General features: G+C 65.5%; 54 protein-coding genes (2 of these 54 running past the window's edge). 39 read left to right on the forward strand and 15 right to left on the reverse strand.

Annotated features, from left to right (window positions below):
- On the reverse strand, positions 1-886 hold the start of the coding sequence (locus tag NJG22_RS16635; protein WP_253096026.1) for a Tex family protein. The gene continues 1439 nt to the left of window position 1, outside the view; only the first 886 of its 2325 coding nucleotides appear in the window; it begins with the start codon at positions 884-886; the stop codon falls past the left edge of the window.
- A gap of 229 nt (positions 887-1115) precedes the next feature.
- Between NJG22_RS16635 and ompR the strand changes: the two genes are divergently transcribed.
- Both ompR and NJG22_RS16645 read left to right on the forward strand, forming a co-directional pair.
- Entirely contained in the window at positions 1116-1856 is a 741-nt protein-coding gene (gene ompR / locus NJG22_RS16640) for a two-component system response regulator OmpR (protein ID WP_217851894.1), read from the forward strand.
- 93 nt (positions 1857-1949) lie between these two features.
- Entirely contained in the window at positions 1950-3263 is a 1314-nt protein-coding gene (locus NJG22_RS16645; protein ID WP_253096027.1) for an ATP-binding protein, read from the forward strand.
- A 135-nt stretch (positions 3264-3398) separates the two neighbouring features.
- Here the strand turns inward: NJG22_RS16645 and rimK are convergent, their stop codons facing one another.
- Entirely contained in the window at positions 3399-4304 is a 906-nt protein-coding gene (gene rimK / locus NJG22_RS16650) for a 30S ribosomal protein S6--L-glutamate ligase (RefSeq protein WP_011531656.1), read from the reverse strand.
- Positions 4301-4783 carry an ATP-dependent zinc protease gene (locus tag NJG22_RS16655; RefSeq protein WP_134692903.1) on the reverse strand — a complete coding sequence of 161 codons (483 nt, stop codon included), beginning with the start codon at positions 4781-4783 and terminating at the stop codon, positions 4301-4303. The genes rimK and NJG22_RS16655 overlap by 4 nt, the downstream gene beginning before the upstream one ends.
- A 109-nt stretch (positions 4784-4892) precedes the next feature.
- On the opposite strand from NJG22_RS16655, the gene NJG22_RS16660 reads away from it, so the two are divergent.
- Positions 4893-5294, forward strand: a complete 402-nt coding sequence (locus NJG22_RS16660; RefSeq protein ID WP_253096028.1) for a S4 domain-containing protein — start codon at positions 4893-4895, stop codon at positions 5292-5294.
- Between the two features lie 64 nt (positions 5295-5358).
- Here the strand turns inward: NJG22_RS16660 and NJG22_RS16665 are convergent, their stop codons facing one another.
- Positions 5359-6159 (reverse strand): phosphatase PAP2 family protein, encoded by an 801-nt coding sequence (locus tag NJG22_RS16665; protein ID WP_253096029.1) that lies wholly within the window; start codon positions 6157-6159, stop codon positions 5359-5361.
- A gap of 109 nt (positions 6160-6268) precedes the next feature.
- Between NJG22_RS16665 and hslO the strand changes: the two genes are divergently transcribed.
- The 12 genes from hslO (at position 6269) to NJG22_RS16725 (ending at position 17403) form a co-directional block, all read left to right on the forward strand.
- Positions 6269-7171 (forward strand): Hsp33 family molecular chaperone HslO, encoded by a 903-nt coding sequence (gene hslO, locus NJG22_RS16670; protein WP_253096030.1) that lies wholly within the window; start codon positions 6269-6271, stop codon positions 7169-7171.
- A 179-nt stretch (positions 7172-7350) separates the two neighbouring features.
- Positions 7351-8892, forward strand: coding sequence for a phosphoenolpyruvate carboxykinase (locus NJG22_RS16675; protein WP_253096031.1), 1542 nt, complete (start codon positions 7351-7353; stop codon positions 8890-8892).
- A 268-nt stretch (positions 8893-9160) separates the two neighbouring features.
- Positions 9161-9943 carry an energy transducer TonB gene (locus NJG22_RS16680; RefSeq protein ID WP_253096032.1) on the forward strand — a complete coding sequence of 261 codons (783 nt, stop codon included), beginning with the start codon at positions 9161-9163 and terminating at the stop codon, positions 9941-9943.
- Between the two features lie 30 nt (positions 9944-9973).
- Positions 9974-10696: a MotA/TolQ/ExbB proton channel family protein gene (locus NJG22_RS16685; protein WP_253096033.1), complete on the forward strand. Its 723-nt coding sequence runs from the start codon at positions 9974-9976 to the stop codon at positions 10694-10696.
- A 1-nt stretch (position 10697) separates the two neighbouring features.
- On the forward strand, positions 10698-11099 hold the full coding sequence (locus tag NJG22_RS16690; protein ID WP_028688526.1) for a biopolymer transporter ExbD: 402 nt from the start codon (positions 10698-10700) through the stop codon (positions 11097-11099).
- A gap of 347 nt (positions 11100-11446) precedes the next feature.
- Positions 11447-12028, forward strand: a complete 582-nt coding sequence (locus NJG22_RS16695; protein ID WP_253096034.1) for an alpha/beta hydrolase — start codon at positions 11447-11449, stop codon at positions 12026-12028.
- A gap of 64 nt (positions 12029-12092) precedes the next feature.
- On the forward strand, positions 12093-13040 hold the full coding sequence (locus tag NJG22_RS16700; protein ID WP_253096035.1) for a sigma 54-interacting transcriptional regulator: 948 nt from the start codon (positions 12093-12095) through the stop codon (positions 13038-13040).
- Positions 13041-13221: 181 nt separating this feature from the next.
- Positions 13222-14007 carry a MetQ/NlpA family ABC transporter substrate-binding protein gene (locus tag NJG22_RS16705; RefSeq protein ID WP_253096037.1) on the forward strand — a complete coding sequence of 262 codons (786 nt, stop codon included), beginning with the start codon at positions 13222-13224 and terminating at the stop codon, positions 14005-14007.
- 451 nt (positions 14008-14458) lie between these two features.
- The gene (locus NJG22_RS16710; protein WP_253096040.1) at positions 14459-15124 is read left to right on the forward strand and encodes an amino acid ABC transporter permease; all 666 of its coding nucleotides are present in this window, start codon (positions 14459-14461) and stop codon (positions 15122-15124) included.
- Positions 15105-15764, forward strand: a complete 660-nt coding sequence (locus NJG22_RS16715; protein WP_217851917.1) for an amino acid ABC transporter permease — start codon at positions 15105-15107, stop codon at positions 15762-15764. Before NJG22_RS16710 ends, NJG22_RS16715 begins: the two co-directional genes overlap by 20 nt.
- Positions 15761-16534: an amino acid ABC transporter ATP-binding protein gene (locus NJG22_RS16720; protein WP_253096042.1), complete on the forward strand. Its 774-nt coding sequence runs from the start codon at positions 15761-15763 to the stop codon at positions 16532-16534. Before NJG22_RS16715 ends, NJG22_RS16720 begins: the two co-directional genes overlap by 4 nt.
- Positions 16531-17403, forward strand: coding sequence for a transporter substrate-binding domain-containing protein (locus NJG22_RS16725; RefSeq protein ID WP_253096045.1), 873 nt, complete (start codon positions 16531-16533; stop codon positions 17401-17403). Before NJG22_RS16720 ends, NJG22_RS16725 begins: the two co-directional genes overlap by 4 nt.
- A 19-nt stretch (positions 17404-17422) precedes the next feature.
- On the opposite strand, the gene NJG22_RS16730 is transcribed toward NJG22_RS16725, so the two are convergent.
- The gene (locus tag NJG22_RS16730; RefSeq protein WP_253096047.1) at positions 17423-19789 is read right to left on the reverse strand and encodes a penicillin acylase family protein; all 2367 of its coding nucleotides are present in this window, start codon (positions 19787-19789) and stop codon (positions 17423-17425) included.
- Between the two features lie 87 nt (positions 19790-19876).
- On the opposite strand from NJG22_RS16730, the gene NJG22_RS16735 reads away from it, so the two are divergent.
- Positions 19877-20443: a sugar O-acetyltransferase gene (locus tag NJG22_RS16735; protein WP_253096049.1), complete on the forward strand. Its 567-nt coding sequence runs from the start codon at positions 19877-19879 to the stop codon at positions 20441-20443.
- On the opposite strand, the gene NJG22_RS16740 is transcribed toward NJG22_RS16735, so the two are convergent.
- Positions 20422-20979: a DUF6436 domain-containing protein gene (locus tag NJG22_RS16740; protein ID WP_253096052.1), complete on the reverse strand. Its 558-nt coding sequence runs from the start codon at positions 20977-20979 to the stop codon at positions 20422-20424. The two genes, NJG22_RS16735 and NJG22_RS16740, sit on opposite strands and share 22 nt — an antisense overlap.
- Positions 20980-21147: 168 nt before the next feature.
- Between NJG22_RS16740 and NJG22_RS16745 the strand changes: the two genes are divergently transcribed.
- On the forward strand, positions 21148-22074 hold the full coding sequence (locus NJG22_RS16745) for an alpha/beta hydrolase (protein WP_253096053.1): 927 nt from the start codon (positions 21148-21150) through the stop codon (positions 22072-22074).
- On the opposite strand, the gene NJG22_RS16750 is transcribed toward NJG22_RS16745, so the two are convergent.
- Positions 22075-22827, reverse strand: coding sequence for a DUF2059 domain-containing protein (locus tag NJG22_RS16750; RefSeq protein ID WP_217851931.1), 753 nt, complete (start codon positions 22825-22827; stop codon positions 22075-22077).
- A gap of 121 nt (positions 22828-22948) precedes the next feature.
- On the opposite strand from NJG22_RS16750, the gene NJG22_RS16755 reads away from it, so the two are divergent.
- Positions 22949-23572: a 2OG-Fe(II) oxygenase gene (locus NJG22_RS16755; protein ID WP_253096055.1), complete on the forward strand. Its 624-nt coding sequence runs from the start codon at positions 22949-22951 to the stop codon at positions 23570-23572.
- Entirely contained in the window at positions 23559-24062 is a 504-nt protein-coding gene (locus NJG22_RS16760) for a DUF523 domain-containing protein (RefSeq protein WP_253096057.1), read from the forward strand. Before NJG22_RS16755 ends, NJG22_RS16760 begins: the two co-directional genes overlap by 14 nt.
- Positions 24063-24147: 85 nt before the next feature.
- Here the strand turns inward: NJG22_RS16760 and NJG22_RS16765 are convergent, their stop codons facing one another.
- Entirely contained in the window at positions 24148-24609 is a 462-nt protein-coding gene (locus NJG22_RS16765) for a transporter substrate-binding domain-containing protein (protein ID WP_253096059.1), read from the reverse strand.
- A 227-nt stretch (positions 24610-24836) separates the two neighbouring features.
- Between NJG22_RS16765 and NJG22_RS16770 the strand changes: the two genes are divergently transcribed.
- A complete protein-coding gene (locus NJG22_RS16770; protein WP_253096062.1) occupies positions 24837-25313 on the forward strand; it encodes a DUF4399 domain-containing protein in 477 nt (158 codons plus the stop codon).
- A gap of 157 nt (positions 25314-25470) precedes the next feature.
- Here NJG22_RS16770 and serA read toward each other — a convergent pair whose 3' ends face one another.
- Positions 25471-26700, reverse strand: coding sequence for a phosphoglycerate dehydrogenase (gene serA, locus NJG22_RS16775; protein WP_253096064.1), 1230 nt, complete (start codon positions 26698-26700; stop codon positions 25471-25473).
- 170 nt (positions 26701-26870) lie between these two features.
- Here serA and NJG22_RS16780 point away from each other — a divergent pair, with 170 nt between their 5' ends.
- The 4 genes from NJG22_RS16780 to NJG22_RS16795 all read left to right on the forward strand — a co-directional run bounded on the left by NJG22_RS16780 (position 26871) and on the right by NJG22_RS16795 (position 31056).
- Complete coding sequence (locus NJG22_RS16780; protein ID WP_253096066.1) at positions 26871-28268, forward strand: FAD-binding oxidoreductase; 1398 nt, start codon at positions 26871-26873, stop codon at positions 28266-28268.
- 25 nt (positions 28269-28293) lie between these two features.
- Positions 28294-28959 carry a fumarylacetoacetate hydrolase family protein gene (locus NJG22_RS16785; protein WP_253096068.1) on the forward strand — a complete coding sequence of 222 codons (666 nt, stop codon included), beginning with the start codon at positions 28294-28296 and terminating at the stop codon, positions 28957-28959.
- A gap of 186 nt (positions 28960-29145) precedes the next feature.
- Positions 29146-30066 (forward strand): SdiA-regulated domain-containing protein, encoded by a 921-nt coding sequence (locus NJG22_RS16790; protein WP_253096070.1) that lies wholly within the window; start codon positions 29146-29148, stop codon positions 30064-30066.
- Positions 30067-30156: 90 nt separating this feature from the next.
- Positions 30157-31056 (forward strand): SdiA-regulated domain-containing protein, encoded by a 900-nt coding sequence (locus tag NJG22_RS16795; protein WP_253096073.1) that lies wholly within the window; start codon positions 30157-30159, stop codon positions 31054-31056.
- 60 nt (positions 31057-31116) lie between these two features.
- Here NJG22_RS16795 and rpiA read toward each other — a convergent pair whose 3' ends face one another.
- Complete coding sequence (gene rpiA / locus NJG22_RS16800; protein WP_253096075.1) at positions 31117-31791, reverse strand: ribose-5-phosphate isomerase RpiA; 675 nt, start codon at positions 31789-31791, stop codon at positions 31117-31119.
- 133 nt (positions 31792-31924) lie between these two features.
- Between rpiA and ilvA the strand changes: the two genes are divergently transcribed.
- The 4 genes from ilvA to ptsP all read left to right on the forward strand — a co-directional run bounded on the left by ilvA (position 31925) and on the right by ptsP (position 36910).
- Positions 31925-33439: a threonine ammonia-lyase, biosynthetic gene (gene ilvA, locus NJG22_RS16805; protein ID WP_253096077.1), complete on the forward strand. Its 1515-nt coding sequence runs from the start codon at positions 31925-31927 to the stop codon at positions 33437-33439.
- Between the two features lie 85 nt (positions 33440-33524).
- Complete coding sequence (locus NJG22_RS16810) at positions 33525-33950, forward strand: DUF2269 domain-containing protein (protein ID WP_253096080.1); 426 nt, start codon at positions 33525-33527, stop codon at positions 33948-33950.
- Between the two features lie 184 nt (positions 33951-34134).
- On the forward strand, positions 34135-34614 hold the full coding sequence (locus NJG22_RS16815; protein ID WP_029614755.1) for an RNA pyrophosphohydrolase: 480 nt from the start codon (positions 34135-34137) through the stop codon (positions 34612-34614).
- Positions 34615-34636: 22 nt separating this feature from the next.
- On the forward strand, positions 34637-36910 hold the full coding sequence (gene ptsP / locus NJG22_RS16820) for a phosphoenolpyruvate--protein phosphotransferase (protein WP_253096082.1): 2274 nt from the start codon (positions 34637-34639) through the stop codon (positions 36908-36910).
- A 100-nt stretch (positions 36911-37010) separates the two neighbouring features.
- Here the strand turns inward: ptsP and NJG22_RS16825 are convergent, their stop codons facing one another.
- Positions 37011-37757, reverse strand: a complete 747-nt coding sequence (locus tag NJG22_RS16825) for an NRDE family protein (protein ID WP_253096084.1) — start codon at positions 37755-37757, stop codon at positions 37011-37013.
- 131 nt (positions 37758-37888) lie between these two features.
- Here NJG22_RS16825 and NJG22_RS16830 point away from each other — a divergent pair, with 131 nt between their 5' ends.
- Genes NJG22_RS16830 through NJG22_RS16840 form a run of 3 tightly spaced genes read left to right on the forward strand, consistent with a single transcriptional unit; the run spans position 37889 to position 40517 of the window.
- A complete protein-coding gene (locus tag NJG22_RS16830) occupies positions 37889-38671 on the forward strand; it encodes a sulfite exporter TauE/SafE family protein (protein WP_253096085.1) in 783 nt (260 codons plus the stop codon).
- Between the two features lie 16 nt (positions 38672-38687).
- Positions 38688-39497: a prolipoprotein diacylglyceryl transferase gene (lgt, locus tag NJG22_RS16835; protein WP_253096087.1), complete on the forward strand. Its 810-nt coding sequence runs from the start codon at positions 38688-38690 to the stop codon at positions 39495-39497.
- A 48-nt stretch (positions 39498-39545) separates the two neighbouring features.
- The gene (locus NJG22_RS16840; RefSeq protein ID WP_253096089.1) at positions 39546-40517 is read left to right on the forward strand and encodes a thymidylate synthase; all 972 of its coding nucleotides are present in this window, start codon (positions 39546-39548) and stop codon (positions 40515-40517) included.
- A gap of 140 nt (positions 40518-40657) precedes the next feature.
- Here NJG22_RS16840 and cadR read toward each other — a convergent pair whose 3' ends face one another.
- Positions 40658-41101, reverse strand: coding sequence for a cadmium resistance transcriptional regulator CadR (cadR, locus tag NJG22_RS16845; RefSeq protein WP_253096091.1), 444 nt, complete (start codon positions 41099-41101; stop codon positions 40658-40660).
- A gap of 188 nt (positions 41102-41289) precedes the next feature.
- Between cadR and NJG22_RS16850 the strand changes: the two genes are divergently transcribed.
- From NJG22_RS16850 to NJG22_RS16875, 6 genes are all read left to right on the forward strand, one after another.
- The gene (locus tag NJG22_RS16850; protein WP_253096094.1) at positions 41290-43536 is read left to right on the forward strand and encodes a heavy metal translocating P-type ATPase; all 2247 of its coding nucleotides are present in this window, start codon (positions 41290-41292) and stop codon (positions 43534-43536) included.
- Positions 43537-43576: 40 nt separating this feature from the next.
- A complete protein-coding gene (locus tag NJG22_RS16855; protein ID WP_253096097.1) occupies positions 43577-44446 on the forward strand; it encodes a LysR family transcriptional regulator in 870 nt (289 codons plus the stop codon).
- A gap of 226 nt (positions 44447-44672) precedes the next feature.
- Entirely contained in the window at positions 44673-44957 is a 285-nt protein-coding gene (locus tag NJG22_RS24590) for a hypothetical protein (protein WP_290445133.1), read from the forward strand.
- 41 nt (positions 44958-44998) lie between these two features.
- Positions 44999-46057: a putative 2-aminoethylphosphonate ABC transporter ATP-binding protein gene (locus NJG22_RS16865; protein ID WP_253096099.1), complete on the forward strand. Its 1059-nt coding sequence runs from the start codon at positions 44999-45001 to the stop codon at positions 46055-46057.
- A gap of 1 nt (position 46058) precedes the next feature.
- Entirely contained in the window at positions 46059-47783 is a 1725-nt protein-coding gene (locus NJG22_RS16870; RefSeq protein ID WP_253096101.1) for a putative 2-aminoethylphosphonate ABC transporter permease subunit, read from the forward strand.
- Positions 47784-47813: 30 nt separating this feature from the next.
- The gene (locus NJG22_RS16875; RefSeq protein WP_217851974.1) at positions 47814-48836 is read left to right on the forward strand and encodes a putative 2-aminoethylphosphonate ABC transporter substrate-binding protein; all 1023 of its coding nucleotides are present in this window, start codon (positions 47814-47816) and stop codon (positions 48834-48836) included.
- A 167-nt stretch (positions 48837-49003) separates the two neighbouring features.
- On the opposite strand, the gene NJG22_RS16880 is transcribed toward NJG22_RS16875, so the two are convergent.
- Together NJG22_RS16880 and NJG22_RS16885 are read right to left on the reverse strand one after the other, a co-directional pair.
- Positions 49004-50368, reverse strand: coding sequence for a GTPase/DUF3482 domain-containing protein (locus tag NJG22_RS16880; RefSeq protein WP_253096103.1), 1365 nt, complete (start codon positions 50366-50368; stop codon positions 49004-49006).
- Positions 50361-51752, reverse strand: a complete 1392-nt coding sequence (locus NJG22_RS16885) for a DUF2868 domain-containing protein (RefSeq protein WP_253096105.1) — start codon at positions 51750-51752, stop codon at positions 50361-50363. The genes NJG22_RS16880 and NJG22_RS16885 overlap by 8 nt, the downstream gene beginning before the upstream one ends.
- 54 nt (positions 51753-51806) lie before the next feature.
- Between NJG22_RS16885 and NJG22_RS16890 the strand changes: the two genes are divergently transcribed.
- Complete coding sequence (locus NJG22_RS16890) at positions 51807-52322, forward strand: dihydrofolate reductase (protein ID WP_253096107.1); 516 nt, start codon at positions 51807-51809, stop codon at positions 52320-52322.
- 110 nt (positions 52323-52432) lie between these two features.
- On the opposite strand, the gene NJG22_RS16895 is transcribed toward NJG22_RS16890, so the two are convergent.
- Positions 52433-53824, reverse strand: a complete 1392-nt coding sequence (locus NJG22_RS16895) for an L-cystine transporter (RefSeq protein WP_217851982.1) — start codon at positions 53822-53824, stop codon at positions 52433-52435.
- A gap of 247 nt (positions 53825-54071) precedes the next feature.
- Here NJG22_RS16895 and NJG22_RS16900 point away from each other — a divergent pair, with 247 nt between their 5' ends.
- Positions 54072-54744, forward strand: the 5' portion of a protein-coding gene (locus NJG22_RS16900) for a haloacid dehalogenase-like hydrolase (protein ID WP_253096118.1). Its footprint extends 383 nt past the window's final position; the window shows 673 of its 1056 coding nt (coding positions 1-673); the start codon lies at positions 54072-54074; the stop codon falls past the right edge of the window.

Genomic DNA, 54744 nt, shown 5'->3' on the forward strand with positions numbered 1-54744 from the left:
GCAGCTCGCCGAACAGGTCGGTTTCCAGGTGGGTGTAGAGCTTGACCTTCCAGGTCCAGCGCACCACTTCGCCCAGCCACTTGTCGGCCGGGCGGTTGCGGTTCTCGATGCCGACATGGCTGGCGATCATCAGCTCGCATGGGTGCAGGGTGCCCGGCAGCTCCTCGCCGACCTTCAGCGAGGCGCTCAGCACCCCTTCGTTGCGGCCACGGAAGATCGCCAGGGCACGGTGCGACGGGGCGCTGCGCAGCAGCTCGTCATGGGCGAAGTAGTCGCGGAACTTGGCGCCTTCCTCTTCCTTGCCGGCGACCACGCGGGCGCTCAGCACCGCCTCGTGCTTGAGGAAGCTGCGCAGCTTGTCGAGCAGCGCGGCGTCTTCGGCGAAGCGCTCCATGAGGATGTACTTGGCGCCCTCGAGCGCGGCCTTGACGTCGGCCACGCCCTTTTCGGCGTCGACGAAGCGCGCGGCTTCGCTTTCCGGGGTCAGCTGCGGGTCGTTGAACAGGCCGTCGGCCAGCTCGCCGAGGCCGGCTTCCAGGGCGATCTGGCCCTTGGTGCGGCGCTTCTGCTTGTACGGCAGGTAGAGGTCTTCGAGACGGGTCTTGGTGTCGGCCAGCTTGATCTCGCGGGCCAGCTCCGGGGTCAGCTTGCCCTGCTCCTCGATGCTGGCCAGGATGCTGGCGCGGCGCTCGTCGAGTTCACGCAGGTAGCGCAGGCGCTCTTCCAGGTGGCGCAGTTGGGTGTCGTCCAGGCTGCCGGTCACTTCCTTGCGGTAGCGGGCGATGAAGGGCACGGTCGATCCTTCGTCCAACAGGCCCACGGCCGCTTCGACCTGCTGTGGGCGCACGCCCAGTTCCTCGGCGATACGGCTGTTGATGCTGTCCATGAAAACCACCTGACAAATAGTGAATGCAAGGCCGCAGGCGGGCGTTCGGCCCCGGCGGCGCTGGGTGAAAGCCGCGCATTATACCCATCGTGCCGGGCTTGCGGTGATGGCCTGGCGCCAGCTGTCGACAGGGCGGCAGTGGCACGCCGGGAAAAATCTGCTAACAATGCACACGGCACGCGCGGCAATGGCTACGCCATAATGCGCGGCGATATCAGAGGAGTAATTCATGACCAGCACCGCAAACGCCACCGATGGCGACAAGATTCTCATCGTCGACGACGACCCGGGCCTGAGCAGCCTGCTGGACCGTTTCTTCACCAGCAAGGGCTTCCGTGTCCGTACCGTGCCCAATGTCGAACAGATGGATCGCCTGCTGGCCCGTGAAGTGTTCAACCTGGTCGTGCTCGACCTGATGCTGCCGGGCGAGGACGGCCTGTCGGCGTGCAAGCGCCTGCGCGCCTCGAACAACCAGATCCCGATCATCATGCTCACCGCCAAGGGCGACGAGCTTAGCCGCATCAAGGGCCTGGAGCTGGGTGCCGACGACTACCTGGCCAAGCCGTTCAACCCCGACGAGCTGGTGGCCCGGGTCAAGGCCGTGCTGCGCCGCCAGGCCCCGGCCGTGCCGGGCGCGCCGGGCAGCGAGGACGAGACCGTCACCTTCGGCGACTACGAACTGTCGCTGGCCACCCGCGAACTCAAGCGCGGTAGCGAAGTGCACATGCTCACCACCGGCGAGTTCGCCGTGCTCAAGGCGCTGGTCATGCATGCCCGTGAACCGCTGACCCGCGACAAGCTGATGAACCTGGCCCGTGGCCGCGAGTGGGACGCCCTGGAGCGCTCCATCGACGTGCAGATCTCGCGCCTGCGCCGGATGATCGAGCCCGATCCGTCCAAACCCCGCTATATCCAGACCGTCTGGGGCGTGGGCTACGTCTTCGTGCCGGACGGAAACGCCGGCAAATGATTCTGTCGGTGCGTCCGGGTGCAGCAGGGCGGCTCATGCGAGTCGCCCTGTTTTCGTCTGTGGCGCCCGGCCTTTCAGCACAGTAGTTGATCGATGAAAACGCCTCTCTGGTTTCCGCAAAGCTTCTTCGCCCGCACCCTCTGGCTGGTGCTGATCGTCGTGCTGTTCTCCAAGGCACTGACGCTGGTGTACCTGCTGATGAACGAGGACGTGCTGGTCGACCGCCAGTACAGCCACGGGGTGGCCCTGACGCTGCGGGCGTACTGGGCGGCGGATGAACAAAACCGCGAGCAGATCGCCGAGGCCGCCGGGCTGATCCGGGTGACCGGGGCCGGCGTGCCCGAGGGCGAACAGCACTGGCCGTACAGCGAGATCTACCAGCGCCAGATGCAGGCCGAGCTGGGCGATGACACCGAGGTGCGGCTGCGTATCCATGCGCCGCCGGCGCTGTGGGTGAACGCGCCGAGCCTGGGCCCGGGCTGGCTCAAGGTGCCGCTGTACCCACACCCGCTGCGCGGGCAGAAAATCTGGAACGTGCTGGGCTGGTTCCTGGCCATTGGCTTGTTGTCCACCGCCTCGGCATGGATTTTCGTGCGCCAGCTCAACCAGCCGCTCAAGCGCCTGGTGTTCGCCGCCCGCCAGCTCGGCCAGGGGCGCAGCGTGCGCCTGCCGATCAGCGACACGCCCAGCGAGATGACCGAGGTGTACCGGGCATTCAACCAGATGGCCGAGGATGTCGAGCAGGCCGGGCGGGAGCGCGAGCTGATGCTGGCCGGGGTGTCCCACGACCTGCGCACACCGCTCACCCGCCTGCGCCTGTCGCTGTCGCTGATGGGCAACGACAGCGATCTCAGCGATGACATGGTGCGTGATATCGAGGACATGGACGCGATCCTCGACCAGTTCCTGGCGTTCATCCGCGATGGACGTGACGAACCGGTGGAGGAGGTCGACCTCAACGACCTGATCCACGAAGTGGTGGCGCCGTTCAACCAGCACAAGGAACAGGTGCGCCTGTGCCTGGAGCCGATCCCGCCGTTCCCGCTGCGCCGGGTGTCGCTCAAGCGCATGCTGGGCAACCTGATCGGCAACGCGTTGCATCACGCCGGCAAGGGCGTGGAGGTGGCGGCCTATGTGTCGGGTGACCAGAGCGCGCCCTACGTGGTGCTCAGCGTGCTCGACCGTGGCGCGGGCATCGACGAGTCGGAGCTGGAGACCATCTTCAACCCGTTCATCCGTGGCGACCGGGCGCGCGGCGGCAAGGGCACCGGGTTGGGGCTGGCGATCGTCAAGCGGATCGCCGCTCAGCATGGCGGCAACGTGGAGTTGCGCAACCGCTCCGGTGGCGGGATCGAGGCGCGGGTGAGATTGCCGCTGGGGCTGTTGCTGCCGCGTAACGCCGTTTAAAGACAAGCCCAGCCCTTTGTAGGAGCCAGCTTTGCTGGCGAAGAGGCCCGCACCGGCAGCATTGGACAGTTGCCTTGCGCTGCCGCTGCTGGCCCCTTCGCCGGCAAGCCGGCTCCTACAGGGTGTAGCGTATGCTTATCCTTTGCCCTTGGTCCGCGTCTGGTTCGGCCCGCTGTTCTTCTCCAGGTGCTCGATGATCATCCCGGCCACGTCCTTGCCGGTGGTGACCTCGATGCCTTCCAGCCCAGGCGATGAGTTCACCTCCATCACCAGCGGCCCGTGGTTCGAGCGCAGGATGTCCACGCCGGCCACGCTCAGGCCCATCACCTTGGCGGCGCGAATGGCGGTCATGCGCTCTTCGGGGGTGATCTTGATCAGGCTGGCCACCCCGCCCCGGTGCAGGTTGGAGCGGAACTCGCCGGGCTTGGCCTGGCGTTTCATCGAGGCGATTACCTTGTCGCCGACCACGAAGCAGCGGATATCGGCGCCGCCAGCCTCCTTGATGTACTCCTGGACCATGATGTTCTGCTTCAGGCCCATGAACGCCTCAATCACCGACTCGGCGGCCTTGGTGGTTTCGCACAGCACCACGCCGATGCCCTGGGTGCCTTCGAGCACCTTGATCACCAGCGGCGCGCCGTTGACCATCTGGATCAGGTCGGGGATGTCGTCCGGCGAGTGGGCGAAGCCGGTGATCGGCAGGCCGATGCCGCGCCGCGACAGCAGTTGCAGCGAGCGCAGCTTGTCGCGCGAGCGGGCGATGGCCACCGACTCGTTGAGCGGGTAGACGCCCATCATCTCGAACTGGCGCAGCACCGCGCAGCCATAGAAGGTGACCGATGCGCCGATGCGCGGGATCACCGCGTCGAACCCTTCCAGCGGCTTGCCGCGGTAGTGGATCTGCGGCTTGTGGCTGGCGATGTTCATGTAGGCCCGGAGCGTGTCGATCACCACCACTTCATGGCCCCGCTGGGTACCGGCCTCGACCAGGCGGCGGGTGGAATACAGACGCGGATTGCGCGAGAGCACAGCGATCTTCATGCAGCACCTGTGACAGGGGAAAGGGTGGCCGGGAAGGCCGGTTTGTCCTGAACGTACTTGAGGCCGGGGTTGACCACCAGTTGGCCGTGGATCAATGCCTTGGATCCGAGCAACAGCCGGTAGCGCATGTTCTTGCGGCAGGCCAGGGTGAACTCCACCTCCCATACCCGGTCGCCGAGCGCCAGGCTGGTGCGGATCACGTAGCGCGCCTGGGCCTGGCCGTTGGAGCTCTTGATGCGTTTCATGGTCACCAGCGGCGCCTCGCAGCGACGGTGACGCAATTGCACCACCGAGCCCAGGTGGGCGGTGAAGCGTACCCACTGCTGGCCATCGCGCTCGAACGGCTCGACGTCGGTGGCGTGCAGGCTGGAGGTGCTGGCGCCAGTGTCGATCTTGGCGCGCAGGCCGGCAACGCCGAGGTCGGGCAGGGCGACCCACTCGCGCAGGCCGATCACAGTCAGGTGGTCAAATGTCTTCACGAGGCGTGCCCTGTGGATAAGGGGATGAACTGTAATGACGGCACGGATTTTTTGCATCCGTCAGTCACGGTAGTACAGTTCCGTGAAAGACAGAATTCGAGGAAAAACCATGGCACAAAAGCCTGAAGACGAAGACAAGGTCCGCCTGGACAAATGGCTGTGGGCGGCGCGTTTCTACAAGACCCGCGCGCTGGCCAAGGCGGCCATCGAAAGCGGCAAGGTGCATTGTCGTGGCGAGCGCTGCAAGCCGGGCAAGGAACCGCGGGTGGGTGACGAGTTCGTTTTGCGCACCGGTTTTGACGAGCGCACGGTGCGGGTCAAGGCGCTGTCGCTGGTGCGTCGTGGCGCGCCGCAGGCGCAGGCGTTGTACGAGGAGACCGCCGAGAGCGTGAAGCGGCGCGAGCAGGCGGCCGAAATGCGCAAGGCAGGGGCGATGGGCGTGACCACCGATGGGCGGCCGAACAAAAAGCAGCGGCGGCAGATTCACCAGCTGCATGGCAGTTTCGAGTAATCGCCGGGCAAGCCCGCGCCCACGCAGGCACACCGTGGCGCGGGCTTGCCCGGCGATCGGTCGATCAGGCGTTGCGCATGACGCTCATGCGCCCGATCAGCGGCAACTTGCCGAACAACCGGAACAGCGGCGCCGTCCAGCGCACCAGCGCCGCACTGGCCTTGGCCGCCAGGGGAGTGTGGCAGCTCCAGCCCAATGCCAGCACCGCCATCAGCAGGCCGCCGATGTAGTCGTCCTGGCCCCAGTGGGCACCGGCCACCAGGCGCGGCAGCATGAACAGCAGGGCCAGCGCCCAGATTACCAGGTGCTGCATCAGGCGGCGGCTGAACAGGCTCATGAACAACGCCCAGATCAGCAGCACCGAGGCGTGGTCACCCGGGAAACTCTGGCTGGAGCGGTCCTTGAGTTCCCATTTCTTTTCCATGTTCGGGTAGAAGTCGCTCAGGTGCACGGCATTGTCGAACACCATCGATGGGCTATTGTGTTGCCAACCCATTGCGCTGACCCACTTGGAAAACAGCGCGCGAACCACCACTAACAGGAGCAGGGTCACCAGGAAGCCGAAAAATGCCTGGCGCACCTGCACGGCCTTGAAGACCCAATCGCCGCGAATCAGCAGCGACAGCATGATCAGCCCGACCAGGATGTCGAATGGACGCAGGCTGCCGACGGCCCAGATGGAGCGCCAGACGACATTGTCGGCCAAGGGCGCGTTGAGGCTATGGAACAGCCATTCGTCGAAAGTCAGGCACAGGATCTGGCCAACGGGCCATAACCAGAAACACAGTAGAGCGATGGGCAGCAGGGTGCAGGCTGCCAGGGGTCCCCAGGACCACCTCGCTTGGAACAGTGGTCGATTGTCCATAAGATACCTCGATCTCCTAACGTGAAATGAGCGCCTCGTGAGCGCTCTGCGACGGACTTTTTAGTCTCCGGACATTATTTTGTCATCATTTTCAGATAGCCAGACAACCATGAGCGACTTGCCAGATACCGATTTCACCCAACGTTTCATCTTCGACGAGCGCGATGTGCGCGGCGAGATGGTCGCGCTGGAACGCAGCTACGCCGAGGTGCTGGCCAAGCACGCCTATCCGCAGCCGGTCCAGCAACTGCTCGGCGAGCTGATGGCCGCCGCCGCGCTGCTGGTCGGCACCTTGAAGTTCGATGGCCTGCTGATCCTCCAGGCGCAGTCCCAGGGCCCGGTCCCGCTGCTGGCCATCGAGTACACCAGCGAGCACGACATTCGTGGCCTGGCGCGCTATGAAGCGGAGCAGATCGAGGCGCACGCCAGCCTTGCCGACCTGATGCCGGGCGGCCACCTGGTGCTGACCATCATTCCGGTCAACGGCCAACGCTACCAGGGCACTGTCGAGCTGGACGGCAAGGACCTGTCGGAGTGCTTCACCAACTACTTCGTCATGTCGCAGCAGATCAACACCTGTATTTCCCTGGCTGCCGATGGCCAGCGCGCCCGTGGCCTGCTGGTGCAGCAACTGCCGGCCGACCGCCAGAAGGACAGCGAAGAGCGCGAGGAAAGCTGGGCCCACGTGAAGGCCCTAGCCAACACCGTCAAGGCCGAGGAGCTGCTTGGCCTGGACAACGAAACCGTGCTGCACCGCCTCTACCACGAGGATGCCGTGCGCTTGTTCGACATCCAGCCGCTACGCTTCAAGTGCAGCTGCTCGCGCGAGCGTTCGGGCAACGCCCTGGTCAGCCTCGGCGAGGCCGATGCCACGGCGTTGGTGGCCGAATGTGGCGGCACTGTCGAGATCGATTGCCAGTTCTGCAACGAGCGCTATCTGTTCGATGCCACCGATGTCGCGCAATTGTTTGCCGGCGGTGGCACCGAGGCGCCCTCAGAAACTCAGCACTGAAACGGTTCACTACAGGACTATCTCCTGTCGAATTGCGCAAAAGCGCAGTTCTGACAGGAGGGGCCTACTTTTTTTGGGCTTTTCTGGCATAATCCGGCCACTTTTTTCGCTGTAGTAGTTTTTTTAAGACAACTACAAAACGTTTGGAGCACTCGGCCTCGGGCCGGATGGGGTATCTCATGACGCAAGCCAACAACACCGTGTACACCGACCTGAGCGTCGATGAGCTGGTAAAAGAAGCGCTGTCCCGCGGTGAAGGCGTGCTGGCCGATACCGGCGCGCTGGTGGTGGAAACCGGTCACCGCACCGGTCGTTCGCCGGCTGACCGTTTCATCGTCGAAGAACCTTCCACCCAGGACCAGATTGGCTGGGGCCCGATCAACCGCAAGTTCCCGGCCGACAAGTTCGATGCCCTGTGGAACCGCGTCGAGGCGTTCAACAACGCCCAGGATCACTTCGTATCCTACGTTCACGTAGGCGCTGCGGCCGAGCACTACCTGCCGGTCAAGATGACCACCCAGACTGCATGGCAGAACCTGTTCGGGCGTTGCCTGTTCATCAACCCGGTCCAGTACAACCCGGCTGGCCGCGGTGAGTGGCAGGTGCTCAATGTCGCCAACTTCGTGTGCGAGCCCGAGCGCGACGGCACCAACTCCGATGGCTGCGTGATCATCAACTTCGCCCAGAAGAAGGTGCTGATCGCCGGCATGCGTTATGCCGGTGAAATGAAGAAAGCCATGTTCTCGGTGCAGAACTTCCTGCTGCCGGCCGCCGACGTGCTGCCGATGCACTGCGCCGCCAACATTGGCGAAGCAGGCGATGTGACCCTGTTCTTCGGCCTGTCCGGCACCGGCAAGACCACCCTGTCGGCCGATGAAAGCCGTTACCTGATCGGTGACGACGAGCACGGCTGGGGCGAGGGCGTGGTCTTCAACATCGAAGGCGGTTGCTACGCCAAGTGCATCGACCTGTCCGAGAAGAACGAGCCGGTCATCTGGAAAGCCATCAAGCATGGCGCAGTGCTGGAAAACGTCGTCATCGACGATGCCAAGCACGCCGACTACGCCGATGTCAGCCTGACCCAGAACAGCCGCGCAGCCTACCCGCTGACCCACGTGGCCAAGGTCTCCGAGAAGAACCTGGGCGGCGAGCCGAACGCGGTCATCTTCCTGACCTGCGACCTGACCGGCGTGCTGCCGCCAGTGTCGATCCTGAACAACGAGCAGGCGGCCTATCACTTCCTGTCTGGCTACACCGCATTGGTCGGCTCCACCGAAATGGGTTCGGGCAGCGGCATCAAGTCGACCTTCTCCACCTGCTTCGGCGCACCGTTCTTCCCGCGCCCAGCCGGCGTTTACGCCGAGCTGCTGATCAAGCGCATCAAGGCGTTCGGCTCCAAGGTCTACCTGGTCAACACCGGCTGGACCGGCGGTGGCTACGGCGTTGGCAAGCGCTTCAGCATCCCGACCACCCGTGGCGTGATCGCGGCTATCCAGGGCGGCGCGCTGGTCGGTGCCGAGACCGAGCACCTGGACATCATCAACCTGGACGTGCCGAAGGCCGTTCCGGGCGTCGAGACCGAGCTGCTCAACCCACGCAACACCTGGGCTGACAAAGCCGCCTACGACGAAGCGGCCAAGGGCCTGGCCGGCCTGTTCATCGAGAACTTCAAGAAGTTCGACGTATCCGATGCCATCAAGGCCGCCGGTCCGCAACTGTAAGGTTGCGACACGGTTGCACGAAGAACCCGGGCCTGGTCCCGGGTTTTTTTATGCCGGGCGAATGCCTCTGGGGCATTTTTTTCATGCACTCAGGGCATGGTCGGGCCCCGATTTGGCTGCAGCCCTTGGATTGCGGGGGCTGGAACAAGCATCCAAATCAATTAGATTTAAAAGTTCTAGACTTAATATAAAAAAGTACTTAATTGCATAAGCCTCTGGCGTCGATGATTCAGCCACACACCTGAATCGAGACCCAGGAGTTTGAGCAATGGGTAATGTCCAGACGGCCGTCAGGGCCTACGACCAGCCATGGCACCCGGCAGCGGGTGACCTGGTCGAGCTCGGGCGCACGCTACGTCTGCCGCTTGGCCAGCAACGCCTGCAGCGCGCGCCGGTCAGTGGCCTGAAGCGCCGCGACCAACTGGCGCTGGGCCTGCTGGTGCTGGCGCTGCACGGCGCCGCGGCCTACTGGGTCAGCCAGGCGCCGACCCCGGCGCTGCCGATCGTGCCGCCCCAGATCCCCCCCATGACCATCGAGTTCGCCGCGCCGGCACCGCCGGTCGTTGCCCCACCGCCCCTGGCACCTGCGGTCGAGCCGCCGCCGCCACCGCCGGTGGTCGATGAACTGGCGGCCAAACCTAAGCCCAAGCCAAAACCGCTACCCAAGCCGGTGGCTAAGCCCAAGCCAGAACCCAAGCCCGAGCCAAAACCAGCCCCGGCCCCTGCTGCGCCACCTGTGGCCGCTGCGCCGCCTGCTGCGCCGGCCCCGGTGACGCCGCCGTCGGCCAATGCCGCCTACCTGAAGAACCCGGCGCCGGAGTACCCGCAGATGGCCCTGCGCCGTGGCTGGGAGGGCACCGTGCTGCTGCGCGTCGAAGTGCTGCCCAGCGGCAAGCCGGGGCAGATCCAGGTCCAGCAGAGCAGTGGTCGCCCGGCCCTGGACGAGGCCGCGCTGGCCGCGGTCAAGCGTTGGAGCTTCGTCCCGGCCAAGCAGGGCGAGGTGGCACAGGCGGGCTGGGTCAGCGTGCCCATCGATTTCAAGCTTCGTTAATTCGCGATCGCACAAAGGAAGGACTACATCATGAGCCTGTTGGCATCCCCTCTCGAGTCTGTTGAAAGCGCGGTCATCTGGCTGCTGGTGGGTTTCTCCGTCGCCACCTGGGCGCTGGCCTTGGTCAAGGTCGTGCAGTTCGTGCGCCTCAAGCGCCAGGACAAGCGCTTCCACCAGCAGTTCTGGGCCGCATCCAGCCTCGATGCGGCCGCGCAGATCAGCCAGGATCAGCCCGGGCCGGCGGCGCGGGTCGCCCAGGCCGGCTATGCCGCCATTGCCGTGGGCGAACCGGGCCAGGCCAGTGACCTGAGCCAGGCGATCAATCACCAGGACCGCCTCGAGCGTGCCCTGCGCCAACAGATCGTGCGCGAGCGGCGCTCGCTGGAAACCGGCCTGGCAGTGGTCGCCAGTATCGGCAGTACCTCGCCGTTCATCGGCCTGTTCGGCACGGTGTGGGGCATCATGGAGGCGCTCAAGGGCATCAGCGCGGCGGGCTCTGCGAGCCTGGAAACCGTGGCCGGGCCGATCGGCGCGGCGCTGGTTGCCACCGGTGTGGGGATCGCCGTCGCGGTGCCGGCGGTGCTGGTCTACAACTACTTCCTGCGCCGCCTCAAGCTGACCGCCGCCGACCTCGACGACTTCGCCCACGACTTCTATGGCCTGGCGCAGAAGAGTGCCTTCCGCGTGCTGCTGCACCCGGCGGCGCACAAGGCCCAGGCCGGTTTCACCCAGCCGGTGAAGGAGGCCTCCTGACATGGCCTTCTCGACCCAGGACAGCGACGAAGTGTTGAGTGAAATCAACGTCACGCCCTTGGTGGACGTCATGCTGGTGTTGCTGGTGGTGTTCATCGTCACCGCGCCGCTGCTGACCAACGCCATTCCCATCAACCTGCCCAAGACCGAGGCCGTGGCCCCGGTCGAGCAGAAGGATCCGTTGGTGGTGAGCATCGATGGCAGCGGCAAGCTGTTCATCAACAAGGACGAAATCCAGCCGGACCTGCTGGAGACCAATCTCAAGGCTGCCAAGGACAAGGACGCCGAACTGCGCGTGCAGTTGCAGGCCGATGATGGTGTGAACTACGGCGAGGTCGCGCGGGCGATGGCGGCCATCGAGCGGGCCGGGATCAGCAAGCTGGCGGTGATTACCGCGCGCTGACCGGCGCAACCCTCTTCAGGCAAGTGCTTAGGGGCCATTTTCCTTGGCAGGGGATGGCCCTTTTTTTTGTAGTCGGGCTGGATCCCTGTAGGAGCGGCCTTGTGTCGCGAAAGGGCTGCGAAGCGGCCCCGGCGATCTGTGCATAAACACTGAAATCCCGGGGCTGCTCCGCAGCCCTTTCGCGACACGAGGCCGCTCCTACAGGGGAGAGGCGCAGGGCTTAACACTGTGCAAGACAGTTGCTTTTAAATAATTTTGGTTATAAATAAATATCTTCTTATTCCTTTACGAATATAACCCTCTCCCTATACTTGCAGCCAAGCACGCAAACTTCCGGAGGCGTCCCCATGCGCAATGAGTCGATTCGTTACCTGATTGTGCCGGGCTGGCAAGGATCGCCAGACAACCATTGGCAGAGTCACTGGCAACGCAGCCTGCCCAACAGCGCCCGGGTCGAACAGCGCGACTGGCTCACCCCGCAGCGCGCGGACTGGGTGCAGGCGCTGGAGCAGGCCATCGACGCCGAACGCACGCCGGTGATCCTGATCGCCCACAGCCTGGGTTGCGTCACGATCGCCCACTGGGCCGCGCAGGCCAGCCCACAGCTGTTGCGGCGGGTGCGCGGAGCCTTGCTGGTGGCGCCGGCGGATGTCGAACGACCGACCTGCGCGCCGGCCTTGCGCAATTTCGCGCCGATCCCGTTGCAGGCCTTGCCGTTCCCCAGCCAGCTGGTCAGTTCCGACAACGACCCCGCGGTGAGCGTGCCGCGCGCGTTGCACCTGGCGCGGGCCTGGGGCGCCGAGGCCGGGCTGCTGGCCAATGCCGGGCATATCAACGTCAAGTCGGGCCATGAGCGTTGGGAGCAAGGCTTCGCCTACCTCTATCGCCTGCAGGCCCGTATCGACCAGCGCGCCTTGCGCCGCGCCTGAGGCGGCGGTTTTTCCTCGAACGCACTGAAGCCTCGGCACGCCATGGCCGGGGCGGGAGCATTGCATGACTTTCAACAGCCCTTTCGGCCAGCCGCTGCTGACCTTTCCGGAACAGGACAAGAGCCCGCTGAGCATCCGGGCCAAGGCCCTGGTGTTCGTCGATCCGCGCTCGCAGGCGTTGCGCCAGGCCCTCGAGCGCTTGGCGCCGCAACCGCTGCCGGTGCTGATTCGCGGTGAAACCGGCACCGGCAAGGAGCTGCTGGCGCGGCAGATCCATCGCGCCAGCGACCGCGGCGGCTTGTTCGTCTCGGTCAACTGCGCGGCGATCAGCCCAACCTATGCCGATGCCGAATTGTTCGGCTACAGCGCCGGCAGCCAGGGCGGCACCGCGAGCAGTCGGGCCGGCTGGTTCGGCTCGGCCAACGGCGGCACGCTGTACCTGGATGAAATCGCCGACCTGCCGCTGGCCATCCAGGCCAAGCTGCTGGCTGCGCTGGAGAACCGCGAGGTAACCCGGGTAGGTGCCGCGCACCCGCAGCCGGTGGACGTGCGCCTGGTGGCCGCCTCCAGCATCGACCTGGCCAGGGCGGTGCAAGCCGGGCGCTTCAACGAGCGGCTCTACCACTACCTGCACGAAGGCGAACTGGCCCTGCCGGCGTTGCGCGAACGTATCGGCGACATCCTGCCTCTGGCCGAGTACTTCGTCGGGATCTACAGCGTGCGCCTGGACCGCCCCGTGGCGCTGATCAGCGAGGCTGCCCAACAGGCGCTGGAAGCCCATGCCTGGCCGGGCAATACCCGCGAACTGGAGAACGTCATCCACTTTGCCCTGCTGGTCAGTGACGGCGAGGACATCCGCCCCGAGCACCTCGACCTGCCGAACCTCGACCCCTTGGCCAACCTGGCCCGCCAACTGGAGCAACTGGGCAGCAGCGGCGAGCCGCAGACCCTCGACACGCTGCGCCAGTTGCTCGCGCAGAACCTGGCAAGACTCGGCCAAGCCACACCCTAGAGCGCTGGGCGCGCGCTCATAAGAAAAGGCGGTGATCGCAGTTTGTTTTTGGAATAAGCAGCTAATCAAAAGATATTGTTACGGAATAAAAAATCCCGGTATCGTCGGCTGCATGTCCACCCGAACGGATGGGCACCCGACTCGCCATCTGCGATGGCCCAGCTCCAGAACAAGGATCACCATGAAAAAGACCCTGCTGACCACCGCCCTGGCCGCCGCCCTGTCGTTCACTGGCCTGGCCAACGCCGCCGAGAAACTGGTGGTCGCCGCCACGCCCGTGCCGCACGCTGAAATTCTCGAACTGATCAAGCCGACCCTGGCCAAGGAAGGCGTGGACCTGCAGATCAAGGTCTTCACCGACTATGTCCAGCCCAACGTGCAGGTCGACCAGAAGCGCCTGGACGCCAACTACTTCCAGACCCTGCCGTATCTGAAGAATTTCAACGAAGGCAAGGGCACCCACCTGGAGACCGTGATCGGCGTGCATGTCGAACCCTTCGGTGGCTACTCGAAGAAGGTCAAGAGCCTGAGCGAGCTGAAGGACGGCGCCACCGTCGCCATCCCCAACGAAGGCAGCAACAGCGGTCGCGCCTTGCTGCTGCTGCAAAAGGCTGGGCTGATCACCCTGAAGGACCCGAAGAACGCCCTGGCCACGCCCAAGGACATTGCCGAGAACCCGAAGAAGCTCAAGTTCAAGGAGCTTGAATCGGCCATGCTGCCGCGCGTGCTGGACCAGGTCGACCTGGACATGATCAACACCAACTACGCCCTGGAAGCCGGCCTGAACCCGGCCAAGGACGCCCTGGTGATCGAAGGCAGCGACTCGCCGTACGTGAACTTCCTGGTAGCCCGTCCGGACAACAAGGACAGCGCCGCCATCCAGAAGCTGGCCAAGGCCCTGACCAGCCCTGAAGTGAAGGCGTTCATCGAGAAGAAATACCAGGGCGCGGTACTGCCGGCGTTCTGATACGCGGCATCGACCAGCCCGGGCATGAAAAACGCCGACGCCATTGCGTCGGCGTTTTCGTTTGTGCCGTTGGCGCTGTTCGCTACGCGTTGGCCAGCGCCCGGCGCAGGGCCAGCAGCCATAGCAGTTGTTCGTTGGCGGTCGGCGAGCAAGGGCTGTTCATCGTTATCGTCCTTGTAGGGGTGATGGCCGTGCAAGACAGGATCTGAACCCCTTTGAGGGGCAATCTTGCTGAAAGATCCCCCCACGATGAACGATTTTTATCGTTAGCCCCGCCAGGGATATCGTTATGCAATATGGGTATTTATAAATTTCTTTTTATACCCGTAAAGTCTGTCCAACGTGCTTACCGGCACAACGCCATCTCTTATGAACGACGCCGAGCGACCCTCGTGCCGACCCTGGACGCACCCATGCCGTACCCTCTTGATCCCGTGCCGAGGCGCCAACCATGAGCTTCGACACCGCCTTCATGCTCAGCACCTTGCCGGCTTTCCTCAAGGCCGTGGGCGTGACCCTGCAGGTCGGGCTGATCGCCATCGCCACCTCGTTGCTGGTGGCGCTGGTCAACGCCACCTTGCTGGTATTGCGTACCCCGTACCTATGGCGCCTGGTCAAGGGCTACGTGGAACTGGCACGCAACACGCCGTTGCTGATCCAGTTGTTCTTCGTCTACTTCGCGCTGCCGAGCCTGGGGCTGAAAGTCTCCGGCTTCAGCGCGGCGATCATCACCATGACCTTCATGGGCGGCGCCTACCTCACCGAGGTGCTGCGCGCCGGGGTCGAGGCGGTGCCAACGGCGCAGCTGGAGTCGGGACGCGCCATCGGCCTGTCCGAAGGCCAACTGCTGCGTCATGTGATCCTGCCCCAGGCTGGCATCCTCAGCCTGCCGGCGCTGTTCGCCAACTTCGTGTTCCTGCTCAAGGAGACCACCGTGGTCTCGGCGGTGGCGGTGCCGGAGATCCTCTACACCACCAAGAACTACATCGCCCTGTACTACAAGACCTACGAGATGCTCGCCGTGCTGACCCTGTTGTGCGTGCTGATCTTCCTGCCGCTGTCGCTGCTGCTGCGCTACCTGGAACGGAGGCTGCAACATGGCCAGTTCGGGCTTTGAGCTGTTGCAGGTGTCGTTGCCGCAACTGGCGGCCGGCGCCGGGCAAACCCTGGCGATCTCGGCGCTGGGCATTGTCCTGGCGACCGTCGGCGGCGTGCTCTATGGTGTGTTGGCGAGCCTCGGCAATCGGCTGCTGAATGCCTTGCTGCAGGTGTACCTGGAGCTGTTCCGGGCGATCCCGGTGCTGGTCTGGTTGTACCTGGTGTTCTTCGGCCTGCCGATCTTCTTCGGCCTGAGCATTCCCGGTTTCTGGTGCGCGGTGCTGGTGCTGGGCCTGTGGGGCGCCAGCGAGGTCGGCGAGGTGGTGCGCGGCGCGTTGCGCTCGCTGCCCCGCGGCCAGCGCGAGGCCGGGCTGTCGATCGGCTTGTCCGGTTGGCAGCTGTACGGCTATGTGCTGCTGCCCCAGGCGCTCAAGCGCATGACCCCGCCGACCATCAACCTCTACACGCGCATCGTCAAGACCAGCTCGCTGGCGGTGCTGATCGGCGTGGTCGAGGTGATCAAGGCCGGCCAGCAGATCATCGAGCGCACCTACGAGTCGGTGCTGATCTACGGCGCGCTGTTCCTGTTCTTCTTCCTTGTCTGTTATCCGCTGTCCGCCGCCTCGCGCGTGCTCGAGCGGCGCTGGGCCCACGCATGAACCCATTGATCGAATTCCAAGGTTTCAACAAGTTCTTCGGCCAGCACCAGGTGCTCGCCGACATCGACCTGCAGGTGCACGCCGGCGAGGTGGTGGTGATCCTCGGCCCCAGCGGCTGTGGCAAGAGCACCCTGCTGCGTTGCCTCAACGGGCTGGAGACGGCCCAGGGCGGCAGCCTGCGGCTGGCCGGCGAGGAACTGCTCGGACCGGATACCGACTGGCGCCAGGTGCGCCAACGGGTCGGCATGGTGTTCCAGAGCTACCATCTGTTCGGCCACATGAGCGTGCTCGACAACCTGCTGCTCGGTCCGCTCAAGGTGCAGAAGCGCGAGCGCGCCGAAGCCCTGGCCGAGGCCGAGGCGCTGTTGGCGCGGGTGGGTTTGCTGGACAAGCGCGACGCTTTCCCGCGCCAGCTCTCCGGCGGCCAGCAGCAGCGCATCGCCATCGTCCGCGCGCTGTGCATGAACCCCCAGGTGATGCTGTTCGACGAGGTCACCGCAGCCCTCGACCCGGAGATGGTCAAGGAGGTACTGCAGGTGATCCAGGGCCTGGCCCGCGACGGCATGACCCTGCTCATCGTCACCCACGAAATGGCCTTCGCCCGCGCGGTGGCCGACCGCATCGTGTTCATGGAGGCCGGTAGGATCCTTGAACAGAGTCACCCCGAGCACTTCTTCACCCGACCGCGAACCGCACGCGCGCAGCAGTTCCTGGAGAAATTCTCGTTCGTCGAAAGCCTGCCCACGTCATCGCAAAAGGAACTGTCATGAAGACTGCCCCGTTCGCCAAACTGCTCGCGCCCTTGCTCGGCCTGGCCCTGCTGGCCGGCTGCAACCAGTCCGAGGAACCGGCCAAGCCTGCTGCCGCGTCGCCGGCCAGCAGCTACCTGGAAACCATCAAGGCCCGCGACAAGCTGATCGTCGGCGTGTTCACCGACAAGCCGCCGTTCGGCTTCGTCGATGAAAGCGGCCGCTACGTCGGTTTCGACACCGACATCGGCCGGCGTTTCGCCAAGGACCTGCTGGGCGACGAAAACAAGGTCGAGTTCGTTGCCGTCGAGCCGGCCAGCCGCATTCCGTTCCTGCAGAGCGACAAGGTCGACCTGATCCTCGCCAACATGACCGTCACCCCGGAGCGCAAGGAGGTGGTGGACTTCACCAACCCCAACCTGCGCGTGGCGGTGCAAGCCCTCGTGGCCGACGGCAGCCCGGTGCGCAAGCTCGACGAGCTGGCCGACAAGACCATCATCGTCACCACCGGCACCACTGCCGATATCTGGCTGAGCAAGACCCATCCGGAGTGGAAGCTGCTCAAGTTCGAGAAGAACACCGAGTCGCTGGCGGCCCTGGCCAACGGCCGTGGCGACGCCTACGCCCAGGACAATCTGATCCTGTTCAGCTGGGCCAAGCAGAATCCGGGCTACCGCGTGCTGCCGGACCTGCTGGGCGATGAAGCGCCGATTGCCCCGGCGGTGAAGAAGGGCAACACCGAGCTGCGTGACTGGGTGAACGCCGAGCTGGCCAAGCTGGGCGAGGAGCAGTATTTGCTCAAGCTGTACGACCAGTACGTGCGTAAAGAGCTGAGCGACGACACGAAGCCCGAGAGCGTGATCGTCGAAGGGGGCAAGTGGCAGGGGTGATTGTGCAACGCGCTGGCCATTATTTGTCCGGCACCAGGCGCAACGTGCTCTGCGCCGGGATCACCCCCATCCGCGCCTTGTGGTAGCGCCCGTCGATGTAGTCCTGCGCCTGGTCGCCATAGTGCCGGTCGAACGGCACGCCGCTCTGCCCGACCGGGTTGATGGTCAACGCCGCGCCGGCGTCGGCGAAGTCGATCAGGCGCCGGGTGGATGGTCCGTAGGTGACCGGCCAGGGCGCCGGGCCGATCTTCGCCGACAGGTTGTTCGGCACCTCGTGGCTCCCCGGCGCGGCGTAGGGGCCGACATTGAACAACAGGTTCAGCGGCTTCTTCACGCCCAGCGGATGGTTGTGGGTGAGGGTGTGGGCCTTGCCCCATTGCCAGCTGGCCGGGTCCTTGCCCAAGGTCGCGCGCAGGTGCTTGAGGCTGCGCTGCCAGGCCAGGCGCACGATGGCGTTGCGATCGGTGTGTTCGTTGCTACCGCTCAGGTTCCACCAGGGCGATTCAGGATCGGCAGCCAGGCGAGGCAAAGCAGCGTCGATGGCACGGGTACTGATAAGCACCGCGAACCAGGTATCACCGAGTTCGTCGTGCAGGGCGGCGAACGCCAGCTCGTAGAGGAACTGGTTGAACAGCGTGGCGCTGGTGGAGTCCAGCGGGTAGTCGCCGCGCCAGGCCGCCAGTTGCTCGACCAGTTCTTTCTCTTCGTCGCCCTGGGCGACGTTGCGCAAGGTGCCGAGCAGCGGTGCCAGCATACGCGGGCCATAGTCGGTGCTGGTGTCCAGCTGCAGGGCCTGGCTGTTCTGGGTGTCCCACTTGATGTCCGGGTCGTGTAACAGGCGATCGAGTTGGCGCCCCCGGTCGGCCAGGTTGTAGTAGCCGGGCACGGGCAGTGCGCCCGGTGGCTGGTAATTGGCCGAAACGATGTAGCCACTGGCCGGGTTCTCCTGCTGCGGATTGGCGCTGAACGGGTAGAAGCCCGGCTTGTCGGCCTGGCCGCTGGCGCCATCGAGAATGAACGCCGGGTTGACGCCGTCCGGGCGGATTGGCAGCCGCGCCGCCGCCCACCAGCCGATATCGCCGCGGGCATTGGCCCATACCAGGTTCAGCCCCGGTGCCTGGACCTTGGCTGCCGCCTCGCGCATCTTGGCCAGGGTGTCGGCGCGGTTGATCTGGTAGAAACCCTCGAGTATCGGGTTGTCAGTTTCCAGGAAGGCCCACCACATGGCGATGGGCGTCGGGCCAGCGGTGTCGCCGAGCACGCTGTTGACGATCGGGCCGTGGGGCGAGCGGCGCAAGGTGATGCTGGCCGGCTCCGCGTCCTTGACCGCGATTTTCTGCTCGGACTTCTCCAGTGGCTGCCATTTGCCGTCGACCATCACCTGCTCGGGGTCCTGCGGATTGGTCCGCTCCGCGATCAGGTCGACGTCGTCGTTCTGGAACATGGTCAGGCTCCAGCCGAACTCGCGGTTGTGGCCAAGCAGGGCGAACGGGTTGAGGGCCTGGAAATAGCCATACAGGCTGAAGCCTGGCGCCGACAGCTCGGCCTCGTACCACACCGCCGGCACGGCGAAGCTGATATGTGGGTCGCCGGCCAGCAACGGCCGGCCACTGTGGGTACGGCTGCCGGCCACGGCCCAGGCGTTGCTGCCCTCGAACTGCGGGATGCCGGCATCGCCCAGGGCATCCTGGCTGAGCCGCGCCAGTCGTTCCAGGCCGCGCCAGTCAGCGCCGGCCAGGGGCGAGCCCAGGGCACCGTCGGCTTGCCAGTCGAGGTCGAAGATCTTCAGGTATTCGGCGCCGAGCTGGTCGCGGATGTAGGTCAGCGCCGGCTCGGTGCGAAACGCCGCGGCAAAGCTGTAGGCCAGGTAACCGGCAATGCTCAGGGTGTCTTCGGCGTTGAAAGGCCGTGGCGCGATGCCGAGCAGGTCGAACTCCATCGGCTTAGGGTGGCTGGCCTGCCACTGGTTGATGCCATCCAGGTAGGCCTGCAGCGCCTGCCAGGCCGGCGCTTGCGGGTCTTGTCGCTGCACCATCAGCGCCGCCTGGTCGCGGATGCGCAGGCTGCGGAACAGGGTATCGGTGGCCAGCAGCTTGGCGCCCAGCACCTCGGCCAGTTCGCCGCGGGCCAGGCGGCGCATGATTTCCATCTGGAACAACCGGTCCTGGGCGTGCACGTAGCCCAGGGCGCGATAGAGGTCGGCCTGGTTCTGCGCTTGCAGGTGCGGTACGCCACGGGCGTCGTAGCGCACGCTGACCGGTGCCTGTAGCCCGGCGACGGCCACTTCGCCCTCACGTTGCGGCTGCTTGCCCTGCACGTACCAGTAACCGGTGCCGGCGGCGGCCACGGCGATCACCACCGCCAGCAGGGTCAGGCTGCGCTTCATCGAAACTCCTTGTGCATTCGAGGGTTAAATGTGGTCCGATCATCGACGCAATCGCGAACTGAGCATAGTCCCCTGACAGGAGTTTCCATGTCCCTCAGCGAAAAACAGAAGATGTTGGCCGGCCAGCTCTACCATGCCGGTTGTCCCGAACTGCAGGCCGAACAGATCGCCAACAAGCACTGGATGCACCGCTACAACAGCAGCGTCGAGTTGCTCAACGACGCGCGCCACGCCCTGCTGCTCGAGCATTTCGGCCAGGTCGGCGACGGTGCGGTGATCCGCCCGCCGTTCCATTGCGACTACGGCTACAACATCAGCATCGGCGCCAACAGTTTCATGAACTTCAACTGCGTGATCCTCGATGTGCTGCCGGTGCGCATCGGTGCCGACTGCCAGATCGGCCCGGCGGTGCAGATCTACACCGCCGACCACCCCATGGACGCGGAACTGCGCCGCAGCGGCCTGGAAAGCGGGCGGCCGGTGAGCATCGGCGACAACGTGTGGATCGGCGGCGGGGCGATCATCCTGCCCGGGGTGAGCATTGGCGATAACGCCGTGGTCGGCGCCGGCAGCGTGGTGACCCGCGATGTGCCGGCGGGGGCGGTGGTGGTGGGCAACCCGGCGCGGCAGCGTCAGCCGGCCCAGGGGCAGTAGCAGCCCAGCGCGAGGGTGTTGGAGGCCTGGACCCGGCGCCCTTGTTCCAGTGCCTTGAGGATCGGCTCGATGAAACTGTTGCTCGAGTTGCACACCGCGCCTTCGCTGTAGGGGCCGAAATAGGCGAGATTGCCTGCGTGGTCCCAGATCGCCACGGCGGGCGTGGCGGGCAGCCGTTCACTGCCGGGCAGGCTGGCCAGGGGCTTGAGGGCGGTGAGGTTGGCGGGGAGCTGGCCGTGGCTGGCGGGTTTTTGCACCACGTAAAAGCGCACGCCCCGTGGGACGAACTGCGCGACCAGCTCGCCCAGGTGCTGCTGGTTGCCGACATTGCAGGGGCAGGCCGGGTCCCAGAAATGCACCACGCGGATCGGGCCGGGGCCAGCCAGCTCGGCTGGCAGGCGCAGTTGGCTGCCATCGAAGAAGGTCGCCTGGTTGTCGAACGGGCGCAAGTAGCGGCGCTGGAAGCTGTCGTAGGCCCACCACAGGGCGGCAGCGCAGAGCAGCAGTGCAAGAAGTGTGAGCAATCGCTTGGCCATAGGTGCCTTGGCGCGCTGTGCGTGGGAGCGGGCTTGCCCCGCGATGGCCGCTGTTCAGCCATCGTCCCCAGCAGGTCGCGTGGTTCGTTGAAAAAGGCGCCAAGCTTGCCATGGCGCGGCCCAGAGCTGAATATCGCAGATCAATACTCGCTGCACTTCGGATCTACCATGCCTGCCAGTTTTCACCCCGACCTGCTGCGCACCAGCCTGTCGCCCCTCACCGCGCGCCAGCCGTTGTCCGCCCAGGGCCAGGCCTACCAGCGCTTCTACGGCCTGGACCTGCCCGTGCACAGCTGGCTGGGCGGTTTCCAGGCGGCAGGCTTCGACCTGGTCGGCCAGGCCTGGCTGCCCGAGCAGGCGCAGGCCACGCTGTTCCTGCTGCACGGCTACTACGACCACATGGGCCTGTACCGTCATGTGATCGCCTGGGCGCTGCGCCAGGGTTTTGCGGTGATCGCCTGCGACCTGCCGGGGCATGGCTTGTCCAGTGGCGAGCGGGCCAGCATCGACGACTTCGGGCGTTACCAGCAGGTGCTCGATGCCTTGTTCGAGCAGGCGCGCCAGCTCGGCCTGCCGCGGCCTTGGCACCTGTGCGGGCAGAGTACCGGTGGGGCGATCGTGGTCGATCATCTGTTGCTGCATGGCGAGCAGAGCCCGGCGGACGGCGAGGTGATCCTGCTGGCGCCGTTGGTTCGCCCGCGCGCCTGGCACTGGTCCAAGCTCAGCTATTGCCTGCTGCGTCACTTCGTCAACGGTATCGAGCGGCGCTTCAGCGAGAACACCAACGACCCGGCCTTCCTGGCGTTTCTCCAAGCCGACCCCTTGCAGCCACGGCGCCTGCCGACCGCCTGGGTCGGGGCATTGGTGCAGTGGATCCGGCGTATCGAGGCGGCGCCGCGCAGCCCGCGGCGACTGCTGATCGTCCAGGGCGAGGCGGACGGCACGGTGGACTGGCCCTACAACCTGCAGGTGCTCAAGGCCAAGTTCGCCGAGCCGCAGATCCTCATGCTGCCCGAGGCGCGGCATCACCTGGCCAATGAACTGCCCGGCATTCGCCAGCGTTACTTCGACTTCATCGGCCAGCGCCTGGGCTGATCACTTCAGCTCGGCGGCGTTCTGGCCCACCGCCAGGGCGGCGCGCACCGCGCTCACCGCGGCCTTGTAGTAGGCCTGGCCGTCGCTGGACTCGGCGAAGCTGGCGAATTGCTCGAGCTCGGCATCGGAGAGGTCGCGGTAGACATACAGCAAGGTGTTGTTCAAGTCTTCGCCCACTTGGTTCATCAGCCGTTGGCGCTGGCCGTCGAGCAGGTTCTGGGCCTGGCCGCCGCCAAACAAGCCAGGCAGCATCGAGCTGAGGCTGTCGGCGGCCACCCCGGCGATGGCCAGGCTGACTTCGGCACCGGCTTCGCGCGCGGGCAGGGCCTGGGCCAGGTGGCCGACGATCAGCAGGCGGTTGTCGCTGGCCTGGATCTTCGGCAGGCCCTTGGCGTTCTTCGCCAGCTGGTCCTTGCGCGTGGCCAGCAGCTCGGCGGCCACCACCTTGCGCCCCAACGGCGACTGGAAGAACGCCAGGGCCGGCGTCGGGTTGCCCAGGTTGGCGCGCAGTTGCGCCTGGGCGCGACGATCCATGGCCTGGGCCTGGAAGCGCTGGTTGCTGTTGTTGACCAGGGCCTGGTAGACGGCAGGCGGCAGGCTGTTGCGGTAGCGCTGCTGGGCGGCGCTCACGGCATCGTTGAAATGGGCGCGCTGGTCGGGCCAGCCGGCGGCCTTGTACAGTTGGTCGAGGCTGTCTGCCCAGACAGGCATGGTGCAGGTCAGCAGCACTAGCAGGGAAAACAAACGGCGCATTCAGGACTCCTGTCGGCAGGCGGCTATTGTCCGTGGCGTGGCGGGGCTTTGTCGAGACGCCAATGGCGGTTCCTGACCAAGTGGCGCTGTGCGAGTGACGGGCGAATGGATATGATGCGCCATGCACAATCCTTCCGAACATTCGCTGCTGTCGGCCATCGTCGACGACCTGGCCGCCCGTGGCTGGTCGCAGCAATCCCTATTCCTGCCCGCCGAGCTGTCGCGCGCGCTCGCCGCCGAGTGCCGACGCCGCTACGCCGAAGGTGAGCTCAACCCGGCCGGGGTCGGGCGCGGCGCCGCGCAGGAGATCCGCGAGGCGATTCGCGGCGACCAGATCCAGTGGATCGACCCTGGGGAATCGGACGTCTGCGACCGTTACCTGGAGAAGATGGATGGCTTGCGCCAGGCCATCAACCAGGGGTTGTTCCTGGGGTTGGAGGATTTCGAATGCCACTTTGCCTTGTACCCGCCGGGGGCGTTCTACAAACGTCACCTCGATCGCTTCCGCGACGATGACCGGCGCATGGTCTCCGCCGTGCTCTACCTCAACGAGGGCTGGCAGGCGGACGACGGTGGGCAGTTGCGCATGTTCCTGGCCGAGGGCGTCGAGCACGACGTGCAGCCGCTCGCCGGTAGCCTGGTGGTGTTCCTCTCCGGCGATGTGCCCCATGAAGTTCTGCCGGCCGGGCGCGAGCGCCTGTCGTTGACCGGCTGGTTCCGGCGCCGTGGCAATGACCCGTTCTGAGCAGCCGAAGGTGCTGGTCAGCGCCTGCCTGCTGGGCCAGCCGGTGCGCTACGACGGCCGGGCCAGTGGCCATCCCGACCTGCTGCAACGCTGGCAGGCCGAGGGCCGGGTGGTGCCGTTGTGCCCGGAGGTTGCCGGTGGCTTGTCGACGCCACGTCCGCCCGCGGAGATTGCGGGCGGGCAGGGTGGGCAGGTGCTGGACGGGCAGGCCCAGGTGCTGACCGTGACGGGCGAGGACGTCAGTGCGGCGTTCATGGCCGGGGCGCAACTGGCGCTGGCGCTGGTGCGCCGGCATGGCATCGGCGTGGCGGTGCTCAAGTCTGGCAGCCCGTCGTGCGGCAATCGGTTGACCTATGACGGCAGCTTCACGGGCATGAAGGTGACGGGGGAAGGGGTGACCACGGCGTTGCTGCGACGCGAAGGGGTGCTGGTGTTCAGCGAGTTGGAGCTGGACCAGGCCGCGCAGGCCCTGAGCCACGCCGAACTGTAGGCGCCAGCCTTGCTGGCGCACGGCTTCACAGCGTTTTCAGGGCTGTTCGCCAGCAAGGCTGGCTACGGGATCGGTGGCGTGGCGCCTACGGGAACCACTTCTGTTCCAGCTCGGCCAGGCGTCCATTGTCCTTGAGTCGCTGCAAGGCATTGTTCAGCGCGCTTTCGAACGCCGGATTGTCCTTCTGGAATGGAATCACCAGGTGCTGGTCGCCAAAGGGTTGGCTGGCGCTCAACGCGGGTGGGCGTTGGTTTTCTGTATCGGGCTTGTCGACCGTGATGTCGACCTTGCCGCTCTCCACCCCCGCCAGCGCTTGCGCAGCGGGCGTTTCGATGAACTCGGCGCGCAGGTCCAGTTCCCGGGCCAAGGCCTGGCCAAGCTCGATATCGAAGCCGGTCAGGTGTTCGTCCTGCTTGAAGGCATAGGGCGCGGCGTCGCTTTGTACCGCTATGCGCAACTCCCCCCGGTCGTTGATTTCATCGAACAGTTCGGCCTGGGCCAGTGGAGTGAACAGTGCTGCCAGCAGTACGCCAATGGTCAAACGCATGAGAGCCCCTTTGTTGTTTGGCAGGAGGGTTTCATCCGCCGGCGCTTTGTGCGTGCGCCGGTCGAACGCAGCCTATGACCTCGGCCCAAGCCTTATGTTTGCCATGGTGCGCAAATATTTGCGCGGCGATTTTTGAACCACTCCAGGTGCAGGTGGACTATGGTGAAGTACCGCTGCACTTCGTTTAAGCGATAGCGGTCAATTGAAGTGAATCACAGGAGAAGTGAATGAAAAGCCTATTTTCGCGTGCTGCCGTCGCCGGTCTGCTGATGGGGGTATCGGTGTTCGCCAGTGCCGCGGATGCCCTGAAGAGCCAGCAGCCACCGGAAGGCGCCAAGGTCTTCATCGTTTCCCCGGCCGACGGGGCCACGGTCGACAAGACCTTCACCGTCAAGTTCGGCATCGAAGGCATGGGCCTGAAGCCCGCCGGCGACCAGACCCCGCACACTGGCCACCATCACCTGCTGGTGGATGTCGACAAGGCTCCGCTGGCCGACCAGCCGCTGCCCACCAGCCTGATGCCGGAGAACAACGCCCCGCTGCCGGCCGGCCCGCAGGTGCTGCACTTCGGCAAGGCGCAGACCGAGACGACCGTTACCCTGACCCCAGGCAAGCACACCCTGCAACTGGTGCTGGGCGACATGTACCACGTGCCGTTCAAGCCAAGTGTCGAGTCGCAGAAGATCACAGTAGACGTGAAGTAAGCGTGTAGGAGCCAGCCTTGCTGGCGAACGCAAGGCGACGCCTTGCGCCTGCAACCGCCTCGCCTGTTTCGCCAGCAAGGCTGGCTCCAACAGGTGAAACCGAGGGCGCAAAAAAGGGAGGCCACCAGGGCCTCCCTTGTTCATGTCGCAGGAAAAATCAGAACAGAACGCGCGAGCGGATGGTGCCCTTCACGTGCTGCAGTTTTTCCTGGGCCAGGTCCGAGTACTCGGCGTCGACGTCGATCACCACGTAACCCACTTTCTCGTCGGTCTGCAGGAACTGACCGGAGATGTTGATGCCGTTCTCGGCGAACACCTGGTTGATCTCGCTGAGCACGCCGGGGATGTTTGCGTGGATGTGCAGCAGACGGTGCTTGCCCGGGTGCGCCGGCAGGGCCACTTCGGGGAAGTTGACCGACGAAACCGAGGTGCCGTTGTCGCTGTACTTGACCAGCTTCTCGGCCACTTCCAGGCCGATGTTGGCCTGGGCCTCGGCGGTGGAACCGCCGATGTGCGGGGTCAGGATCACATTGTCCAGGCCACGCAGCGGGCTTTCGAACTCTTCGTCGTTGGAGCGCGGCTCGACCGGGAACACGTCGATGGCGGCACCGATCAGGTGCTTGTCCTTGATCGCGGCGGCCAGGTGGTCGAGCTCGACCACGGTGCCGCGGGCGGCGTTGATCAGGATCGCGCCCTTCTTCATCGCGCGGATTTCCTTCTCGCCGATCATCCACTGGGTGGATGGCAGCTCGGGCACGTGCAGCGAGACGATGTCGGCCAGGCCCAGCAGTTCGTTCAGGCTGGGGACCTGGGTCGCGTTGCCCAGCGGCAGCTTGGTCAGCGGGTCGTAGAAGTACACCTGCATGCCCAGGCTCTCGGCCAGGACCGACAGCTGGGTGCCGATCGAGCCGTAGCCGACGATGCCCAGTTTCTTGCCACGGATCTCGAACGAGTTGGCCGCGCTCTTGATCCAGCCGCCACGGTGGCAGGAGGCGTTTTTCTCAGGGATGCCGCGCAGCAGCAGGATCGCTTCGGCCAGCACCAGCTCGGCCACCGAGCGGGTGTTGGAGTACGGCGCGTTGAACACGGCAATGCCGCGCTCGCGGGCAGCGCCCAGGTCGACCTGGTTGGTACCGATGCAGAAGCAGCCGACCGCGACCAGTTTCTTCGCACAGTCGAAGACCTCTTCGGTCAGCTGGGTGCGCGAGCGGATGCCGATGAAGTGGGCATCTGCGATCTTTTCCTTGAGTTCGGCGTCTGGCAGCGAACCGGTGAGGTACTCGATATTGGTGTACCCGGCAGCCTTCAGGGTATCCACCGCATTCTGGTGGACGCCTTCAAGAAGAAGGAACCTGATCTTGCTCTTGTCGAGAGAAGTCTTGCTCATCTGCGTAAACCTGTATCCCGGAGAAAAATGGCGAGGGGGGTGAAGCGGCGCGGCGTCGGCCTTAGCACGAACAGCGGGAGGGCTATGCTAGCATACGCGACTCAATCTGAGCTTATCCCGACAGGTGAAGCGTGCTCAGGGTGACTATGAATAAGTCGAGAGTTCCCGCGATGACCCAGTCCGTGGTAATTGATGAACTGATGACCCTGGTCGACCCTGGCAAGGTCCTCACCGACCCCGCCTCGCTCGACACCTACGGCAAGGACTGGACCAAGCACTATCCGCCCGCGCCCAGCGCCATCGTCTTCCCTAAATCCATCGAGCAGGTCCAGGCCATCGTCCATTGGGCCAACCGCCACAAGGTCGCCCTGGTGCCTTCCGGCGGGCGCACCGGGCTATCGGGCGCTGCAGTGGCCGCCCACGGCGAAGTGGTGGTGGCCTTCGACTACATGAACCAGATTCTCGCCTTCAGCCCATTCGACCGCACCGTGGTCTGCCAGCCCGGGGTGATCACTCGCCAGTTGCAGCAGTTCGCCGAGGATCAGGGGCTGTACTACCCGGTGGACTTCGCCTCCAGCGGCTCCAGCCAGGTGGGCGGCAATATCGGCACCAATGCCGGGGGGATCAAGGTGATTCGCTACGGCATGACCCGCAACTGGGTGGCCGGGCTGAAGGTGGTCACCGGCCGGGGCGAGTTGCTCGAGCTGAACAAGGATTTGATCAAGAACGCCACCGGCTACGACCTGCGCCAGCTGTTCATCGGCGCCGAGGGCACCCTGGGCTTCGTGGTCGAGGCGACCATGCGCCTGGACCGCGCGCCGCGCAACCTCACCGCCATGGTACTGGGCACGCCCGACTTCGACGCGATCATGCCGGTGTTGCATGCCTTCCAGGGCAAGCTCGACCTGACTGCCTTCGAGTTCTTCTCCGACAAGGGCCTGGCCAAGATCATGGCCCGCGGCGACGTGCCGGCGCCGTTCGCCACCCAATGCCCGTTCTATGCCCTGCTGGAGTTCGAGGCCAGCACCGAGGAGGTGGCCAACGAGGCGCTGGCCACCTTCGAGCACTGCGTCGAGCAAGGCTGGGTGCTGGACGGGGTGATGAGCCAGAGCGAGACGCAACTGAAGAACTTGTGGAAGCTGCGCGAATACCTGTCCGAGACCATCTCCCACTGGACCCCGTACAAGAACGACATCTCCGTCACCGTGTCCAAGGTGCCGGCGTTCCTGCGCGAGATCGATGCCATCGTCGGCGAGCACTACCCCTACTACGAAGTGGTCTGGTACGGCCATATCGGCGACGGCAACCTGCATTTGAACATCCTCAAGCCCGACGCCATGAGCAAGGATGACTTTTTCGCCTCGTGCGCCAAGGTCAACAAATGGGTGTTCGAGATCGTCGAGCGCTACAACGGCTCGATCTCCGCCGAACATGGGGTGGGCATGACCAAGCGTGACTACCTGGGCTACAGCCGCTCGCCGGAGGAAATCGCCTGCATGAAGGCGATCAAGGCAGTGTTCGACCCGAACGGCATCATGAATCCGGGTAAGATCTTCGCTCCCGAATAAAAAGCAGTGTTCACAGGAGTCGGCCATGAGTTACCAGCACCAGTACGTAGACGGCACGCGCATTCACTTCCCGCTGGGCAAGGTGGTGTGCATCGGCCGCAACTACGCCGAGCATGCCAAGGAACTGGACAACCCTATCCCCAGCGAACCGCTGCTGTTCATCAAGCCGGGCAGTTGCGTGGTGCCCCTGGAAGGCGGCTTCAAGATCCCCGCCGAGCGCGGTGCGGTGCACTACGAAGCGGAGATCGCCGTGCTGCTGGGCAAGCCGCTTTCCACTCATCCTTCCGAGGAAGAGGTGCTCGACGCCATCTCCGGTTTTGCCCCGGCGCTCGACCTGACCCTGCGCGACGTGCAGGCGAAGCTGAAGGAAAAGGGCCTGCCGTGGGAGCTGGCCAAGTGTTTCGACGGCGCCTGCGTGCTGCCGCCTTTTGTTTCGGCGGGTAGCTTCGAGGACCTGGCCGACATCGGCATTCGCCTGACCATCAATGGTCAGGTGCGCCAGGACGGCAACAGCGCGCTGATGCTCAACCCCATCGTGCCGATGATCCAGTACATGGCGGCGCAGTTCTCGCTGCAGGCCGGCGATGTGATCCTCACCGGCACTCCGGCGGGTGTGGGGCCGTTCACTGTGGGGGATGAGCTGGTGCTGGAGCTTCCCGGCGCCAGCCGCTTCGAAGGCCGGGTGCTCTGACCCGGCCTCGCCCAGGCCCTGGCAGGAGCCGGCTTGCCGGCGAACACCGGCATAGCCGGTGCCATCCTCCGTGTCGCCTGGTTCGCCAGCAACGCTGGCCTACAGGCTTTGCCTGTGCTTTTACCGTTTTTTCACACCTGATCCGGATAATGCGCGAAACTTCGCCCATTTCCCCAGGACCCTTGCATGCCGTCACCCACCAGCACTCCCGCATCCTCCAAGCGTCGCTTCTACCTGCGCTGGCCCTTCGGTCTGGCCGTGGCGGCGCTGATCGGCTACGGGGTGGTGATGGCCATGCACTGGGACGACCGTGGCCTGCTGTGGATAAAAGAAGGCTTCGAGAGCCAGGCCGAGCGCCAGGAAAGCATCTGGTTGCCAGACTATGTGGCAGACATCGATGCCAAGCCATTACCTGGCATGGAGCGTGACGAGGCGTCCGATCTGGCCTACAGCCCGCGAACCCGCACACTGTTCTCGGTAATGGGCAAGCATCCGTTCCTCGTCGAGCTGACCCTCGAAGGCGATGTCCTGCGCAAGATCCCCCTGGTCGGCTGGGCCAACCCTGAAGGCGTGGCGGTGCTCGAGGATGGCCAGATCGCGATCGTCGATGAGCGCCATCATGACCTGACGGTGGTCAAGGTGGATGCCAGCACTACCTCGCTCGACCGCGGCGACTACCCGAGCCATGACCTGGGTGATGCCGACAAGGGTAACAAGGGCTACGAGGCCATTGCCTGGGACGCGCCGCGTCAACGCCTGATCATTGGCGAGGAGCGTCCGCCGAAGCTGTACACCTGGAGCACCGATGGCCGCAGCCCCTTGCGGGGTGACAAGCAACCACTGCCCAACGACGAGCTGGACCTGCGCAACCTGTCGGCCCTGGGTGTCGACCCGCGCACCGGCCACTTGCTGGTGCTTTCGGCCGATTCCAACATGCTGCTGGAGCTGGACGAGAAGGGCGAGCAGGTCAGCTTCATGACCTTGCTGGGCGGCTTCAACGGCCTGAAGGACACCATCCCGCGGGCCGAGGGCGTGGCCATGGACGAGCAGGGCACGCTGTATATCGTCAGTGAACCGAACCTGTTCTATCGCTTCAGAAAACCCTGACAGCACCCTCAGCCATTGTCGGTGATGGCATTAAGCTTTGATTCAGTTGCGGGTGGTTAGATACGTGCTCTTCAAGCCGAGTCTGCCACCATGCGCCGTCCTTTTCGCCTGTTGCTTGCCTTCATCCTGTTCGTCCCCCTGCTGGTGCTGGGCGTGGCCGGCCACGAGTTGCGGCTGTTCGAGCGCGGCTGGTTCAACCTCAAGGCCTGGTGGCAGCCGGCCGAGCAGAGCATGGGCCTGGACCGTTACCAGGTGCTGATCGAGGCGCAGCCCGTCGCAGGGCTGGACGACGATATCTCGGCGCTGACCTATGACCCTGACCGCAAGAGCCTGTTCACCGTCACCAACGCCAAGTCGGAACTGATCGAACTGTCGCTGGACGGGCGCATCCTGCGGCGGGTACCGCTGACTGGCTTCGGCGACCCCGAGGCGGTGGAGTACGTGGGCCCCAACAGCTATGTGATCACCGACGAGCGCGAGCAGCGGCTGATACGTGTACGCCTGGACGACGATACCTTGTTCCTCGACGCCAACGATGCCGAGCAACTGTCCCTGGGCATTGGCCTGAACGGTAACAAGGGTTTCGAGGGGCTGGCCTACGACTCGGCCGGCAAGCGCCTGTTCGTGGCCAAGGAGCGCGACCCGATGATGATCTACGAGGTGCACGGCTTCCCCCACGACAATCCCGACAAACCCTATGCCGTGCACGTGGTGCAGGACCTCAAGCGTGACCGCCGGCTGTTCGTGCGTGACTTGTCCAGCTTGCAGTTCGACGAGCGCAGCGGGCACCTGCTGGCGCTGTCGGACGAGTCGCGGCTGGTGTTGGAACTGGATGTCGAAGGTCGGCCGTTGAGCACCCTGTCGCTGCGCAAGGGCTTTCAGGGCTTGCAGGCGACGGTGCCGCAGGCGGAGGGGATTGCGATGGACGAGGCGGGGACCATCTACCTGGTCAGTGAGCCGAACCTGTTCTACGTGTTCAAACAGCCGTGATGCCATCGCGGCGCAAGCCCGCCCGCACATTGCCTGTGGGAGCGGGCTTGCCTGGCCTGTTTACTCGGCCTTGAGGGTCTTCACGCCTTCAGCGGTACCCAGCAGCAGCACATCGGCTGGGCGCGCGGCGAACAGGCCGTTGGTGACCACGCCGACGATGGCGTTGATCTGGCTTTCCAGCGCCACCGGGTCGGTGATCTGCAGGTTGAACACGTCGAGGATGACGTTGCCGTTGTCGGTGACCACGCCTTCGCGATAGACCGGGTCGCCGCCCAGCTTGACCAGCTGGCGCGCGACGTGGCTGCGGGCCATCGGGATTACTTCGACCGGCAGCGGGAAGGCGCCGAGCACCGGCACCAGCTTGCTGGCGTCGGCAATGCAGATGAAGGTCTTGGCCACTGCCGCGACGATCTTCTCGCGGGTCAGGGCTGCGCCGCCGCCCTTGATCAGGTTGAGGTGGGCGTCGCTTTCGTCGGCGCCGTCGACGTAGAACTCCAGCTCGCTGACGCTGTTCAGCTCGTATACCGCAATGCCGTGGCCCTTCAGGCGCTGGGCGGTGGCTTCGGAGCTGGCGACGGCGCCGTCGAAGGCGCCCTTGTGCTGGGCCAGGGCGTCGATGAAGAAGTTGGCGGTCGAGCCGGTGCCGACACCGACGACGCTTTTGTCGTCCAGTTTCGGCAGGATGAGGTCGACGGCGGCCTGGGCGACGGCCTGTTTGAGTTGGTCCTGGGTCATGCGGGCTCCGGGAGGGGCGGGCGGATATCGAAAGTTGCCTAGTATAGCGGCTCGCGCGGCGTTGCTGTGGTCGCCCGACGTAGCGCTGCGGTAGACTCCCAGCCCTTGTCCCGCGGCCCAGTGAAGCTTTCCGATGCTCGAACAGTACGTCAAGAAGATCCTCACCTCGCGCGTCTACGACGTTGCCGTCGAAACCCCGCTGCACAGCGCCGGGCAATTGAGCAAGCGCCTGGGCAACACGGTGCTGCTCAAGCGCGAGGACCTGCAGCCGGTGTTCTCGTTCAAGATCCGTGGGGCCTACAACAAGCTGGCGCAGCTCAGTGCCGAGGAACTGGCCCGCGGCGTGGTCACCGCCTCGGCCGGCAACCACGCCCAGGGCGTGGCCCTGGCGGCCCGAGAGCTGGGGATCAAGGCGACCATCGTGATGCCCAAGACCACCCCGGAAATCAAGGTCGAAGGCGTGCGTTCGCGTGGCGGCAAGGTGGTGCTGCACGGCGACTCCTTCCCCGAGGCGCTGGCCTACTCGCTGAAGCTGGTCGAGGAAAAAGGTTTTGTCTACATCCACCCCTACGATGACCCGCACACCATCGCCGGGCAGGGCACGGTGGCCATGGAAATCCTGCGCCAGCACCCGGGCCAGCTGGACGCGATCTTCGTGCCGGTCGGCGGCGGCGGCCTGATCGCCGGCATCGCCGCCTACGTGAAGTACCTGCGCCCGGAAATCAAGGTGATCGGTGTCGAGCCGGACGACTCCAACTGCCTGCAGGCCGCCATGGCCGCCGGTGAGCGCGTGGTGCTGCCCCAGGTCGGGCTGTTCGCCGATGGCGTGGCCGTGGCGCAGATCGGCCAGCACACCTTCGACATCTGCCGCCATCACGTGGACGAGGTGATCACCGTCAGTACCGACGAGATCTGCGCGGCAATCAAGGATATCTACGACGATACCCGCTCGATTACCGAACCTGCCGGCGCCCTGGGCGTGGCCGGGATCAAGAAGTACGTCGAGCTCAAGGGCGTTGCCGGGCTGACCCTGGTGGCCATCGACTCAGGCGCCAACGTCAATTTCGACCGCCTGCGCCACGTGGCCGAGCGCGCCGAGCTGGGCGAGAAGCGCGAGGCGATCATCGCCGTGACCATCCCCGAGCGCCCGGGCAGCTTCAAGGCCTTCTGCGAGGCCATCGGCAAGCGCCAGATCACCGAATTCAACTACCGCAAGCACACCTCCGACGAGGCGCACATCTTCGTCGGCGTGCAGACCCACCCGGAAACCGACCCGCGTGCCGCCTTGGTGCAGCAACTGGGCGCGCAGGGCTTCCCGGTGACCGACCTGACCGACAACGAACTGGCCAAGCTGCATATCCGCCACATGGTCGGCGGCCACTCGGCCGGGGCCAGCGACGAGATGGTGCTGCGCTTCGAATTCCCCGAGCGCCCGGGTGCGCTGTTCAACTTCCTCAACAAGCTGGGTGGGCGCTGGAACATCTCGATGTTCCACTACCGCAACCACGGCGCCGCCGATGGCCGCGTGGTCGCGGGCCTGCAAGTGCCGGAGGAAGAACGCCACCTGGTGCCGGCGGCACTGGCCAAGATCGGCTACCCCTACTGGGACGAAACCGAGAACCCGGCGTACCGGCTATTCTTGGGCTGAATACGCCACAGGCCCCGTGGGAGCGGCGGCACGCCGATGCGACGTGCCCCGCGATGCGGCCATCAGCAAGAAGGACGAACGCAAAATGGAACACCTGACCACCCTCAAGACCCTGCACATCCTTGCCACCGCCGTGCTGTTGCTCGGCGCCCTGGGCCTGGCGCTCTGGACCTGGCGGGCCCGCCGCAAGGGTGATAGCGAGGCCTATGCCAAGCTGCTGCGCCGGCCGCTGCTGTTCGTCTGGCTACTGATGGGCCTGTGCCTGGTGAGCATGCCGTTCACCGGCTGGTGGCTGGTGCACCTGGTGGGTTGGCCCCTGGGGCAGACCTGGGTGCTGGCTTCCAGCGTCATCTACAGCGTTGGCGCGTTCGCCGTGTGGTGGTTGCTGGTGCGCCTGAACCGCCTGCGCAAGGCCGAGGCGGTGGGCCTGAAATTCACCTTGGCGCTGGCGCTGTTCAGTGGTGTGTGCTTTCTGTCCATCGCCGGCCTGATGGGCGCCAAGCCAGTCTGAAGGCCTGCTTGCATCTGGAAGAGCCAGCCTTGCTGGCGCGCTCGACGGCGATTCGCCAGCAACGCTGGCTCTTGCCGTGCAACACGGCGTTTTCAGCGCGCCGCAGATAAGCGTGGCCGGCGCGTTGCTGCGCGCTCGGGCTTTGTGGAACAATGCGGCGACATGCGTTTGCGAGGTTGCTGCCGTGATCGACCCGGATGGTTTTCGCCCCAATGTCGGGATCATTCTTACGAATGATGCCGGGCAGGTGCTATGGGCTCGGCGGATCAACCAGGATGCCTGGCAGTTTCCCCAGGGTGGCATCAACCCTGATGAAACGCCGGAAGACGCCCTGTACCGCGAGTTGAACGAAGAAGTGGGCCTGGAGCGCGAGGATGTGGAAATTCTTGCCTGCACCCGTGGCTGGTTGCGTTATCGTTTACCCCAGCGCCTGGTGCGTACCCACAGCCAGCCGCTGTGCATCGGCCAGAAACAAAAGTGGTTCCTGCTACGCCTGGTGAGCAACGAGCAACGGGTGCGCATGGACCTCACCGGCAAACCGGAATTCGACGGCTGGCGCTGGGTCAGCTACTGGTATCCGCTGGGCCAGGTGGTGACATTCAAGCGCGAGGTGTACCGACGCGCCCTGAAAGAGCTAGCCCCGCGCCTGCTGACGCGCGACTGACGACGGAGTCCGACCCCGAGCCATGCTCAATACGCTGCGCAAGATCGTCCAGGAAGTGAACTCCGCCAAAGATCTCAAGACGGCGTTGGGGATCATTGTCTTGCGCGTCAAGGAAGCCATGGGCAGCCAGGTCTGCTCGGTGTACCTGCTCGACCCGGACAGCAACCGCTTCGTGCTGATGGCCACCGAGGGCCTGAACAAGCGCTCCATCGGCAAGGTCAGCATGGCCCCCAACGAGGGCCTGGTCGGCCTGGTCGGCACCCGCGAGGAGCCGCTCAACCTGGAGAACGCCGCCGACCACCCCCGCTACCGCTACTTCGCCGAGACCGGCGAAGAGAAATTCGCCTCCTTCCTCGGTGCGCCGATCATCCACCACCGCCGGGTGGTCGGGGTGCTGGTCATCCAGCAGAAGGAGCGCCGCCAGTTCGACGAGGGCGAGGAAGCCTTCCTGGTCACCATGAGCGCCCAGCTCGCCGGGGTGATCGCCCACGCCGAGGCCACCGGCTCGATCCGTGGCCTGGGGCGCCAGGGCAAGGGCATTCAGGAGGCGCGCTTCGTCGGCGTGCCGGGTTCGCCCGGCGCGGCGGTCGGCCGTGCCGTGGTGATGCTGCCCCCCGCCGACCTGGAAGTGGTGCCGGACAAGACCGTCGAGGACATCGACAACGAACTGAAGCTGTTCAACAACGCCCTCGAAGGCGTGCGCGAGGACATGCGCAAGCTGTCGGCCAAGCTGGCCACCCAGCTGCGCCCCGAGGAGCGCGCGCTGTTCGATGTGTACCTGATGATGCTCGAGGACGCCGCCCTCGGTGGCGAAGTGATCGAGGTCATCAAGACCGGCCAGTGGGCCCAGGGCGCGCTGCGCCAGGTGGTCGGCGAGCACGTCAACCGCTTCGAACTGATGGACGACGACTACCTGCGCGAGCGTGCTTCCGACGTCAAAGACCTCGGCCGGCGCCTGCTCGCCTACCTGCAGGAAGCCCGCTCGCAGTCGCTGGTGTACCAGGACAACACCATCCTGGTCAGCGAGGAGCTGACCCCGGCCATGCTTGGCGAGGTGCCGGAAGGCAAGCTGGTGGGCCTGGTGTCGGTGCTCGGCTCGGGTAACTCCCATGTGGCGATCCTCGCCCGGGCCATGGGCATTCCCACCGTCATGGGCCTGGTCGACCTGCCGTATTCGAAGGTCGATGGCATCGAGCTGATCGTCGATGGCTACAAGGGCGAGGTGTTCACCAACCCCGGCGAAGTGCTGCGCAAGCAGTACAGCGACGTGGTCGAGGAGGAGCGCCAACTGGCCCGGGGCCTCGACGCCCTGCGCGAGCTGCCGTGCATCACCCCCGACGGCCACCGCATGCCGCTGTGGGTCAACACCGGCCTGCTCGCCGATGTCGCCCGCGCCCAGCAGCGTGGCGCCGAGGGCGTTGGCCTGTATCGCACCGAAGTGCCGTTCATGATCAACCAGCGCTTCCCCAGCGAGAAGGAACAGCTGGCGATCTACCGCGAGCAGTTGCAGGCCTTCCACCCACTGCCGGTGACCATGCGCAGCCTCGACATCGGCGGCGACAAGTCGCTGTCGTACTTCCCGATCAAGGAAGAGAACCCGTTCCTTGGCTGGCGCGGCATTCGCGTGACCCTCGACCACCCGGAAATCTTCCTGGTGCAGACCCGCGCCATGCTCAAGGCCAGCGAGGGCCTGAACAACCTGCGCATCCTGCTGCCGATGATTTCCGGCATCCACGAGCTGGAAGAAGCCCAGCACCTGATCCACCGCGCCTGGGGCGAGGTGCGTGACGAAGGCACCGATGTGCCGATGCCGCCGGTGGGGGTGATGGTGGAGATTCCGGCCGCGGTCTACCAGACCCGCGAGCTGGCGCGCCAGGTGGACTTCCTGTCGGTCGGCTCCAACGACCTGACCCAGTACCTGCTGGCGGTGGACCGCAACAATCCACGGGTCGCCGACCTGTACGACTACCTGCACCCGGCGGTGCTGCAAGCGTTGCAGACGGTGGTCAGCGTCGCCCACGAGGAGGGCAAGCCGGTGAGCATCTGCGGCGAGATGGCCGGGGACCCGGCGGCGGCGATCCTGTTGATGGCCATGGGCTTCGACAGCCTGTCGATGAACGCCACCAACCTGCCGAAGGTTAAGTGGATGCTGCGCCAGGTCAACCTGGGCAAGGCGCGCGAGTTGCTGGCCGACGCCATGAGCCACGACAACCCGCAAGTTATCCACAGCTCGTTGCAGTTGGCGCTGAAGAACCTTGGCCTGGCGCGGATGATCGGGCCGAACAAGACCCTTTGAGAGCCTGGGCCCGCTCTGCGGGCCTTTCGCCTACAGGCATCGCGTGCCCCTGTAGGAGCGACCTTGTGTCGCGATGGGCTGTATGGCAGCCCCATGGCATTCAAGCCAAAAGCTCCACTTCGCCCAAGTGTCCACCAAAGGGCCCGAAACTGCGCTCGACCATTCGCCGTCGCCCCTGGGCATCCACGATCAGCACCGTGCTTGCCCGCGTTCCATAATTTTGGCTGGCAATGAACACACTCGACAGCAGCTTCTCGGTCGCCAGCCCTACGCCCGTCTCCGGCAGTTCTCCCTCCGGCGCAGGCTCGCTATCGGCCAGTAACGCCAGCAACCGCTGTGGGTCCGCTGTCTCCAGCAGCCCATTCAATCCACTGCGCGCCTTCACCAGCTTCGGCCAAGGCGTATCCAGCCCGGCATTCGACAGTCCGTAGACCCCGGCGTCCAACAAGCGTGGCGCCGGCTCTCGACCATGCAGGTAACCCAGCCGCGCGCTGTCTCCCACCAGCAGGTTGAACCCCGCGTAGTGCCCGCTGCGGCTGGCCACTTGGTCCAGGTAGGCCTCGACCCCCAGCTCGCCTTGCAGGTACGCCGCCACCAACTCGCCCCGTGAGCGCGGCCCCACCGGCTGGCCTGGGTCGCGGATGTTGGTCAGCGCCGCGAAGCGCCCCGCCGGGCCGATGCCCAGCCAGGTGCCGCCGGCTTCCAGGTCGCGCCCGGCATGCACCCCCGGGGCATCCTCCCAGGCGGCCAGGGCCTGGGTCGGCCGGGCATAGAACTCGTCGCGGTTGGCCGCGACGATCAGCGGCAAGGCGTGTCCCGGCCGCCAGGCGAATACGATCAGGCACATAGGTTGTCCCCTGTGTTTTCGGCCACTCTACCCGCGCTGCCGGCCGCTATCCATCATCTGACACAGAGTTCACTAGAGCGCCGGGCTTGGCTTCCGTTACCATGCCGGATTGTTTTCCACAGGGGCGGCGAATGGAATTCGTACTGTATCTGCTGTTGGGCGCCTGCGCCGGAGTGCTGGCCGGGCTGTTCGGCGTGGGCGGCGGCATCATCATCGTGCCGGTGCTGGTGTTCAGTTTCACCCTGCAGGGCTTCGACCCAGCGGTGCTGACCCACCTGGCCGTCGGCACCTCGCTGGCGACCATCGTCTTTACCTCGATCAACGCCGTGCTCGAGCACCAGCGCAAGGGCGCGGTGCAGTGGCCGATCTTCGCCTGGATGACCCTGGGCATCCTGCTCGGCGCGCTGGTCGGGGCCAAGACCGCCTCGTTGATCCAGGGCCCGATGCTGCAGAAGATCATCGGCGTGTTCGCCCTGGTGATCGCCGTGCAGATGGCCCTGGACTTCAAGCCCAAGGCCAGCCGCGGCATCCCCGGCAAGCCGGGCCTGACCGCCGCCGGCGGGGTGATCGGCTGGGCCTCGGCGATCTTCGGCATCGGTGGCGGCTCCTTGACCGTGCCGTTCCTGACCTGGCGCAGCCTGCCCATGCAGCAGGCGGTGGCGACTTCGTCGGCCTGCGGCCTGCCGATCGCCCTGGCCAGTGCCCTGAGCTTCATGTGGCTGGGCTGGCACGAAACCCACCTGCCGGCGCACAGCCTCGGTTACGTATACCTGCCGGCGCTGCTCGGCATCGCCGTGACCAGCATGTTCTTCGCCCGCTTCGGTGCGCGCCTGGCGCACAAGTTGTCGCCGCGCCTGCTCAAGCGCCTGTTCGCCGCGTTGCTGTTCTGCGTCGGCCTGAGCTTCCTGATTTGAACCAAGAGGAATAACCATGCTGCCTTACCCGCAGATCGACCCCGTGGCCGTGGCCCTCGGGCCGCTGAAAATCCACTGGTACGGCCTGATGTACCTGATCGGCATCGGCGGCGCCTGGCTGCTGGCCTCGCGCCGGTTGAACCGCTTCGACCCGAGCTGGAACCGCGAGAAACTCTCCGACCTGGTGTTCTGGTTGTCGATGGGGGTGATCGTCGGCGGCCGCCTGGGCTACGTGCTGTTCTACGACCTGCACCAGTACCTGGCCAACCCGACGCTGATCTTCGAGGTGTGGAAGGGTGGCATGTCGTTCCACGGCGGCTTTATCGGCGTGATGCTGGCGGCGCTGTGGTTCGGCAAGCGCAACAACAAGTCGTTCTTCGAGCTGATGGACTTCGTCGCCCCGCTGGTGCCGATCGGCCTGGGCGCCGGGCGCATTGGCAACTTCATCAACGCCGAGCTGTGGGGCAAGGCTACCGATGTGCCATGGGCCATGGTGTTCCCGCCGTTCAGCGATCCGGCCCAGCTGCCACGTCACCCGTCGCAGCTGTACCAGTTCGCCCTCGAAGGTGTGGCATTATTCGCCATCCTTTGGCTGTACTCGCGCAAACCGCGCCCGACCATGGCAGTTTCCGGCATGTTCGCGCTGTTCTATGGCATTTTCCGCTTCATCGTGGAATTCGTGCGGGTGCCCGACGCGCAGCTGGGCTATATCGCCTTCGGCTGGCTGACCATGGGTCAGTTGCTCTGCGTGCCGATGATCGTCGGCGGCCTGTTCCTGATCTGGTGGGCCTACAACCGCAAACCGACGGCCAAGGCCACCGTTTGATTTTTCCGGCAGGGGCGATCCCCCTGCCGTTCTTGCTACAGGTAAGCCATGAAACAGTATCTAGACCTGGTGCGTGACGTCATCGACAACGGCACGCTGCAGCAGAACCGCACCGGCGTGCGCACCATCAGCCTGCCGGGCGCCATGCTGCGCTTCGACCTGCAAAAAGGCTTCCCGGCCATCACCACGCGCAAGCTGGCGTTCAAGTCGGCGATCGGCGAGATGGTGGGCTTTTTGCGCAGCGTGAAGAACGCTGGCGAGTTCCGCGACCTGGGCTGCAAGGTCTGGGACCAGAATGCCAACGAGAACGCCCAGTGGCTGGCCAACCCGTTCCGCCAGGGCCATGACGACCTCGGCGAGATCTATGGCGTGCAGTGGCGCCAGTGGCCGGGCTACAAGCGCATCCCGCTGAGCAACCCGGCGGCCATCGCGATGGCCGAACAGGCGGGCTTCCGCCAGATCGCCAGGGACGAGGAGGACGGCCAGGCGTTCGTCATCCTGTACAAGGCCATCGACCAGGTGCGCCAGTGCCTGGACACCATCGTCAACGACCCGGGCAGCCGGCGCATCCTGTTCCACGGCTGGAATTGCGCCCAGCTCGACGAGATGGCCCTGCCGCCGTGCCACCTGCTGTACCAGTTCCACCCGAATGTCGAGACCAGGGAAATCTCCCTGACCCTCTACATCCGCTCCAACGACCTGGGCCTGGGCACGCCGTTCAACCTCACCGAAGGCGCGGCGCTGCTGTCGCTGTTCGGTCGCCTGACCGGCTACACCCCGCGCTGGTTCACCTACTTCATCGGCGATGCCCATGTGTACGAGAACCACCTGGAGATGCTGGGCGAGCAGATGAAGCGCGAACCGCTGGCGGCACCGAAACTGGTGATCAGCGACCGCGTGCCGGCGTTTGCCGACACCGGCAAGTACGAGCCGCAGTGGCTGGAGAAGATCGAGCCGAGCGACTTCTGGCTGGAAGGCTACGAGCACCATGCGCCGATGACGGCGCCGATGGCGGTGTAGTTTTTCAGATCGCCGGGGCTGCCTTGCAGCCCATCGCGACACAAGGCCGCTCCCACAGGTATGGCGCAGAACCTGAAACTGCGCCGTACCTGTGGGAGCGGCATTGTGTCGCGAAAGGGGTGCGCAGCGCCCCCCCGTATTCAATGCCCGTGGCTTCTACCTACATGGGAGTGCTCGGTCTCCGGCACCGACACTGCCCCAGTGGTCTCCAACTGCTGCAGAATCGCGCACTCCGCCCCCTGGGCATTGCACTGGCGCCTCAACTCCACCAGCTGCGTCTGCAGCGCCAGCAACCCATCGATCCTTGCCTGCACATGCTCGATATGTGCGTCGATCAGCGCATTGACGCTGCCGCACGAGCCGTCCGGGCTGTCGCGCAGGTTCAGCAGGCTGCGAATTTCGTCCAGGGTCATGTCCAGGGTGCGGCAGTTGCGGATGAAGGTCAGCCGCTCGACATGCGCCTGGGTATACACCCGGTAGTTGCCGTCGCTGCGCGCAGGCTCTGGCAGCAGCTGTTCACGCTCGTAATAGCGAATGGTCTCGACCGCGCAGTCGGTGGCTTTGGCCAGCTCTCCGATCTTCATGATGGCAAATCTCCAGCAAGGGGCTTGACCCTATAGTGGCTACAGGGTGTTCACTTGGCAACAACCCTCCCCGTAGGAGCCGGCTTGCCGGCGAAGGCGTCAGCAGGAACGGCACCTTTGCCTGGGCGGACGCTTTCGCCAGCTAGGCTGGCTCCTACAGGAAGCAAGCACCCTTTAAGGACGATGCCATGAACCAGCCTGTCAGCCCCGAACACAAGCATGACCACGACCATGGTGAACAGGGCCATGACCACGCACCCCATGCGCACAGTTGCTGCGGCTCTCACGCCGCGCCGGCCAAGGTGCAACTGACCGAGAAGGCCAGCGACCAGGCGCGCCTCAGTCGCTTTCGCATCGAGGCCATGGATTGCCCCACCGAGCAGACCCTGATCCAGGACAAGCTGGGCAAACTGGCCGGCATCGAGCAACTGGAGTTCAACCTGATCAACCGGGTACTCGGTGTGCGCCACACCCTGGGCGATACCACCGAGATCGAGCGGGCCATCGACAGCCTGGGCATGAAGGCCGAGCCGCTGGCCGCCGAGGACGATGGCAGCGCCGTTGCGCCTCCGGCCGCCAAGACCCGCTGGTGGCCGCTGGCCTTGTCGGGGGTTGCCGCCATCGCCGCAGAGCTTGCGCACTTCTCCGGCAAGGCCCCGGAGTGGCTGGTGGCCGCGCTGGCCTTGGCCGCGATCCTCGGCTGTGGCCTGGGCACCTACAAGAAGGGCTGGATAGCCCTGAAAAACCGCAACCTCAATATCAACGCGCTGATGAGTATCGCCGTGACCGGCGCCGTGCTGATCGGCCAGTGGCCGGAAGCGGCGATGGTGATGGTGCTGTTCACCGTCGCCGAGCTGATCGAGGCGCGCTCGCTGGACCGCGCGCGCAATGTCATTGGCGGGCTGATGCAACTGGCGCCGGACATGGCCACCGTGCAGCAGGCCGATGGCCAGTGGCGCGAAGTCGATGTGCGCGAGGTGGCCATCGGTGCCCTGGTGCGGGTGCGCCCAGGCGAGCGTATCGGCCTGGATGGCGAGGTGGTCAGCGGCCAGTCCAGCGTCGACCAGGCGCCGATCACCGGTGAAAGCCTGCCGGTGGAGAAGGCCGTGGGCGACAAGCTGTTCGCCGGCACCATCAACCAGGCGGGTTCGCTGGAATACCGTGTCACCGCGGGCGCTGGCCAGTCGACCCTGGCGCGCATCATCAAGGCGGTCGAGGAAGCCCAGGGCGCCCGTGCGCCGACCCAGCGCTTCGTCGACCAGTTTTCGCGCATCTACACCCCGGTAGTGTTCGCCGTGGCCCTGGCCATGGCGGCGGTCCCGCCGCTGTTCATGGCCGGTGCCTGGTTCGACTGGATCTACCGGGCCCTGGTGCTGCTGGTGGTGGCCTGCCCGTGCGCGCTGGTGATCTCCACCCCGGTGACCATCGTCAGCGGCCTGGCCGCGGCGGCGCGCAAGGGCATCCTGATCAAGGGCGGGGTGTACCTGGAAGGCGGTCGCAAGCTGGACTACCTGGCCCTGGACAAGACCGGCACCATCACCCACGGCAAGCCGGTGCAGACCGACAGCCAGGTGCTCGACAGGCTGTTCGAAGACCGCGCCCAGGCCCTGGCCGCCAGCCTGGCGGCCCGCTCCGACCACCCGGTGTCCGGTGCCATCGCCTTGTTCGCCAAGGACCAGGGGCTGGTCCTGAGCGAAGTCAGCGAATTCGCGGCGCTGGCCGGGCGTGGTGTGCGCGGTGATATCGACGGTCAGACCTACCACCTGGGCAACCATCGCCTGGTCGAGGAGCTGGGTTTGTGTTCGCCGCAGTTGGAGGCGCAGTTGGACGTGCTGGAGCGCCAGGGCAAGACCGTGGTGCTGCTGCTCGACCGCAGTGGCCCGCTGGCGCTGTTCGCCGTGGCCGACACGGTCAAGGACAGCAGCCGCGAGGCGATAGCCGAGTTGCATGAGTTGGGTATCAAGACGGTCATGCTGACCGGCGACAATCCGCACACCGCCCAGGCGATCGCCGCCCAGGTGGGGATCGACCGCGCCGAGGGCAACCTGCTGCCGGCGGACAAGCTGGCCAGCATCGAAGCCCTGTACGCCCAGCAGCACCGTGTCGGCATGGTCGGTGACGGCATCAATGACGCGCCGGCCCTGGCCCGCGCCGAAATCGGCTTCGCCATGGCCGCCGCGGGTACCGACACGGCCATCGAGACCGCCGACGTGGCGTTGATGGACGATGACTTGCGCAAAATCCCGGCGTTCGTCAGGCTGTCGCGCCAATGCGGGGCGATCCTTACCCAGAACATCGTGCTGGCCCTGGGGATCAAGGCGATTTTCCTGGCGATCACCTTCGCGGGCATGGCCACCATGTGGATGGCGGTGTTCGCCGACATGGGGGTGAGCTTGCTGGTGGTGTTCAACGGCCTGCGCCTGCTGCGCAAGTAGCAGGGTAGGCGCGGATCTGTTCAATGCGAGGTTATTCACAATGCTCAGTGCCGAGCTCAAAGCCTTCTACATGGTGGCCCGCCTGGGCAGCGTCACCTTGGCGGCGAAGAAGCTTGGGCTCAGCCAGCCGACGGTGACCACGCAGATTCGCAACCTTGAAAGCCAGTACAACGTCGAGCTGTTCTATCGGGGTGGTCGGCGTCTGGTACTGAGCGAGGAGGGTGTGCGCTTGCTGCCGCTGGTCCAGGGGCTGTTGCAGCAGGAGGCGGACATCGAGTTCGAGCTGCGTAACAGCGGCCAGGCCCAGGGCAGCTTGCGCATCGCTGCCACCGCGCCGTACTACATCCTCGACCTGGTGAAGATCTTCCGCGAGCGTCTGCCCCAGGTGGAGGTGGCGGTGGAGATTGGCAATTCGCAGCAGGTGCTGCAGATGCTGGAGGACTACCGGGTGGACATCGCCGCCTCTTCGCAGCTGCTTGAGGATGCGCGGTTGGTGCGGCGGGTGTTGGGGACTGATCCGTTGGTGCTGGCGGTGCATCGCAACCACCCGTTGGCCCAGCGTCAGGCGGTGTCGATCGATGCGCTGGCGGGGCATTGCCTGCTGATGCGCGAGGCGGGTTCGACCACGCGCAAGCTGACTGAGCAGATGCTGCAGAAGGCGGGGGTCAAGGCTGGGGCGTTGCTGGAGATTGGCAGCCGGGAGTCGATTCGCGAGGCGGTTTTGCGCAATATCGGGGTCAGTGTCATTGCCCGGCATGAAGTGCCGCATAACCCGGAGCTACGGGTGTTGGCGTTGGAAAATGCGCCGGTGATGCATGAGTATCTGTATTGCCTGAAAGAGCGGCGTCAGGCGCGGTTGCCGGCGGCGTTTCTTGGGGTGGCGCAGGAAGTTGTTGGATCGCAGTTCTGAAAGTACTCTTCTCTTGACCGAAAGCCACAAGTAACAACGCAACTTCCTTGCTCTTGCTCTTGCTCTTGCTCTTGCTCTTGCTCTTGCTCTGTTTTTGATTTTGCTTCTAAGCGCGCGATAGTCCAGGCAACACAAATTGCGACTTCAGGAGGCCTCACTCCGGCCTTGCTCCCGGGAGGACCGCGCTGTAGGGCCCATCCTGGGCCCCAGCGCTTGACGGGCATCCATGCCCGTCACCTCCCTACGCAAGGCCTGCGTTCGGCCTCCTGAAGTCGCGAAGTTACGGGCGGCGCCTGGGCTGGCGCAGCTGTCGCTCGCAGGGGTTGGCGCTAGCCTCTTGATAGCCAAAGCCAAAGCCAAAGCCAAAGCCAAAGCCAAAGCCAAAGCCAAAGCCAAAGCCAAAGCCAAAGCCAAAGCCAAAGCCAGCGGCTCGCACTTGCATGGCCAGTACAAAATCCATCAATACAACTATCAGCCGCTTTGGCCTCACCGCCATACAACCGTCTCATAGCCTTCCTAGCATGGCTCCCATCGCTTCGATGAGGACCGGCCATGAACAACGTCACCCCAGGCGCACAGATGAAAGTGCGTGGTATCCACAAACGCTTCGGCGCCTTCACCGCGCTCAACGACGTGTCCCTCGACATCGCCGCCGGCGAGCTGGTCTGCCTGCTCGGCCCCTCCGGCTGCGGCAAGACCACCCTGCTGCGCTGCATCGCCGGCCTCGAGCGCCAGGACCGCGGCACCCTGCACATCGGCGAGCGCGACATCTCCGAACTGCCACCCCAGGCCCGCGACTACGGCATCCTGTTCCAGTCCTACGCGCTGTTTCCCAACCTCACCGTCGAGGCCAACATCGCCTACGGCCTGACCGGCGACAGCCGCGACGCCGCCCGCCAGCGGGTCGCCGAAATGCTCGAACTGGTCGGCCTTTCGGGCAGCGAAAAGAAATACCCCGGCCAATTGTCCGGCGGCCAGCAACAACGCGTCGCCCTGGCCCGCGCCCTGGCCCCCAAACCCTCGCTGCTGCTGCTCGACGAACCGATGTCGGCACTCGACGCCCGGGTGCGCGAGCACCTGTGCACCGAGCTGCGCCAACTGCAGCGCCAGCTCGGCATCACCACCCTGATGGTTACTCACAACCAGGACGAAGCCATGCTGATGGCCGACCGCATCGCCGTGATGAACAACGGCCAGGTCGAGCAGTACGCTACCCCCCAGGCCATCTACGACCAGCCGGCCACGCCGTTCGTCGCCGAGTTCGTTGGCCAAGGCAACTGGCTGCCGTTCCAGCGCAGCGGCGACAGCCATGCCCAGGTCGGCGGCATGCACATGCGCCTGGCGAGCAACGCCGGGGGCGCCAGCAGCGGCCGCCTGTTCTGCCGCCCCGAGGCGATCACCGTCAACCCGCTGGTGCACGAGGAAAACCTGTTCCCGGCCAAAGTCCGCGAGATCACCTTCCTCGGCAACCGCTGCCGCATGAGCTTCGAGCTCATGGCCCTGCCGGGGCATGCGCTGCTCGCCGAGCTGGCGCCGGAGGCCATGCCGCGCCTGGGCTCGCAGGACATCTGGGTGGCGCTGCCGCCGCACAGCCTGCAGGTGTTTGCCTGAGATGGCCGCGTCCATGAGCCAGCCGCTTTTCCAGGCCAAGGCCGCGCCGCGCCGCGGGGTCGCCCTGGGTGATCGCCTGTTCGTCGTCGGTGGCAAGAGCCTGCTGCTGATCCTGCTGGTGCTGGCGGTGCTGCTGCCGCTGCTGGCGATCTTCTGGAAAGGCTTCAGCGCTGAGGCCGGGCAGGGCGGTGGCTTGCCGGCCGCCCGTGAACTGTTTGCCAGCGCCAACTTCCACTGGCTGCTCGGCAACAGCCTGTCGGTGGCCGGCACCGTCGCGCTCATCGTCGTGCCGCTGGCCTACCTGTTCGCCTATGCCCTGCAGCGCACGCTGATACCGGCCAAGGGCCTGTGGCGCGGTATTTCGTTGCTGCCGCTGCTGGCACCGTCGATGCTGCCGGCCATTGCCCTGGTCTACCTGTTCGGCAACCAGGGCCTGCTGCGCGGGCTGCTCAGCGACAACATCTACGGCTTCTGGGGCATCGTCCTCGGCGAGGCTATCTACACCTTCCCCCATGCCTTGATGATCCTGCTGTCGGCGCTGTCGCTGGCCGACGCACGGCTGTTCGATGCCGCCTCGAGCATGGGCGCCGGGCCTGTCCGGGCGTTCTTCAGCGTCACCTGGCCAGCCACGCGCCAGGCCGTGTTCGCCGCCTTCTGCCTGGTGTTCACCCTGACCATCACCGACTTCGGCGTGCCGGTGGTGGTGGGTGGCGATTACCAGGTACTGGCGCTGGAAGCCTACAAGGCGGTGGTCGGCCAGCAGCAGTTTGGCCGCGGCGCGCTGATTGGCATGGTGCTGCTGGTGCCGGCGCTGCTCAGCTTTGCCGTCGACGCCTGGCTGCGCCGACGCCAGGGCCAGGGCATGAGTGGCCGCGCCCAGGTGTTCGAGCCTAAGCCGTCGAAGCTGCGCGACAACTGTTTTCTGGCCATCGTGCTGCTGGTGTGCGCGGTGCTGCTGGTGGTGAGCGGCATGGCGGTGTACTCGTCGCTGGTCAAGTTCTGGCCCTACAACCTGTCGCTGTCGCTCAAGCACTACAGGTTCGACGACACCGCCGGCGGCGGCTGGCTGGCCTACCGCAACAGCGTGACCATGGCCCTGTGCACGGCGCTGATCGGCAGCGTGGTGATCTTCACCGGCGCCTACCTGATGGAAAAGGCCCAGGGCCTGCGCCCGCTCAACCAACTGCTGCGCCTGCTCAGCTTCATTCCCATGGCGGTGCCGGGCTTGGTGCTGGGCCTGGGCTACGTGTTCTTCTTCAACCTGGCCGGCAACCCGCTGCATGTGTTCTACGGCAGCATGGCGCTGCTGGTGGTGTGCACCATCGCCCACTACCTGACCACCGCGCAGATGACCGCCACCACCGCCCTGCGCCAGCTCGACAGCGAGTTCGAAGCCGCCGCGCTGTCGCTCAAGGCGCCGCTGTACAAGCACTTTGTGCGCGTCACCGTGCCGATCTGCCTGCCGGCGCTGCTGGACATCATCCGCTACCTGTTCGTCTCGGCGATGACCACGGTGTCGGCGGCGATCTTCCTCTACAGCCCCGACACCATCCTTGCCGCCGTCGCCGTGCTGAACATGGACGATGCCGGCAACGTCGGCGGCGCCGCGGCCATGTCCACCCTGATCCTGCTCACCAGTGCCGCCGCTTCGTTGGTACTGGCCGGCGCATCACGCGGCCTGCTGCGCCGCTCCCAGGCCTGGCGCCAGCGCGCGCCCGGCCACTGACCGACTGCCCATACCCATAGGAAACGCACCATGTTCAAGCCCTTCGCACTTGCCGCTGCCGTATCCGCCGTCTTCACCCTGCAAGCTTCGGCCGCCACCCAGCTGACCGTCTACACCGCCCTGGAGGCCGAACAGCTCAAGCGCTACCAGCAGGCCTTCGAGAAGGCCAACCCGGACATCGAGATCAAGTGGGTACGGGATTCCACCGGCATCATCACCGCCAAGCTTCTGGCCGAAAAAGACCGCCCGCAGGCCGACGTGGTATGGGGCCTGGCGGCTTCCAGCCTGGCCATTCTCGACCAGAACGGCATGCTTGAAGCCTACGCACCGAAAGACCTGGGCAAGATCTCGGCAAACTACCGCGACGCCGCCAACCCGCCGGCCTGGGTGGGCATGGACGTATGGGCCGCGACCCTCTGCTTCAACACCGTCGAGGCCGAGAAACAGGGCCTTAGCAAGCCGGTGAGCTGGCAGGACCTGACCAAGCCTGAATACAAAGGCAAGATCGTCATGCCCAACCCGGCCTCCTCCGGCACTGGTTTCCTCGACGTCAGCGCCTGGCTGCAGACCTTCGGCGAGCCCCAGGGCTGGGCCTACATGGATGCGCTGCACCAGAACATCGGCCAGTACGTTCACTCCGGCTCCAAGCCGTGCAAGCTGGCAGCGGCTGGCGAATTCCCGATCGGGATCTCGTTCGAATACCCGGCGGTGCAGCTCAAGCGCCAGGGCGCGCCGTTGGACATCGTGCTGCCGAAGGAGGGCCTGGGCTGGGAGATCGAGGCCACGGCGCTGATCAAGGGCTCGCCCAAGACCGACGCGGCCAAGCGCCTGGCCGACTTTTCGGCCAGCCCGGCGGCGATGGAACTGTACAAGGAGAACTTCGCCGTGCTCGCCGCGCCAGGGATCGCCAAGCCGCAGACCGAGCTGCCGGCCGACTATGAGCAGCGCCTGATCAAGAACGACTTCGCCTGGGCCTCGAAAAACCGTGACCAGATCCTCAGCGAATGGCGCAAGCGCTATGACGGCAAGTCGGAGAAAGTCGCGCAGCAGTAGGCCCGGCGAGGCCTGCGGCCTCGTTCGCCGGCAAGCCGGCTCCTACCGGTCGCTGTAGGAGCCGGCTTGCCGGCGAACATTCCGTGCCTCAGGCGCAGGCCAGTGCGCTGCGACGGCGAGGACATGGGTGGCTATGGTGTGGTCAGCCACGAACGCATTGGCGCCGTCTACAGCTCCTCTACCAGGGCATCCAGCTGCTCCTGGCGCTCGGCCTGGTTGACCTTGGCCCCGGGATTGAGCGTCGACCATTGCGGATGTGCTCGCGCCTTGCTCAGCGCCTCGGGCAGCTTGCCCTCGCGCCAGCTCGTGGCATCCGGCGCCGCCAGGCGAATGCTGTCCTGCGCCGCATGCCCACGCCCCTCCAATGCCACCATCAGCTGCTGCTGACGCAGCGCCAACAAGCGCAACACCGTGTCGTCCACGGTCAGCTCACGCTGCCCCTTGAGCTTGCCCATCAGCCGCGATCCATAGTTGCGCGCGGTCTGCAGCGCGCCGCCGGCAATCGCCCCGGCCAGGGCGGCGGCGCCGAGGGTCAGGCCGCCCACCAGCAGGTCTACCCCCGCCCCCGCCGCCGCACCTGCGGCCACGCCGCTGCCCAGGCGCACGCCCAGCAGCTTCAAGGTCTCGGGGTTGAACAGGTCATCGCCCCAGCGGCCGTCGAGCAACGGCAGGTCACCGGCGTTGGCATCTTCGCGGCGGAAGGCGTAGAGCTTGAGCAGCGCCTCGACGCAGCGCTGCTCGCGCTGGCGCACGTCCTGACGCAGGGCCTCGATGGCCTGGGCCTCGGCGGCCGGTTCCGCGGCGACGGCGCGCCGGCAGGCGGCGCAGTCGAGCAGCAATTCGGCGACCAGGCGCTTGCCGCTGTGCCGGCGGGCCAGGCGCTGGGCCTGCTGGTCGTCGATCAGCCGTTGCAGGGCTGGGCGGGCCTCCTCCAGCAGCAGGGCCAGGCTTTCGTAGAGGCGGCGCTCGCCGTCTTCGGGTGGGGCCACGCTGTCGAACCGCACCAGCGCATGCAGGCCCAGGCGGGCCAGGGCCTCACGCCATTGCGGCTCACGGTGGTGCTGGCTGGCGACGAAGTTGAGCACCGGCAGCAGCGGCTTGCCGCAGCCGGCCAGCACCTGCAGTTCGTCGCGGTACTTGGCCAGCACCGGCTCCCGGGCGTCGATCACGTACAGGCCGGCGTTGCTCGCCAGCAACTGGCGCAGCACCTTGGCTTCTTGCTCGAAACGCTGGCGCGCCTCGCTGCCCTGCAGGAAGCGCTCCAGGCGGGCTGGGCCGTCCAGGCGTTCGCCCGGCCGCTCCAGGCGCTCGAGATAGTCGAGCAGGGCGATGGCGTCTTCCAGGCCCGGGGTGTCGTACAGCTCCAGCAGCGGCTGGCCATCCACCGACAGGCGTGCGCCTTCGACATGACGGGTGGTGCTGGGGCGGTGCGAAACCTCGCCGAAGCCGACATCGCGGGTCAGGGTGCGCAGCAGCGAAGTCTTGCCGACATTGGTATGGCCGACCACGGCCAGTTTCAGCGGCTCAGTCATGGCCATGCTCCAGCCAGGTCAGGGGCGAGGTGTCGGCGTGGGCCAGGCCGAGGCGGTCGAGCGCTGCGTGCCAGTCGCCCAGGCGCGCGGCGTCCTGGGCCTGGCCAGGCGCTGCCTGCAACAGCCAGACGCGCGTGGCGCCAGCATTGCGCGCAAGCTCGGCGAGCAGCGCCAGGCTGCCGCGGTCCGGCGAGCGCTGCGGGTCGCAGGCGATGGCCAGGCGTGCCGGCGGGAAGCGGCCGAGTTGCTCCAGCAGCTTGTTGCGCGATTCGCGGCTGTCGAGCACGCCGGCATCGACCACGCCCTTGGGCAGTGCCGGGGGCCAGGGGCGCTGGTCATCCAGCTCCAGGCCAACCAGCAGGGCGCCGCTGCTGGCGCTTTCCAGCTGGCTGGCCGCGAAGCGTGGCAATGCCTCGGGGGCGGCGTCCTGCACGCCGATGCGTTCGCTGCGTGGCATCAGCGCGTCGCGCAGCGGCGCGTAACCGGGCAGGTTGAGGTCCAGGGCCAGGCGCGCGCGGCCCTGGCGCCAGCGCCACAGGCACAACGCGGCCAGCGCCAGGCGCGGCAGCAGGCCGTAGACCAGCACCACGCCGAGCAGCCAGCTGGCCCAGGCCTGGCGTGCCAGGTCGAGGGCCGGCAGGCTGTCGCCGCTGGCGCGGATCATCGCGGCGTCTGGCACGTTGAAACCGAGCAGCGCGGGCAGGGCGCCCAGGGCCTGGGTCAGGCCAATGAAGGGTTCGGCGGCCAGCAGCGTGGTTTCCCAGACGAAACCGTAGCGCCGCGTCGCCAGCAGCGCCAGGAGCATGCCCAGGGCGCTGAGCATCGCCAGCAGCCACAGGCCATGCACCAACAGGCCGAGCAGCCAGCGGTTCAGGCGCTGGCGCTGCAGCAATACCAGCAGCGCCGGGGCCAGTTGCGCGGCCTTGGCGTCGCGGGCGAAGCGCTCGCTCAGCCATAGCCACAAGCGTCCCAGCGCCGCGCCTTGGTCGCCCGCGAACAGCAAACCCAGCGCCCAGCCGATCAGCAACAGCAGGTTGACCCCGAGCAGGCTGCCCAGGGCCCAGAACACGTTGACCGGGCGCTGGCCGTCGCCCAAGGCGGCCATGCCGAGGCCGGCGCCGCTGAGCCCGGCGAACAGCAGCAGAGCCAGCAGCGCCAGGCGCGCGCCCTGTTTCCAGTGACGCAGCGCCGTGCTCATGCCGTCGCGCTCGGCCAGCCACAGGGCGCGGGTTTCGATGCGCGTTGCCAGGTCGCCGCCTTGCTGGCGGGCGCGGCGGTTGGCCTCCTGGTCTTCCAGGGGGCCGGCGTGTTCCTCGCGCAGGCGCACCGCTTCGGTGAGCCAGCGCTTGTCGAGTGGCGTCAGTGCGGTCACAAGCTCTTCCATTGCACAGGTCAGGGCGCAAGCATAACCCACGTGCCCGGTGCTATCCTCGCCGGCATGAATACATCACTCCCCCTCAGCCTGATCGCGGCGCTCGCCGAGAACCGTGTGATCGGCATCGACAACTCCATGCCCTGGCACTTGCCGGGGGATTTCAAGTACTTCAAGGCCACCACCCTGGGCAAGCCGATCATCATGGGGCGCAAGACCTGGGACTCGCTGGGCCGGCCGCTGCCGGGGCGCTTGAATATCGTGGTCAGCCGCCAGCCAGGGCTGCAGCTCGAAGGCGCCGAGGTGTTCGCCTCGCTGGAACAGGCGCTGGTACGCGCCGAGCAGTGGGCGCGGGAGCAGGGTGTCGATGAGCTGATGCTGATCGGTGGCGCGCAGCTGTATGCGCAGGCGCTGGAGAAGGGCCTGGTGAGCCGGATGTACCTGACCCGGGTGGAGCTGTCGCCGCAGGGGGATGCCTGGTTCCCCGAATTCGACAACAGCCAGTGGCACCTGGCCTTGAGCGCGGCACAGGCTGAAGAGGGCAAGCCTGCCTATCACTTCGAGGTCTGGGACAGGGCTTGAGGTTGCTGGGGCTGCTGCGCAGCCCTCTGGCGACACAAGGCCGCTCCTACAGGGAAAAATCGGAGCGGCGCGATTAGCTGTAGGCGCCGGCTTTGCCGGCGAATGCGGCCTCAGGAATGGTTCAACTCGGCATGCTCATCGCCGCCCAGCACCTGCTGATCGGTCTGCTTGAGCAACTGGCTGGTGACCACGCCGGCGGTCATCGACCCATTCACGTTCAGCGCCGTGCGGCCCATGTCGATCAGCGGTTCCACCGAGATCAGCAGCGCCACCAGTTCCACTGGCAGGCCCATGGCCGGCAGCACGATCAGCGCGGCGAAGGTGGCGCCGCCACCGACCCCGGCGACGCCGGCCGAGCTGAGGGTGACGATGGCCACCAAGGTGGCGATCCACAGCGGGTCGAAGGTGTCGATGCCTACCGCCGGGGCGACCATCACCGCCAGCATCGCCGGGTACAGGCCGGCGCAGCCGTTCTGGCCGATGGTGGCGCCGAACGAGGCGCTGAAGCTGGCGATCGACTGCGGCACGCCCAGGCGCAGGGTCTGCGCCTCGATGCTCAGCGGGATGCTGGCAGCGCTGGAGCGGCTGGTGAAGGCGAAGGTCAGCACCGGCCAGACCTTGCGCAAGAAGCGCAACGGGCTGACCCCGGTCAGCGCCAGGATCACCCCGTGGACCACGAACATCAGGCCCAGGCCGATGTACGAAACCACCACGAAGCTGCCCAGCTTGAGGATGTCCTCCAGGTTGGAGCTGGCCACCACCTTGGTCATCAGTGCCAGCACGCCGTAGGGGGTGAGCTTCATCACCAGGCGCACCAGGCGCATCACCCAGGCCTGCAGCACGTCGATGGCCGCCAGCGCGCGTTCGCCTTTGTCCTTGTCGTCCTTGATCAGTTGCAAGGCGGCAAGGCCCAGGAACACGGCGAAGATCACCACGCTGATGATCGAGGTCGGCTTGGCCCGGGCCAGGTCGCCCACCGGGTTGCTCGGCACGAACGACAGCAGCAGCTGCGGGATGTTGAGGTCGGCGACCTTGCCCGCGTAGTCGTTGTGGATGGCTTGCAGGCGCGCGCTTTCCTGGACGCCAGCCACCAGGCCCTCGGCGCTGAGGCCGAACAGGTTGGTCAGGGCGATGCCGATCAGGGCGGCGATGGCGGTGGTCAGCAGCAGGGTGCCAATGCTCAGCACGCTGATCCGGCCCAGTGACGAGGCGTTGTGCAGACGGGTCACGGCGCTGAGGATCGAGGCGAAGATCAGCGGCATGACGATCATCTGCAGCAGGCCGACGTAACCGTTGCCGACCAGGTCGAGCCAGGCGATGGTGGCCTTGAGCACCGGGTGGCCCGCGCCGTACAGCGTGTGCAGGACCAGGCCGAAGAGCACGCCCAGCACCAGGCCGAGCAGGACCTTTTTAGCCAGGCTCCAGTCGGTGCGGCGGGTTTGTGCCAGGCCCAGCAGCAGGGCCAGGAACGCCAGCAGGTTGAGTGACAGGGGCAGGTTCATTGAAGCTCCAGAAAAAGGCAGAAGAGGCATCGCCTCTGTGAGCGATTACGAACGGAAATGCTAACAGCCTGAAAACAAACGAATTTATACCCAAAAGTAATTTGCATAGTCGTTAATGGAATAACGACCTGTCGTTATTGGCAATCAACATGGCGTTTGCGGTTGCGTCGGGGTCGGTGTCGAACGTCTGGTTGTCACGAATCGGGTCTAGGGTTGAGCGGCCACGTCTTTGGGAGAACTGCACATGATGTCTGCTCCGAGAATCCTCGCCGCCAGCCTGGCCTTGCTGCTCAGCGCCAACGGCTGGGCGGCCACCGAGCTCAAGCACTGGCCCGCCGAGGCCGCGAAACAGCTGGATGCGATGATTGCCGCCAATGCCAACCAGGGCAACTATGCGGTGTTCGACATGGACAACACCAGCTACCGCTTCGACCTCGAGGAGGCATTGCTGCCGTTCATGGAGAACAAGGGCCTGCTGAGCCGCGACAAGCTCGACCCTTCGCTCAAGCTGATGCCGTTCAAGGATACCGCCGAGCACAAGGAGAGCCTGTTCAGCTACTACTACCGCCTGTGCGAAGTCGACGACATGGTCTGCTACCCGTGGGTGGCCCAGGTGTTCTCCGGTTTCACCCTCGAGGAGCTGAAGGTCCAGGTCGATGAGCTGATGGCTTCGGGCAAGCCGGTGCCGGCGACCTACTTCGACGGCGACCAGGTCAAGACCACCGAAGTGCAGCCGCCCAAGGTGTTTGCCGGGCAGGCCGAGCTGTACAACAAGCTGATGGAGAACGGCATCGAGGTCTATGTGATCTCGGCGGCGTCCGAAGAGCTGGTGCGCATGGTCGCCGCCGACCCCAAGTACGGCTACAACGTCAAACCGCAGAACGTCATCGGTGTCAGCCTGCTGCTCAAGGATCGCCAGA

The sequence above is a fragment of the Pseudomonas sp. VA159-2 genome (assembly GCF_024126635.1).
Classification (GTDB): domain Bacteria; phylum Pseudomonadota; class Gammaproteobacteria; order Pseudomonadales; family Pseudomonadaceae; genus Aquipseudomonas; species Aquipseudomonas muyukensis.

Excerpts from the sequence above, each read along its gene's own strand:
- NJG22_RS16855 (WP_253096097.1), top strand. The coding sequence starts at position 43,577 with ATGCTCAGTGCCGAGCTCAAAGCCTTCTACATGGTGGCCCGCCTGGGC.
- NJG22_RS16840 (WP_253096089.1), top strand. The coding sequence starts at position 39,546 with ATGAAACAGTATCTAGACCTGGTGCGTGACGTCATCGACAACGGCACG.
- NJG22_RS16730 (WP_253096047.1), bottom strand. The coding sequence starts at position 19,789 with ATGAAGCGCAGCCTGACCCTGCTGGCGGTGGTGATCGCCGTGGCCGCC.
- NJG22_RS16765 (WP_253096059.1), bottom strand. The coding sequence starts at position 24,609 with ATGCGTTTGACCATTGGCGTACTGCTGGCAGCACTGTTCACTCCACTG.
- NJG22_RS16645 (WP_253096027.1), top strand. The coding sequence starts at position 1,950 with ATGAAAACGCCTCTCTGGTTTCCGCAAAGCTTCTTCGCCCGCACCCTC.
- NJG22_RS16830 (WP_253096085.1), top strand. The coding sequence starts at position 37,889 with ATGGAATTCGTACTGTATCTGCTGTTGGGCGCCTGCGCCGGAGTGCTG.
- NJG22_RS16780 (WP_253096066.1), top strand. The coding sequence starts at position 26,871 with ATGACCCAGTCCGTGGTAATTGATGAACTGATGACCCTGGTCGACCCT.
- NJG22_RS24590 (WP_290445133.1), top strand. The coding sequence starts at position 44,673 with ATGCCCGTCACCTCCCTACGCAAGGCCTGCGTTCGGCCTCCTGAAGTC.
- NJG22_RS16875 (WP_217851974.1), top strand. The coding sequence starts at position 47,814 with ATGTTCAAGCCCTTCGCACTTGCCGCTGCCGTATCCGCCGTCTTCACC.
- cadR (WP_253096091.1), bottom strand. The coding sequence starts at position 41,101 with ATGAAGATCGGAGAGCTGGCCAAAGCCACCGACTGCGCGGTCGAGACC.
- serA (WP_253096064.1), bottom strand. The coding sequence starts at position 26,700 with ATGAGCAAGACTTCTCTCGACAAGAGCAAGATCAGGTTCCTTCTTCTT.
- NJG22_RS16890 (WP_253096107.1), top strand. The coding sequence starts at position 51,807 with ATGAATACATCACTCCCCCTCAGCCTGATCGCGGCGCTCGCCGAGAAC.
- NJG22_RS16865 (WP_253096099.1), top strand. The coding sequence starts at position 44,999 with ATGAACAACGTCACCCCAGGCGCACAGATGAAAGTGCGTGGTATCCAC.
- NJG22_RS16750 (WP_217851931.1), bottom strand. The coding sequence starts at position 22,827 with ATGCGCCGTTTGTTTTCCCTGCTAGTGCTGCTGACCTGCACCATGCCT.
- NJG22_RS16685 (WP_253096033.1), top strand. The coding sequence starts at position 9,974 with ATGAGCCTGTTGGCATCCCCTCTCGAGTCTGTTGAAAGCGCGGTCATC.
- lgt (WP_253096087.1), top strand. The coding sequence starts at position 38,688 with ATGCTGCCTTACCCGCAGATCGACCCCGTGGCCGTGGCCCTCGGGCCG.
- NJG22_RS16735 (WP_253096049.1), top strand. The coding sequence starts at position 19,877 with ATGTCCCTCAGCGAAAAACAGAAGATGTTGGCCGGCCAGCTCTACCAT.
- NJG22_RS16760 (WP_253096057.1), top strand. The coding sequence starts at position 23,559 with ATGACCCGTTCTGAGCAGCCGAAGGTGCTGGTCAGCGCCTGCCTGCTG.
- NJG22_RS16710 (WP_253096040.1), top strand. The coding sequence starts at position 14,459 with ATGAGCTTCGACACCGCCTTCATGCTCAGCACCTTGCCGGCTTTCCTC.
- NJG22_RS16895 (WP_217851982.1), bottom strand. The coding sequence starts at position 53,824 with ATGAACCTGCCCCTGTCACTCAACCTGCTGGCGTTCCTGGCCCTGCTG.
- NJG22_RS16785 (WP_253096068.1), top strand. The coding sequence starts at position 28,294 with ATGAGTTACCAGCACCAGTACGTAGACGGCACGCGCATTCACTTCCCG.
- NJG22_RS16690 (WP_028688526.1), top strand. The coding sequence starts at position 10,698 with ATGGCCTTCTCGACCCAGGACAGCGACGAAGTGTTGAGTGAAATCAAC.
- NJG22_RS16725 (WP_253096045.1), top strand. The coding sequence starts at position 16,531 with ATGAAGACTGCCCCGTTCGCCAAACTGCTCGCGCCCTTGCTCGGCCTG.
- NJG22_RS16740 (WP_253096052.1), bottom strand. The coding sequence starts at position 20,979 with ATGGCCAAGCGATTGCTCACACTTCTTGCACTGCTGCTCTGCGCTGCC.
- NJG22_RS16680 (WP_253096032.1), top strand. The coding sequence starts at position 9,161 with ATGGGTAATGTCCAGACGGCCGTCAGGGCCTACGACCAGCCATGGCAC.
- NJG22_RS16850 (WP_253096094.1), top strand. The coding sequence starts at position 41,290 with ATGAACCAGCCTGTCAGCCCCGAACACAAGCATGACCACGACCATGGT.
- NJG22_RS16715 (WP_217851917.1), top strand. The coding sequence starts at position 15,105 with ATGGCCAGTTCGGGCTTTGAGCTGTTGCAGGTGTCGTTGCCGCAACTG.
- NJG22_RS16700 (WP_253096035.1), top strand. The coding sequence starts at position 12,093 with ATGACTTTCAACAGCCCTTTCGGCCAGCCGCTGCTGACCTTTCCGGAA.
- NJG22_RS16665 (WP_253096029.1), bottom strand. The coding sequence starts at position 6,159 with ATGGACAATCGACCACTGTTCCAAGCGAGGTGGTCCTGGGGACCCCTG.
- NJG22_RS16755 (WP_253096055.1), top strand. The coding sequence starts at position 22,949 with ATGCACAATCCTTCCGAACATTCGCTGCTGTCGGCCATCGTCGACGAC.
- NJG22_RS16810 (WP_253096080.1), top strand. The coding sequence starts at position 33,525 with ATGGAACACCTGACCACCCTCAAGACCCTGCACATCCTTGCCACCGCC.
- NJG22_RS16790 (WP_253096070.1), top strand. The coding sequence starts at position 29,146 with ATGCCGTCACCCACCAGCACTCCCGCATCCTCCAAGCGTCGCTTCTAC.
- NJG22_RS16795 (WP_253096073.1), top strand. The coding sequence starts at position 30,157 with ATGCGCCGTCCTTTTCGCCTGTTGCTTGCCTTCATCCTGTTCGTCCCC.
- NJG22_RS16705 (WP_253096037.1), top strand. The coding sequence starts at position 13,222 with ATGAAAAAGACCCTGCTGACCACCGCCCTGGCCGCCGCCCTGTCGTTC.
- ptsP (WP_253096082.1), top strand. The coding sequence starts at position 34,637 with ATGCTCAATACGCTGCGCAAGATCGTCCAGGAAGTGAACTCCGCCAAA.
- NJG22_RS16885 (WP_253096105.1), bottom strand. The coding sequence starts at position 51,752 with ATGGAAGAGCTTGTGACCGCACTGACGCCACTCGACAAGCGCTGGCTC.
- NJG22_RS16825 (WP_253096084.1), bottom strand. The coding sequence starts at position 37,757 with ATGTGCCTGATCGTATTCGCCTGGCGGCCGGGACACGCCTTGCCGCTG.
- NJG22_RS16720 (WP_253096042.1), top strand. The coding sequence starts at position 15,761 with ATGAACCCATTGATCGAATTCCAAGGTTTCAACAAGTTCTTCGGCCAG.
- NJG22_RS16880 (WP_253096103.1), bottom strand. The coding sequence starts at position 50,368 with ATGACTGAGCCGCTGAAACTGGCCGTGGTCGGCCATACCAATGTCGGC.
- NJG22_RS16770 (WP_253096062.1), top strand. The coding sequence starts at position 24,837 with ATGAAAAGCCTATTTTCGCGTGCTGCCGTCGCCGGTCTGCTGATGGGG.
- ilvA (WP_253096077.1), top strand. The coding sequence starts at position 31,925 with ATGCTCGAACAGTACGTCAAGAAGATCCTCACCTCGCGCGTCTACGAC.
- rimK (WP_011531656.1), bottom strand. The coding sequence starts at position 4,304 with ATGAAGATCGCTGTGCTCTCGCGCAATCCGCGTCTGTATTCCACCCGC.
- NJG22_RS16675 (WP_253096031.1), top strand. The coding sequence starts at position 7,351 with ATGACGCAAGCCAACAACACCGTGTACACCGACCTGAGCGTCGATGAG.
- rpiA (WP_253096075.1), bottom strand. The coding sequence starts at position 31,791 with ATGACCCAGGACCAACTCAAACAGGCCGTCGCCCAGGCCGCCGTCGAC.
- hslO (WP_253096030.1), top strand. The coding sequence starts at position 6,269 with ATGAGCGACTTGCCAGATACCGATTTCACCCAACGTTTCATCTTCGAC.
- NJG22_RS16660 (WP_253096028.1), top strand. The coding sequence starts at position 4,893 with ATGGCACAAAAGCCTGAAGACGAAGACAAGGTCCGCCTGGACAAATGG.
- NJG22_RS16745 (WP_253096053.1), top strand. The coding sequence starts at position 21,148 with ATGCCTGCCAGTTTTCACCCCGACCTGCTGCGCACCAGCCTGTCGCCC.
- NJG22_RS16870 (WP_253096101.1), top strand. The coding sequence starts at position 46,059 with ATGGCCGCGTCCATGAGCCAGCCGCTTTTCCAGGCCAAGGCCGCGCCG.
- ompR (WP_217851894.1), top strand. The coding sequence starts at position 1,116 with ATGACCAGCACCGCAAACGCCACCGATGGCGACAAGATTCTCATCGTC.
- NJG22_RS16695 (WP_253096034.1), top strand. The coding sequence starts at position 11,447 with ATGCGCAATGAGTCGATTCGTTACCTGATTGTGCCGGGCTGGCAAGGA.